The 57671-nt window shown below is 57.4% G+C and carries 48 protein-coding genes and 1 riboswitch (1 of these 49 running past the window's edge); of the genes, 24 read left to right on the forward strand and 24 right to left on the reverse strand.

Features of this window, described 5'->3' with window-relative positions; translation table 11 throughout:
• Positions 1-709 carry the 5' portion of a tryptophan--tRNA ligase gene (gene trpS / locus SELIN_RS10950; protein ID WP_013506721.1) on the reverse strand. It extends 275 nt beyond the left edge of the window, so 709 of the gene's 984 nt are visible here — the first part of the coding sequence; it begins with the start codon at positions 707-709; its stop codon lies off the left edge, out of view.
• Positions 710-808: 99 nt separating this feature from the next.
• On the opposite strand from trpS, the gene SELIN_RS10955 reads away from it, so the two are divergent.
• The 5 genes from SELIN_RS10955 to SELIN_RS10975 are packed head-to-tail and all read left to right on the forward strand — an operon-like array spanning position 809 to position 5413.
• A complete protein-coding gene (locus SELIN_RS10955) occupies positions 809-1612 on the forward strand; it encodes a hypothetical protein (protein WP_013506722.1) in 804 nt (267 codons plus the stop codon).
• An 18-nt stretch (positions 1613-1630) separates the two neighbouring features.
• Positions 1631-2617 carry a 2-hydroxyacid dehydrogenase gene (locus SELIN_RS10960; protein ID WP_013506723.1) on the forward strand — a complete coding sequence of 329 codons (987 nt, stop codon included), beginning with the start codon at positions 1631-1633 and terminating at the stop codon, positions 2615-2617.
• Positions 2618-2631: 14 nt separating this feature from the next.
• Complete coding sequence (gene purF, locus SELIN_RS10965; RefSeq protein WP_013506724.1) at positions 2632-4020, forward strand: amidophosphoribosyltransferase; 1389 nt, start codon at positions 2632-2634, stop codon at positions 4018-4020.
• Entirely contained in the window at positions 4017-4811 is a 795-nt protein-coding gene (locus SELIN_RS10970) for a TIGR00282 family metallophosphoesterase (protein ID WP_013506725.1), read from the forward strand. Before purF ends, SELIN_RS10970 begins: the two co-directional genes overlap by 4 nt.
• Positions 4808-5413: a ribonuclease HII gene (locus tag SELIN_RS10975; protein ID WP_013506726.1), complete on the forward strand. Its 606-nt coding sequence runs from the start codon at positions 4808-4810 to the stop codon at positions 5411-5413. The genes SELIN_RS10970 and SELIN_RS10975 overlap by 4 nt, the downstream gene beginning before the upstream one ends.
• Before the next feature lie 121 nt (positions 5414-5534).
• Here the strand turns inward: SELIN_RS10975 and SELIN_RS10980 are convergent, their stop codons facing one another.
• The 9 genes from SELIN_RS10980 to SELIN_RS11020 form a co-directional block, all read right to left on the reverse strand.
• A complete protein-coding gene (locus SELIN_RS10980) occupies positions 5535-6578 on the reverse strand; it encodes a 2-oxoacid:ferredoxin oxidoreductase subunit beta (RefSeq protein WP_013506727.1) in 1044 nt (347 codons plus the stop codon).
• A gap of 3 nt (positions 6579-6581) precedes the next feature.
• Positions 6582-8408, reverse strand: coding sequence for a 2-oxoacid:acceptor oxidoreductase subunit alpha (locus tag SELIN_RS10985; protein WP_013506728.1), 1827 nt, complete (start codon positions 8406-8408; stop codon positions 6582-6584).
• Positions 8409-8659: 251 nt separating this feature from the next.
• Positions 8660-9400: a succinate dehydrogenase/fumarate reductase iron-sulfur subunit gene (locus SELIN_RS10990; RefSeq protein WP_013506729.1), complete on the reverse strand. Its 741-nt coding sequence runs from the start codon at positions 9398-9400 to the stop codon at positions 8660-8662.
• Positions 9400-11313 carry a fumarate reductase/succinate dehydrogenase flavoprotein subunit gene (locus SELIN_RS10995; RefSeq protein WP_013506730.1) on the reverse strand — a complete coding sequence of 638 codons (1914 nt, stop codon included), beginning with the start codon at positions 11311-11313 and terminating at the stop codon, positions 9400-9402. The genes SELIN_RS10990 and SELIN_RS10995 overlap by 1 nt, the downstream gene beginning before the upstream one ends.
• A 9-nt stretch (positions 11314-11322) precedes the next feature.
• Positions 11323-11988, reverse strand: a complete 666-nt coding sequence (locus tag SELIN_RS11000) for a succinate dehydrogenase cytochrome b subunit (protein WP_013506731.1) — start codon at positions 11986-11988, stop codon at positions 11323-11325.
• 184 nt (positions 11989-12172) lie between these two features.
• Complete coding sequence (gene mdh / locus SELIN_RS11005; protein WP_013506732.1) at positions 12173-13138, reverse strand: malate dehydrogenase; 966 nt, start codon at positions 13136-13138, stop codon at positions 12173-12175.
• A gap of 50 nt (positions 13139-13188) precedes the next feature.
• Entirely contained in the window at positions 13189-15417 is a 2229-nt protein-coding gene (locus SELIN_RS11010) for an NADP-dependent isocitrate dehydrogenase (RefSeq protein WP_013506733.1), read from the reverse strand.
• Positions 15418-15745: 328 nt separating this feature from the next.
• Positions 15746-16828 carry a coproporphyrinogen-III oxidase family protein gene (locus tag SELIN_RS11015; RefSeq protein WP_013506734.1) on the reverse strand — a complete coding sequence of 361 codons (1083 nt, stop codon included), beginning with the start codon at positions 16826-16828 and terminating at the stop codon, positions 15746-15748.
• Positions 16829-17710, reverse strand: a complete 882-nt coding sequence (locus tag SELIN_RS11020; protein WP_013506735.1) for a tetratricopeptide repeat protein — start codon at positions 17708-17710, stop codon at positions 16829-16831.
• 1188 nt (positions 17711-18898) lie between these two features.
• Positions 18899-19016, forward strand: a riboswitch (SAM riboswitch).
• A 67-nt stretch (positions 19017-19083) separates the two neighbouring features.
• On the opposite strand from SELIN_RS11020, the gene SELIN_RS11030 reads away from it, so the two are divergent.
• The 8 genes from SELIN_RS11030 (at position 19084) to SELIN_RS11060 (ending at position 27635) form a co-directional block, all read left to right on the forward strand.
• The gene (locus SELIN_RS11030) at positions 19084-20229 is read left to right on the forward strand and encodes a trans-sulfuration enzyme family protein (RefSeq protein WP_013506737.1); all 1146 of its coding nucleotides are present in this window, start codon (positions 19084-19086) and stop codon (positions 20227-20229) included.
• Positions 20230-20581: 352 nt separating this feature from the next.
• Positions 20582-21745, forward strand: a complete 1164-nt coding sequence (locus SELIN_RS11035; protein ID WP_013506738.1) for a trans-sulfuration enzyme family protein — start codon at positions 20582-20584, stop codon at positions 21743-21745.
• A gap of 88 nt (positions 21746-21833) precedes the next feature.
• Positions 21834-23264, forward strand: coding sequence for a HoxN/HupN/NixA family nickel/cobalt transporter (locus SELIN_RS11040; RefSeq protein ID WP_013506739.1), 1431 nt, complete (start codon positions 21834-21836; stop codon positions 23262-23264).
• Positions 23265-23393: 129 nt separating this feature from the next.
• Positions 23394-24809, forward strand: coding sequence for a cbb3-type cytochrome c oxidase subunit I (locus SELIN_RS11045; RefSeq protein ID WP_013506740.1), 1416 nt, complete (start codon positions 23394-23396; stop codon positions 24807-24809).
• A gap of 1 nt (position 24810) precedes the next feature.
• Positions 24811-25665, forward strand: coding sequence for a cytochrome-c oxidase, cbb3-type subunit II (gene ccoO, locus SELIN_RS11050; protein WP_013506741.1), 855 nt, complete (start codon positions 24811-24813; stop codon positions 25663-25665).
• On the forward strand, positions 25665-25817 hold the full coding sequence (locus SELIN_RS14835; protein WP_013506742.1) for a cbb3-type cytochrome oxidase subunit 3: 153 nt from the start codon (positions 25665-25667) through the stop codon (positions 25815-25817). Before ccoO ends, SELIN_RS14835 begins: the two co-directional genes overlap by 1 nt.
• A gap of 4 nt (positions 25818-25821) precedes the next feature.
• Positions 25822-26316, forward strand: coding sequence for a c-type cytochrome (locus tag SELIN_RS11055; RefSeq protein ID WP_013506743.1), 495 nt, complete (start codon positions 25822-25824; stop codon positions 26314-26316).
• Positions 26317-26384: 68 nt separating this feature from the next.
• Positions 26385-27635 (forward strand): 4Fe-4S dicluster domain-containing protein, encoded by a 1251-nt coding sequence (locus tag SELIN_RS11060; protein ID WP_013506744.1) that lies wholly within the window; start codon positions 26385-26387, stop codon positions 27633-27635.
• Here the strand turns inward: SELIN_RS11060 and SELIN_RS11065 are convergent.
• The 4 genes from SELIN_RS11065 to SELIN_RS11085 all read right to left on the reverse strand — a co-directional run bounded on the left by SELIN_RS11065 (position 27611) and on the right by SELIN_RS11085 (position 31479).
• Complete coding sequence (locus tag SELIN_RS11065; protein ID WP_041726075.1) at positions 27611-28369, reverse strand: hypothetical protein; 759 nt, start codon at positions 28367-28369, stop codon at positions 27611-27613. The genes SELIN_RS11060 and SELIN_RS11065 overlap by 25 nt on opposite strands.
• A 428-nt stretch (positions 28370-28797) precedes the next feature.
• Complete coding sequence (locus tag SELIN_RS11075; RefSeq protein ID WP_041725906.1) at positions 28798-29643, reverse strand: IS3 family transposase; 846 nt, start codon at positions 29641-29643, stop codon at positions 28798-28800.
• Positions 29640-29957, reverse strand: a complete 318-nt coding sequence (locus SELIN_RS11080) for a transposase (RefSeq protein ID WP_198007093.1) — start codon at positions 29955-29957, stop codon at positions 29640-29642. The genes SELIN_RS11075 and SELIN_RS11080 overlap by 4 nt, the downstream gene beginning before the upstream one ends.
• 58 nt (positions 29958-30015) lie before the next feature.
• Positions 30016-31479: a hypothetical protein gene (locus SELIN_RS11085; protein ID WP_013506746.1), complete on the reverse strand. Its 1464-nt coding sequence runs from the start codon at positions 31477-31479 to the stop codon at positions 30016-30018.
• A gap of 386 nt (positions 31480-31865) precedes the next feature.
• Between SELIN_RS11085 and SELIN_RS14195 the strand changes: the two genes are divergently transcribed.
• From SELIN_RS14195 to SELIN_RS11125, 6 genes are all read left to right on the forward strand, one after another.
• Positions 31866-33419: a leucine-rich repeat domain-containing protein gene (locus SELIN_RS14195; protein ID WP_013506747.1), complete on the forward strand. Its 1554-nt coding sequence runs from the start codon at positions 31866-31868 to the stop codon at positions 33417-33419.
• A gap of 157 nt (positions 33420-33576) precedes the next feature.
• Entirely contained in the window at positions 33577-34029 is a 453-nt protein-coding gene (locus SELIN_RS14200; RefSeq protein ID WP_013506748.1) for a FixH family protein, read from the forward strand.
• Complete coding sequence (locus SELIN_RS11100) at positions 34022-36436, forward strand: heavy metal translocating P-type ATPase (protein ID WP_013506749.1); 2415 nt, start codon at positions 34022-34024, stop codon at positions 36434-36436. Before SELIN_RS14200 ends, SELIN_RS11100 begins: the two co-directional genes overlap by 8 nt.
• A 249-nt stretch (positions 36437-36685) precedes the next feature.
• Positions 36686-36844, forward strand: coding sequence for a cbb3-type cytochrome oxidase assembly protein CcoS (gene ccoS / locus SELIN_RS11105; protein ID WP_013506750.1), 159 nt, complete (start codon positions 36686-36688; stop codon positions 36842-36844).
• 52 nt (positions 36845-36896) lie between these two features.
• The gene (locus SELIN_RS14205; protein ID WP_013506751.1) at positions 36897-38948 is read left to right on the forward strand and encodes a tetratricopeptide repeat protein; all 2052 of its coding nucleotides are present in this window, start codon (positions 36897-36899) and stop codon (positions 38946-38948) included.
• 122 nt (positions 38949-39070) lie between these two features.
• Positions 39071-39874 (forward strand): sulfite exporter TauE/SafE family protein, encoded by an 804-nt coding sequence (locus SELIN_RS11125; protein ID WP_013506752.1) that lies wholly within the window; start codon positions 39071-39073, stop codon positions 39872-39874.
• 15 nt (positions 39875-39889) lie between these two features.
• Here the strand turns inward: SELIN_RS11125 and SELIN_RS11130 are convergent, their stop codons facing one another.
• Positions 39890-41221 carry an SH3 domain-containing C40 family peptidase gene (locus SELIN_RS11130; RefSeq protein WP_013506753.1) on the reverse strand — a complete coding sequence of 444 codons (1332 nt, stop codon included), beginning with the start codon at positions 41219-41221 and terminating at the stop codon, positions 39890-39892.
• 94 nt (positions 41222-41315) lie between these two features.
• Here SELIN_RS11130 and trpD point away from each other — a divergent pair, with 94 nt between their 5' ends.
• The 3 genes from trpD (at position 41316) to SELIN_RS11145 (ending at position 44258) form a co-directional block, all read left to right on the forward strand.
• Positions 41316-42386: an anthranilate phosphoribosyltransferase gene (gene trpD / locus SELIN_RS11135; protein ID WP_083806032.1), complete on the forward strand. Its 1071-nt coding sequence runs from the start codon at positions 41316-41318 to the stop codon at positions 42384-42386.
• 497 nt (positions 42387-42883) lie between these two features.
• Positions 42884-43645, forward strand: coding sequence for an indole-3-glycerol phosphate synthase TrpC (gene trpC / locus SELIN_RS11140; protein ID WP_013506755.1), 762 nt, complete (start codon positions 42884-42886; stop codon positions 43643-43645).
• A 1-nt stretch (position 43646) separates the two neighbouring features.
• A complete protein-coding gene (locus tag SELIN_RS11145) occupies positions 43647-44258 on the forward strand; it encodes a phosphoribosylanthranilate isomerase (protein ID WP_013506756.1) in 612 nt (203 codons plus the stop codon).
• A 613-nt stretch (positions 44259-44871) separates the two neighbouring features.
• On the opposite strand, the gene SELIN_RS11150 is transcribed toward SELIN_RS11145, so the two are convergent.
• Positions 44872-46245, reverse strand: a complete 1374-nt coding sequence (locus tag SELIN_RS11150; protein ID WP_013506757.1) for a DEAD/DEAH box helicase — start codon at positions 46243-46245, stop codon at positions 44872-44874.
• A 257-nt stretch (positions 46246-46502) separates the two neighbouring features.
• Here SELIN_RS11150 and SELIN_RS11155 point away from each other — a divergent pair, with 257 nt between their 5' ends.
• Complete coding sequence (locus tag SELIN_RS11155) at positions 46503-46952, forward strand: tautomerase family protein (RefSeq protein WP_013506758.1); 450 nt, start codon at positions 46503-46505, stop codon at positions 46950-46952.
• 142 nt (positions 46953-47094) lie between these two features.
• A complete protein-coding gene (locus SELIN_RS11160) occupies positions 47095-48189 on the forward strand; it encodes an AAA family ATPase (RefSeq protein WP_013506759.1) in 1095 nt (364 codons plus the stop codon).
• Positions 48190-48202: 13 nt separating this feature from the next.
• On the opposite strand, the gene SELIN_RS11165 is transcribed toward SELIN_RS11160, so the two are convergent.
• The 8 genes from SELIN_RS11165 to phnD (SELIN_RS11200) all read right to left on the reverse strand — a co-directional run bounded on the left by SELIN_RS11165 (position 48203) and on the right by phnD (SELIN_RS11200) (position 56590).
• Positions 48203-49870: an ABC transporter permease subunit gene (locus SELIN_RS11165; protein ID WP_013506760.1), complete on the reverse strand. Its 1668-nt coding sequence runs from the start codon at positions 49868-49870 to the stop codon at positions 48203-48205.
• The gene (locus SELIN_RS11170) at positions 49870-50967 is read right to left on the reverse strand and encodes an ABC transporter ATP-binding protein (protein WP_013506761.1); all 1098 of its coding nucleotides are present in this window, start codon (positions 50965-50967) and stop codon (positions 49870-49872) included. The genes SELIN_RS11165 and SELIN_RS11170 overlap by 1 nt, the downstream gene beginning before the upstream one ends.
• 7 nt (positions 50968-50974) lie before the next feature.
• On the reverse strand, positions 50975-51964 hold the full coding sequence (locus tag SELIN_RS11175) for an ABC transporter substrate-binding protein (RefSeq protein WP_013506762.1): 990 nt from the start codon (positions 51962-51964) through the stop codon (positions 50975-50977).
• A 46-nt stretch (positions 51965-52010) separates the two neighbouring features.
• A complete protein-coding gene (phnE, locus tag SELIN_RS11180) occupies positions 52011-52823 on the reverse strand; it encodes a phosphonate ABC transporter, permease protein PhnE (RefSeq protein WP_013506763.1) in 813 nt (270 codons plus the stop codon).
• Positions 52823-53614 (reverse strand): phosphonate ABC transporter, permease protein PhnE, encoded by a 792-nt coding sequence (gene phnE / locus SELIN_RS11185; protein ID WP_041726084.1) that lies wholly within the window; start codon positions 53612-53614, stop codon positions 52823-52825. The genes phnE (SELIN_RS11180) and phnE (SELIN_RS11185) overlap by 1 nt, the downstream gene beginning before the upstream one ends.
• Before the next feature lie 169 nt (positions 53615-53783).
• Entirely contained in the window at positions 53784-54614 is an 831-nt protein-coding gene (gene phnC / locus SELIN_RS11190; protein WP_013506765.1) for a phosphonate ABC transporter ATP-binding protein, read from the reverse strand.
• A gap of 5 nt (positions 54615-54619) precedes the next feature.
• Positions 54620-55561 (reverse strand): phosphate/phosphite/phosphonate ABC transporter substrate-binding protein, encoded by a 942-nt coding sequence (gene phnD, locus SELIN_RS11195; RefSeq protein ID WP_425481178.1) that lies wholly within the window; start codon positions 55559-55561, stop codon positions 54620-54622.
• A 63-nt stretch (positions 55562-55624) separates the two neighbouring features.
• On the reverse strand, positions 55625-56590 hold the full coding sequence (phnD, locus tag SELIN_RS11200) for a phosphate/phosphite/phosphonate ABC transporter substrate-binding protein (protein WP_425481179.1): 966 nt from the start codon (positions 56588-56590) through the stop codon (positions 55625-55627).
• Positions 56591-57671 lie beyond the last annotated feature (1081 nt).

The following is a 57671-nucleotide window of genomic DNA, read 5'->3' on the forward strand; positions in this document are numbered from 1 at the left end:
GCTTAGGGTCGCCGGGATCGGTTTTGCGCACCCTGGCGGGATCTGTCACCATCATGCGGGTTTTCTGCCACAGTTCATCACTGCCTTCACACAGATCTATCACGTTCCCGTATGACTTGCTCATTTTACGACCATCAGTACCTGGCAACTTGGGCACCTCAGTCAGCTTGGCCTGGGGCTCCTTGAACGTCTCGCCATAGAGAAAGTTAAAGCGACGGGCAATTTCCCGGGTTATCTCCAGATGGGGCAGCTGATCCTCGCCAACGGGAACAAAGTCGGGGTCGTACATGAGAATATCTGCAGCCTGCAGCACGGGATATCCGAGAAAGCCATAGTTGGCGGTCTTGCTTTCGCCCAGCTGCTCTTTTTGCTCTTTATAGGTGGGGCACCGCTCCAGCCAGCCCACAGGCGTAATCATGGCCAGTATGGTAAAAAGCTCCGCGTGCTGCTTCACCAGTGACTGAACAAATATGGTGGATTTATCGGGATCAAGACCTGCGGCAAGCCAGTCTTTCACCATAGCGATACTGTTTTCGCGAATACCTCCGGTCTCATCGTGTTTCGTGGTAATCGCGTGCCAGTCTGCGACAAAAAAGTGGCAGTCATAGCCCTCGTTCTGCAACAGCACCCAATTCTGCAGGGCACCGAAATAGTTTCCCAGATGAAGTTTCCCGGTGGGTCTCATACCGCTGAGAATGGATTTTTTCATGGTTTCCTCATTTTTGTTTTTCCGTGGGAAATGAGTATAATGCCTGCGCATAGGAAAATCCAGTCACAGAATACCCGGGGAGAACCCAGAGGAAAGATAATGCGTTTTTTTCTCTTTGCGAGCATCCTGCTCTGCCTGATCAGTACTTCGACGGCCATGGGCGGCAGTCTGGAGATCCAGATTGCCATGGATACCGACTCGTTCCAGGAGTTGCCCCTGATCCAGGTTTTCAGCCACAGCGCTGAAGAAAGCGCGGAAGCCACACTTGCCTATGAACAGCGAGCCACCTATGCACTTGTGGAAAATCTCGCCCCCGATTCACCACATATTGTTGTCATCACCTATATGCAGACCCGTATCTTCTCCTCACCGCTTCAGCTTCCGCCTGACGAGGTTATCTCCTACCGCATGAAGCTCGCCCCACCCATCATCGCGCCGCACACTCCAGCGATTACCCTCACCATCAGTCAGTGGGAGAACATGCTGCTGGCATCCTATGTCATCAGCAACCCCAATCCCAGCCACCCGCTGCTTCTGCGCCCGGAGCTGCGTCTGCCCCTGCCATCAACTTTTCATATTGCCAGGCCTTTTGACGGGAGCATAGATCGTGGTATTCTGATCCTGAACTCGGTCGCACCGGGCGGAACAACCGTCACCCTGGCGCTTCCCTCCAAAAGCCGCGTCACCGTGCCACTTGTTCCGGGTATGGAGGTTCGCACCCTTGGACGCCCCGCCTATCGCATTGAGCAGAGCGACGGTGAGCTCATCCTGATCGCGGAACGCGGCTATAGTCAGTGGGTTGCCTGGGCTATCATCAGCATCATCGGCCTGTATTTCCTCAAGCTCACCTTCCCCCATTTTTTCCGGTCGCTTCTGCAGCGCCTCCCTTTTTTTCACGATTAACTTTTTCAGGAGTCTTGCATGATCCAGTCCCAACTTCCCTTTACCCTCGGCATCACCTCCCCCCTGCTTGATGAAGCCATGGCTGTTCTGCAGCAGAAATTTAACGTACGTGACCTGAGCGGTTATCGCGATGCGGACGACTTGATAGAGAAGGCACGCGGTTGCGAAGCGATCATTTCCATGCTGTCCGACTCATTCGATGAAAAAGTGCTCAGCGCACTGGGGCGCCATGAACAGACACCCCTGAAGCTCCTGTGCAATTATGCCGTTGGAACCAATAACATCGACATTGAAGCAGCCAGCCGCTTTGGTGTCATGGTCACCAACACTCCGGGCGTCCTGACCGAGGCAACCGCTGATACCGCTTTTGCCCTGCTCATGGCAGCAGCGCGCCGGGTACGGGAAGGGGAGATTCTGGTTCGCAGTGGCGGCTTTACCAAAACAGGCTGGCAACCCACCATGCTGCTGGGACAGGAGCTCTGCGGCTCCACCATCGGTATTTTCGGCATGGGCCGCATTGGCAGCGCCGTTGCCAGACGCGCCGCCGCCTTTGGCATGCGCGTCATCTACCATAACCGCAACCCGCGCAATGACGGCCCCTATACGGCCGTGGACTTCGAGCACCTGCTCAGGGAAAGCGATATTATCGTCATCTGCGCTCCCGCAACACCCCAAACCCGTCACCGCTTCACCCTCAATGAGTTCCAGGCCATGAAATCATCCGCAATCCTGGTCAATGTCGGGCGGGGGGAAATCATCCGGGAAAAAGACCTTGCCCTCGCTTTGCAAAAAGGTTACATCTTCGCTGCGGGCCTGGATGTCTATGAACATGAACCTCTGATCGAACCGCTGCTCATGGATATGGACAATGTGGTGCTGTTGCCACACCTGGGCAGCGCTACCCGCAAAACCCGCATGGACATGGCCATGCTGTGCATTGACGCCATAGAAAGCGTCTTCAGTAAGGGTACCATCCCAACCAACTGCCTCAATTACCGACCATAGACAAAGGACAGCACATGCTCGATTGTTTTCACGATGAATGCGGCATTGCCGGGGTCTACGGCAATCCTGAAGCGGCCAACCATGCTTACCTCTCCCTCTATGCCTTTCAGCACCGCGGTCAGGAATCCGCAGGCATAACCGCATGCTTCCCCGGGGGGAGCTTCTCCTCCCACAAGGGACGGGGACTGGTTTCCGAAGTCTTCGATCAGGAAAAACTCAATCAGCTCAAGGGCACCATTGCCATCGGACACAACCGTTACTCCACCAGTGGCAAGGCCATACTGGAAAATGCCCAGCCCTTTGATATCGAATACCACCGCGGCCGCCTGAGCCTTGCCCACAACGGAAACCTGGTCAACAGCCACCTGCTGCGCCGCGAACTGGAAGCCATGGGAGCTATCTTCCGCACCACCAACGACTCCGAAGTCCTGTTGCACCTGATTGCCCGCTCCCGCCATGAGGATTTCATTGAAACCCTGCGCAGCGTCTTTATGACCGTGCGGGGCGCCTACAGCATCGTGATGACCGATGGCGAGCGTCTGTACGGCATTCGCGACCCCCTGGGCATCCGCCCGCTTATCCTCGGCGAACTGGAAGAAGGCCTGGTACTGGTCTCAGAGTCCTGCGCCCTTGATCTCATGGGGGCAACCTTCATCCGTGAAGTCAATCCCGGTGAGCTGATTGTCATTGATGGCAAGGGTTTTCAATCCATACCGCTGCTGCCAGTTACCGAGCGCAGCGCCTTCTGTATCTTTGAGTTTGTTTACTTTGCCCGCCCCGACAGCTTCCAGTTCGGCAACTACGTGCACAATGTGCGCAAGGAATTCGGTCGTACGCTGGCACGCGAAGCCCCTGTCGATGCCGATGTGGTCATTCCCGTTCCCGACAGCGGCATTGTCCCCACCCTGGGATTCTCCCAGGAATCCGGCATTCCCTTTGAAATGGGGCTTATTCGCAACCATTATGTGGGCCGAACCTTCATTGAGCCCAAGCAGTCGATTCGCCACTTCGGCGTCAAGATCAAGCTCAACCCAGTGAAGAGCCTGCTGGAAGGAAAGCGAGTGGTGGTCATCGATGACTCCATAGTCCGCGGAACCACTTCCCGCAAAATCGTCAAAATGATCAGGGATGCCGGCGCCAAAGAAGTTCACATGCGCATTGCCGCTCCACCGACCATCTGCCCCTGCTTCTATGGCGTGGACACCCCCACCCGTTCTGAACTGATCGCCAGTAACCACGACCTGGAACAGATCTGCACCTATATCACTGCCGACTCGCTGAGCTACCTCTCCCATGAAGGCATGTTCACGGCGGCAGGCGGTGACAGAAACACTTTCTGCAGTGCCTGCTTCGACGGAAACTACCCCATTCCCTTCGATTCACCGGAAGCTGGAACCACATGAAGATCCTCTTCCTGGGCGACATCATCGGCAAGGGTGGTCGCAAGGCCGTCAGTCGCTACCTGCCTGGCCTGCAGCAGCACTTTCAGCCTGATTTCACTATTGCCAATGGTGAAAACAGCGCTGGCGGCTTCGGGCTGACGCGCAGTGTCTACAGCGAGATGAAGTTCCACCATATTGACATCATCACCAGTGGAAACCATATCTGGGACAAAAAAGAGGTGATGGGCATGTTCCAGGATTTTCACGATATCCTGCGTCCGGCCAACTACCCTCCCGGTGTTCCCGGCAGTGGGTGCGGTATATTCACTTCCGAGCAGAGCACCCAGACCATTGCCGTCCTGAATCTGATCGGTCGAACATTCATGGGCGGTTCCTATGACTGCCCCTTCCGGACAGCGGACGCGCTGCTTGAATCACTGCCCTCGGAAATCAAAACGATTTTTGTGGATTTCCACGCTGAAGCCACGTCTGAAAAGCTGGCAATGCTGCACTACCTGGCAGGGCGCGTCAGCGCCATCGTGGGAACCCATACCCATATCCAGACCGCCGACGAACGAATATTCAAAGGAACCGCCTACCTCACCGATGCCGGAATGTGCGGATCATTTCACAGCATCATCGGCATGAGCGAAGCTTCCATCATGCCCAGATTTCTGCAGGGCATGCCCACCAAACTGGAAGTGCAGACAAGCGACACCGCTCTGATGGGCGTGTTCATAGAAACTGACGAGCAAGGAAAAGCCATTCACATTGAGCGCATTGCCTCCATTGAGCAGCGACATCAGCCATGAATCTGCATGAATTTGACCAGCAGTGGCGTAATTGCCATACGCAGCATATTGCCGGCGTGGATGAAGTGGGGCGCGGCCCACTGGCCGGGCCCGTCTGTGCCGCAGCGGTCATTCTCCCCGCTGATTTTTCTGACAGTCGCATCCGCGACTCTAAAAAACTCAGTGCTTTACAGCGCCGAACCCTCTCCGATCTTATCAGGCACAGCTGCCTTGCCTGGAGTGTTGCCACGGTAGATTGCGAAGTCATAGATACCATCAACATCCTGCACGCCACGCGCCTTGCCATGTGGCAAGCCCTCTCCCAGCTCCCTATGACACCCGAACTACTGCTGGTTGACGGCATGGACAACTCCTTTTTCCCTGCCGTACGCGGGGAAAAAGTCATTAAGGGCGACAACCTCTCCCTCAGTATCGCTGCCGCCTCAATCGTAGCCAAGGTCCATCGCGATGAACTCATGGAAGCGCTGGATCAACGCTATCCTCAATACGGGTTTGCGCGCCATAAAGGGTACGGAACCGCGCAGCACCGTCAGGCCATCCGGGAACATGGCCTGTGCCCCCAGCATCGCCGTTCATTCTGCACGCGTCTGCAAGAGGCCTGAACACCTGCGCCAATCAGTCTGACTCGTCCCAACAGACAGAGCAGCCAGCAACACAGCAGAAAACAAAAAAGCCCCTGTCCGTTCAGAACGGACAGGGGCTTTTTCTGTGTGAAAAAACGGATCAGTAGTTCTTGCAGCCAGTCGATGTGCAGATAGTCGCCGATACCGTCCAGGTGTTACCGGAGCTGAGCAGCTCGTCAAGGGTCTCGGGCTTTTTCTTCTTCACAGCTTCCATTTGCTCATGAACCATGGTCTCGTAGCTCTTCTTGTCAGGGTTGCAGTAGAGTACGCCATAGGCCACAGGCAAGCCATCAGCCAGAGTCATTCCGGCCAGCTGGTACGCCAGCAGCTCGTTACGCTCATCATGCACGATGATCTCGCTTTCCTTCACGTCGGCTACTTTGGCAGCGCGAACATAGGAGCCATCGCGTACAATACACATATCCTTTTCTTTACCAAAAATCAGCTTTTCGCCATGACGGCAGACTACAGTGTAATCCTCTTTTTCCTTACCAGAGACCTGCTCGTGGCAACCATCGTTGAAGATAACGCAGTTACTGAACATTTCCACCAGTGAGAATCCAGGGTGATTGGCACCACGTGTCAGCACTTCTTCGCCCAGCTTGATGTCCTTGTCAACACTGCGGGCAATGAAGGTAGCGCCAAGGCCCATGGCAACTTTCAGGGGCACCATAGGATAGTCAACAACACCATATGGAGTTGTCTTGGTGATCTGTCCCAGTTCGGATGTGGGAGAGTACTGACCCTTGGTCAGGCCATAGATTTTGTTGTTAATGAGGACATAGTTCAGGTTTACGTTGCGGCGGACAGCATGAATGAAGTGGTTGCCACCGATAGCAGTGGAGTCTCCGTCACCGGAAATAACCCACACGTCAAGGTCGGGGCTGCCGGTCTTCAGACCAGTAGCAATGGCCGCTGCGCGTCCGTGGATGGTATGAAAACCATAGGTTTCCATATAGTAAGGGAAACGGCTGGAGCAGCCAATACCGGAAACGATAGCAACTTCATCACGGGGCTTGCCGCGGTTGGCCATGGCACCACGCACGGAAGCCATGATACCGTAGTCACCGCAACCTGGGCACCACTTTACTTCAGCAGCGGAGGCAAAATAATTCTTATCCATTTTGGCTTCATTTGTTGTCATAAATCACTCACCCAGCAGTTCTTTTACTTTATCGATAACTTCGTACTCGCGGAAGGGGTCGCCCTTGACTTTGCCCAGGGAAACGGTATCCACCAGGTACCGGCTGCGAATCAGTACGCTCAGCTGACCAGTGTTGAGTTCAGGAATGAGCACTTTCTTGAAGCGAGAGATCACGGAGCCCAGGTTTTTCGGCATGGGGTTGATCCAGCGCAGGTTGATACTGGATACCGACTTGCCTTCAGAGATCAGACGGTCAACCGCGCCTTTTACCGCGCCGTAGGTTCCGCCCCAGCTGATAACGAGAACTTCACCGGAATCAGCGCCATTGATCTCACAGTCAGGAACCTCAATACCAGCGACTTTCGCCATACGGGTGTCGGTCATGATCTGGTGGTTGGCAGGTACGTGGCTGACCGCGCCAGTGAGGGCGTCTTTTTCCAGGGAGCCGATACGGTGCTGCAGGTCTTTTGTGCCGGGGATCGCCCAGTCGCGAGCCAGAGTTTTGGGGTCGCGACGGTACGGCTTGTACTCGCCTTCCGTAAAGAACTTGACAGGAATGTCAGGCAGTTCGCTTTCCTTGGGTACCTTCCAGGGGCAGGTTCCCTGTCCGATATAGCCATCAGTCAACAGCAGAACTGGTGTCATGTATTTCAGCGCTACCGCACAGGCTTCATAGGTGGCTGCGAAGCAGTCATCGGGAGTGGAAGCAGCAAGCACGGGAATGGGGCTGTCGCCGTTGCGGCCATACATGGCCTGCAGCAGGTCGGACTGCTCGGTTTTGGTGGGCAGACCAGTGGAAGGGCCACCGCGCTGAACGTCAATGATTACCAGAGGAATTTCCATGATAACCGCCAGGCCAAGGGCTTCTGACTTGAGGGCCAGACCGGGGCCAGAGGTGTTGGTCACGCCCAGCTTGCCCGCCAGCGAACCACCGATAGCAGCGCAGATGCCGCCGATTTCGTCTTCCATCTGGATGGTGACGACATTGTGGTTCTTGTACTTGGAAGCTTCGCTGAAGATATCGGTTGCGGGAGTGATGGGGTATGAGCCCAGAACCACCTGCAGGCCGGATTTCTTGGCGGCTGCGGCGATGGCCAGCGCAGAGGCTTCGTTACCGGAAATATTGCGGTACAGGCCAGGCTGAATGCTGGCAGGCTGCAGGTTGTAGCGTTCCTGGAACATAACCATGGTTTCGCCATAGTTCATGCCGCCCTTGAACGCCAGGGTATTGGCCTGCTCAACCATGGGCAGCTTTTTGAACTTGGTGGTGATAAAGGAAAGTACTTCCTGGGGATCCTTGTTGAAGAGCCAGCACAGAACGCCGAGAACAAAGAAGTTCTTGCAGCGATCCTTGTCCTTCGGGGACATGTCCAGATCTTTCAGGGCTTCGCGGGTCAGGGTGGTGAAGGGGATGGCCTTCACATCATAACCGGCCAGGGTTCCGTCGTTGCGGGGGTCAGTCTTGAATCCAGCCTTCTCCAACGCCTTTTCGGTAAAGGTGTCGGAGTCGGTGATGATCATTCCGCCACGAACAACAAAGCCATAGCTGTGCTTTACCGCGGCAGGGTTCATGGCAACAAGAACATCGGGCGCATCACCAGCAGTGTGGATCTTTTTACTGCCCAGGCAGATCTGAAATCCGGAAATACCGGCCACTGTCCCCGCAGGGGCGCGAATTTCAGATGGATAGTCTGGCAGTGAGTTAACATCGTTGCCGCTGAGAGCCGAAAGGGCCGTGAGCTGGTTCCCAACAAGCTGCATGCCGTCCCCGGAGTCACCGGTAAACTTGATGACTACCTGTTCGACGTTCTTTTCCTTTACTTGTGGCATAACGTCTCCTGTGAAAGTAATAAATGTATGTGTGTAAACACCGATAACACGAATAACACCGCTTGCATTAAAACAGTGTTTTCATTTCACGGATTGTATACCATTCTCACCTGCGCTTCGCAAGGCAAATCTGTAAAAAGATTCCCTTTTTTCGCAAATGCTTTACACACTTGCATGGGAAATTTTTCACCACTCCTGACACACAAAAAGCCCCCGGGAAACCCGGGGGCTTTGATGGAACAAATGGGCCCTTACTGAACGTAAGATTTCAGATATTCGCGGTTGAGCTTGGCGATAAAGCGTACGTTAACGCCCTTCGGACAAGCAGCCTCACACTCGTAGTGGTTGGTGCAGTTGCCAAATCCAAGCTCGCTCATCTTGGCCGTCATATTGCGTACACGCTGAGCGGCTTCGACCTTGCCCTGGGGCAGGTATGCCAGGTGAGCAACCTTGGCGCTGGTGAAAAGCATGGCGGAGCCGTTGGGGCAAGCCGCTACGCAGGCACCACAGCCGATGCACTCAGCAGCATCCATGGCATTGTCGGCATCAATTTTGGAGATGGGGATAGCGTTTGCATCAGGCACACCGCCAGTGGAGGCGGAAACATAGCCACCAGACTCGATGATGTTATCCAGAGCGGTACGATCCACAATCAGGTCGCGGATGATGGGGAATGCCTTGGCTCTCCAGGGCTCAATGTAGATGCTGTCGCCATCTTTAAAGCTGCGCATGTGCAGCTGACAGACGGTGGTCTTCTCTTCGGGGCCATGGGGAATACCATTGATAACCTGTGAGCACATGCCACAGATACCTTCACGGCAATCGTGGTCAAAGGCAATGGGATCAATGCCCTGCTTGACCAGGTCTTCATTCACCACGTCCAGCATTTCCAGGAAAGACATATCGGGACTGACGTGATCAGCTTTATACTGCTCCAGCTTGCCTGGAGAGTTCGCGTCCTTCTGACGCCATACAAATAATGTGAGTTTCATTACTTATAGCTCCTTACTGCCAGTTTGACTTCCTCGAAGTTCAACGTCTCCTTGTGAAGCTCAGGCTTCTTGTCAACACCCTTATGTTCCCAGGCGGCAACATAGCAATAGTTTTCATCGTCACGCATTGCCTCGCCGTCTTCGGTCTGGTATTCAACGCGGAAGTGACCACCACAGGACTCGTTGCGGTTCAGGGCGTCATAGGCCATCAGTTCACCGAACTCCAGGAAGTCCGCCACGCGGCCAGCCTTCTCCAGTTCAATGTTCAGTTCTTCATTGGTACCGGTCACCTTCAGGTTGCTCCAGAACTCCTCACGCAGCGCGGGTATCTTCTCCAGCGCTTCCTTGAGGCTGGCTTCGCTGCGTGCCATACCGACGTTGTTCCACATCAGGCGGCCAAGTTCGCTGTGGAACTGGGTAGCCGTCTTGTTGCCCTTGATGTTGAGGAAGCGGTGCATGCGCTCGCTGACCTCTTCCTGGGACTTCTTGAACTCGGGGTGATCTTCTCTGATCTTGCCGGGAGTGATACCAGCCAGGTAGTTGGCTATGGTGTAAGGAATAACGAAATAGCCATCGGCCAGACCCTGCATGAGGGCGCTGGCGCCCAGACGGTTGGCACCGTGGTCGGAGAAGTTGGCTTCGCCGAGAACGAAGAGGCCGGGCAGGTTGCTCTGCAGGTTGTAGTCTACCCACAGGCCACCCATGGAGTAGTGGGGAGCAGGGTAGATGCGCATAGGCTGTTTGTAGGCGTTTTCGGCAGTGATCTTCTCATACATTTCGAAGAGGTTGCCGTAGCGCTCGCGAATAGTGCTTTCGCCCAGGCGCTTGATGGAATCGGCGTAGTCAAGGTAAACCCCCTGGCCTGTATCACCGATACCCTTGCCAGCATCGCAGGCTTCCTTGGCAGCGCGGGAGGCGATGTCACGGGGTGCCAGGTTACCGAAGCTGGGATACTTGCGCTCCAGGTAGTAGTCGCGCTCTTCCTCGGGGATTTCGTGAGCAGGACGTTTGTCACCAGTTGCTTTGGGAACCCAGATGCGTCCATCGTTACGCAGGGACTCGGACATCAGGGTCAGCTTGGACTGGTGATCGCCAGTTACAGGAATACAGGTGGGGTGAATCTGCGTGTAGCAGGGGTTGGCAAAGAAAGCACCCTTTTTGTGGGCACGGTAGTTGGCGGTAACGTTACAGCCCATGGCGTTTGTGGACAGATAGAATACGTTGACGTATCCACCGGTGCACAGCAGCACCGCGTCGCCCCAGTGGGATTCAATCTTGCCGGTTACCATATTGCGGGTGGTGATACCTTTGGCCTCACCATCAACCACAACCAGATCCATCATCTCGGTGCGGGGATGCATCTTGATGGCGCCACGGCCAACCTGGCGGGAAAACGCCTGGTAGGCACCGATCAGCAGCTGCTGTCCGGTCTGGCCACGGGCATAGAACGTACGGGAAACCTGAGCACCACCGAAAGAACGGTTATCGAGGTATCCGCCGTACTCACGGGCAAAGGGAACACCCTGAGCCACACACTGGTCAATGATATTGACGCTGACCTGGGCCAGGCGGTAGACGTTGGCCTCGCGGGCGCGGAAGTCGCCGCCTTTGACAGTGTCATAGAAGAGGCGATAGATGCTGTCGCCATCGTTCTGGTAGTTTTTGGCAGCGTTGATGCCACCCTGGGCAGCAATACTGTGGGCACGACGTGCGCTGTCCTGATAACAGAATGCCTCTACGTTGTAGCCGAGTTCAGCCAGAGTAGCTCCGGCTGAGGCACCGGCAAGGCCAGTACCGACGATAAGGACTTTGAACTTCCTTTTATTGGCGGGGTTCACCAGTTTCATGTCCTGGCGATGCTTATCCCACTTCTGGGACACGTGTCCTGAAGGACATTTTCCGTCGAGTATCACATTTGCCTCCTACAAGCTCACTATACCGATAAGAATTGCCACGGGGGTGCTGATAAGCGCGATGAACAGCACAATTGCCACTGCCTTGCCGACCTTCTGGATCACAGGCAGCGCCTTGTCATTATTCAGACCCACAGACTGGAACATACTGCCGATGCCATGGCTCGTATGCAGAACCAGGGCGATCATGGCGATCAGGTAGATCAGGGATACCACTACGCTGCTGAAGCCTTTCACTACCATGGTGAAGACATCAAAGCGTCCCAGTGAGTCGAATCCGTAGATTTCAGGATTGGTGACGCGGATAGTGAAGTGGAGCAGGTGGTAAACGGCAAAAGCCAGAATGACAAAACCCGTGTAGATCATGGTCTTGCTGGCGAAGGTAGCCCGCAGATCTTTTTTATACGTGTAGTTATCGGGGCGGGCCGCCATGTTTTCCATGGTCAGCTGAATGGCAAAGGCAATGTGAATCACAAAAATGGCACCAAGAGCGATGCGGAACAGCCATACGCCTGCACCAAGACTGTGAAGGAAATCGGCATACGCGTTGATGCCATCAGGGCCTGAGAACACGCCCAGGTTGCCCAGGGCGTGAATGAAGAGGAACAGCACCAGACACAGGCCGGTAACTGCCATAATGATCTTTCTGCCTACAGCACTTTGGATAAACTGCATACTTTTTCTTCCCTACATGTTTTTTTTGGGCAATACCAAACGGCAGACTACAGATCGCTCCTGAAAGCGATCTGTAGTCACCAAGTCAGTATTTCACAACGCGATGTTGCACCCTGGTAATATAAACGGGAAATACATATCCCAGTTCATACCTCACTGGAAAACAAGGATATTCCGTAAAACATTACAGGAGCTTATCCATCGCTTCCACAAGTTCTTTGACCGCATTGCAGGAGATGTCGAAGAGCTTCTGCTCTTCAGCATCCAGGTCCATCTGAACAATGGACTCAATGCCCTTGGAGCCAAGAACGACGGGGACACCAACGTAGAAGCCGTTCACGCCGTACTCGCCTTCCAGCAGAGCACACACGGGCAGCAGACGCTTCTGGTCGCCCAGGATCGCCTCGACCATGGCGATGGCAGAGGAAGCGGGAGAGTAGAACGCGGAGCCATTGCCCAGCAGCTTGACCACTTCGCCACCGGCACCTTTGGTGCGCTCGACCATGGCAGTCATCACTTCTTCCACTTTACGCATGTCGCCGTTGTACTTTTTCTTCAGCAGTTCATAAACGGGGATACCGTTGACGTTGGCATAGCGCTTGATGGGCACCATGGTGTCGCCGTGTCCACCCAGAACCATAGCGTTTACGTCTTTGACGGAAACACCCAGCTCCCACGCGATAAAGCAGGAGAAACGGGCAGAGTCAAGGACACCCGCCATACCCATGACGCGCTCCTTGGGGAAGCCGGTGATGCGCTGGCACAGGGTAACCATGGCGTCCAGAGGGTTGGAGATGACGATGACAAATGCATTGGGGGCATACTGCTTGATGCCTTCAGAAACCTGCTTCATGATCTTGGCGTTGGTTGACAGCAGGTCGTCGCGACTCATACCGGGCTTGCGGGGCAGGCCAGCGGTAACGATAACCACATCGGAACCGGCAATGTCTTTGTAGTCACTGGTTCCCTTGAGGTCGGCATCGAAGCCATCAACGCGGTTTGCCTCGGCAAGGTCAAGCATCTTGCCCTGGGGCATTCCCTCAACGATGTCAAACATGACAACGTCGCCGAGCTCACGCAGGGCGCACAGTTGGGCGAGTACGCCGCCAATCTGGCCGCCACCGATAAGAGCGATCTTCTTACGAGCCATTTTCCACTCTCCTTGGAATAGAATTTTCATCTGGATATTACTTACACCTTTTACGCAAGTGAGTCCACTATAGCGTTAAAAGTTGCACTAGGACGCATAGCTTTGGTGGTCTTCTGGGCATCGGGGTGGAAGTAGCCACCGATATCCATGGGCTTGCCCTGGGCACCGATCAGCTCTTCGTTGATCTTGGCTTCATTGTCCTTGAGCTGCTTGGCAACAGGAGCGAAGCGGGCCTGCAGATCTTTGTCGGCGGTCTGAGCGGCCAGTTCCTCTGCCCAGTAGAGCGCCAGGTAGAAGTGGCTGCCACGGTTATCTATCTGACCAACCTTGCGGGCAGGCGACTTCTCGTTTTCGAGAATCTTGCCGACAGCTTTATCCAGGGTGTCTGCCAGAACTTTTGCCTTGGCGTTGTTGAAGGCCGTCGCCACATGCTCCAGGGAAGGTACCAGGGCGCAGAACTCACCCAGAGAATCCCAGCGCAGGTAGCCTTCTTTCACAAACTGCTGGACGTGCTTGGGAGCAGACCCGCCGGCACCGGTCTCAAAGAGGCCGCCGCCATTGAGCAGGGGTACGATGGAGAGCATCTTGGCGCTGGTACCAAGCTCAATAATCGGGAAGAGATCGGTCAGGTAGTCACGCAGAACGTTACCGGTGACAGAGATAGTGTCAAGGCCCTTACGGAAACGTTCCAGAGAGTAGCGCATGGCATCGCGAGGAGCCAGGATCTCAATGGTCAGCCCAGTGGTGTCGTGATCCTTGAGGTACTTCTCCACCTTCTGAATCAACTGCGCATCATGGGCGCGATTCTTATCAAGCCAGAAGACCGCAGGAGCACCGGAAGCCTTGGCGCGGGTCACGGCAAGCTTTACCCAATCCTGGATGGGCAGATCCTTGACCTGGCACATTCTGAAAATATCGTCCTTTTCAACCTTCTGCTCAAGCACAACCTTGCCGGACTCGTCCACCACGCGGATAGTTCCGTTGCCGGGGGCTTCGAAGGTCTTGTCATGTGAGCCATACTCTTCGGCCTTCTGAGCCATCAGGCCGACGTTGGAAACACTGCCGATTTTAGTGGGGTCATAAGCGCCATTCTTCTGGCAGTCCTCAACCATTTCCTGATACATGGTAGCGTAGCAGCGGTCGGGGATCATGGCGATACAGTCGTGCAGATCGTCATCGGGGCCCCACATCTTGCCGCCGTCACGGATGACGACAGGCATGGAAGCGTCGACAATGATATCGTTCGGAACGTGCAGGTTGGTGATGCCCTTGCTGGAATCAACCATGGCGAGTTCACAGTTGGTCTTGTAGGTAGCCATCAGGTCAGCTTCAATTTCCTTGCGCTTGGCCTCGGGCAGACTCTTCATCTTCTCGTAGAGATCACCGATACCGTAGTTGGGGTTGAAGCCCAGCTCCTTGATGGTGGCAGCGTGCTTTTCCAGGGCGTCCTTGTAGAACACGGAAACACAGTGACCGAACATGATGGGATCGGAAATCTTCATCATGGTGGCCTTCAGGTGCAAGGAGAGCAGTACGCCGTCCTTTTTCGCTTCCTGGATCTGCTCGGCAAAAAACGCGCGCAGGGCAGCCACGTTCATATGGGTGCTGTCGATCACTTCGCCAGCCTGCAGGGCGACTTTTTCCTTGAGCACTTTGCTGGAGCCATCGGCGCCAACAAACTCAATTTTCACGCTGGTGGCAGCGGAAACAGTCGTGGCCGTTTCATGGGCGTAAAAGTCGCCGCCAGCCATGTGGGCCACGCGGGTTTTGGAACCTGCAGGCCAGGGCTTCATGAATTTATGGGGGTTGATCTGGGCGAATTTTTTCACGGAAGCTGCGGCACGGCGATCGGAGTTCCCTTCACGCAGTACAGGATTCACGGCACTGCCCAGAACCTTGCTATACTGCTCCTGAATCTTCTTCTCTTCGTCGTTTTTGGGATTGGCGGGGTAGTCGGGAACCTTGTAGCCCTGAGACTGCAGTTCCTTGATGGCGTCCTGCAGCTGGGGAATAGAGGCGCTGATATTGGGAAGTTTTATGATATTGGCTTCAGGTGTTTTGGCCACTTCGCCCATTTGGCTCAGGTAGTCGGGAATTCTCTGGCCTTCTGTCAGATACTCCGGAAAGTTGGCGAGAATCCTGCCGGCAAGAGAGATATCCCAGGCCTCAACTTCAATGCCCGTGCCCTTGGTAAACGCACGCACAACGGGAAGCAGCGAGTAAGACGCGAGGGCTGGTGCCTCGTCAATTTCCGTCCAAATAATCTTCGATGTTGCCATGTTTTCTCCTTAAAAGGTAAGTCTTCACATACAGTATACTGTATACAATCCACTAAATAAAAAAACGTCTCAGGGAAAGTGTATACCGTTTTGCAGGCGGAAGTGTCAAGTAAAAAGATGTTTGTTTTTCATGGACATAGGGGAGAATACCCCTGAAAAAAAAGGAACTTCCGCCAGCAAATGACCGCCTTTTACAAGGCCCGGCGAGTACCAGTGGCATCCCGAAACAAAGTTTCCATTTCACAGCCCACGCCACCACATCTCTTCCACCAGTCAGTGTCATTTCTTGAGTGCGCAAAGGTTACCAGACACCTCCGGCATACACCGGTTACGGGAAAAAGTGCCCCATGACGTCGCCATAATTCAACCAGAAACGGGGAGCAATACGCCAGCGTCCCTGCGCGCACGCTTCCAGGCAGGCAGCCCATGGGCCCGCCAGCTTCTGCCTCCACGCAGGATACAATTCCTCCAGCACAGCGCCCTCGACGCCATCTGCCGTTCGCATCCCAAGCATGATCCGCTCCCGCAGCAGCTCACTGGCACCGATATACTCCTCAATGCATACCGCAGGCAATCCGTCCTGCTCACAAAATACCCGCAGATCTTCGGGAACGCGATAGCGCACAGACCCGGAAAAGCCGACAGCGCCAGCACCAAGAGCCACATAGGGCAAGCCGCTCCAGTAAAGGCTGTTATGCTGAGAGCGCCGCCCAGGACGGGCAAAGTTGGCGATTTCATACCACTCAAAACCCCTGGCGACAAGGGCGTCGCGAGCGTGACTGAAGGAGTCATGCTGAAAATCACCATCCAGCTCTGCCGACAGGGGATGACCCGCTTCAAGACTCAACATGTAGACAGAGACATGATCCACAAACTCAAAGGAGGCGAGGTCCAGGAGTACCTGGTCCACAGGCGCACCAGGTACTCCGGCCATAAAGTCTACCGCTACCTCCAGTCCAAGCCGCTGCCCTGCGCGCAGAACCGCCGGAAAGTCCGACGCCATTCGATGCCGCCGCCCAAGCAACTCAAGAACGCGCGGCTCCATCGACTGCACGCCAACACTCACCCGCGTAACATGGGCTGCCCGCAGTTCCCTCAGACAGGCCACATCAACATCAGGATTGCACTCAACGGTCACCTCCATGGGCAGACAGCCAAGACGCTGCTTCAGAATATGTGTTACGGAAGCAAAGAAGGATGGCGGCAGGAGCGAGGGGGTGCCACCACCGAAATAGAGGGTGTAAGGAGGGGAAAGGGCACCGAAATCAACCTGTGTCAGCTGATGGATCAGCGCCCTGACATAGGACTCGCGGGTGCCGCCATCGGCCACCGCGGAATAGAAGGAACAGTAGGCGCACTTGCTGCTGCAAAAGGGCACATGCAGATAAACGCCAAACTTCGCCGTTGTCATTTACTGGGTGAGCTGTCGGATCATCTGCTCAGCCAGTGGCAGTACGGGGTGATCGGGGAACATGTTTGCCGTGTAGTTCAGCACATCCAGTGCTTCGGCATACTTGCCCTGTCGCTCAAGAGCGAAGCCCTTTTTCAGATAGGCATCGGGGGTTTTACTGCCATCGGGATACTGGCGCGTCACCCGGTCAAAGTATTCAAAGGCGCTCACATAATCATTCTGGGCGTAATAAATTTCGCCAATCCAGTAGAGGGAATTATCGGCCAGGTTGGAGGTGGGGAAGTTTTTAAATACCTGATCAAAAGCAATAAGCGCCTGGGGAAACTCGCCAATACGGTAGAAATTCATGGCCTGGTCATACAGGGGAGAGGGATCAGAGCTGTAGTCCTCAAATTCAAACTCCACTACGGGGGCCACGGGACGGGTTTGCTGGGGCTTCGGCGCAGCAGGACCAGTGGACGGCTTCGCCTCCTTGGTTGACTTCTTTTCTTCCTCAGCCTTTTCCCTGGCTTCTTCAGCTGCGGCTTCAGCTTCAGCGGCTTTCCTCAACTGCTGCACCTGCTGACGCAGCTGGGCATTCTGGGTCTTTAACTCAGTCATATCCTGATTCGCCGTCGTAGCCATGGAGCGCAGATATTCAACATTCACTGTCAGATTGTTGAGCTGCTGACGAAGGGCCGCGTTTTCATGGGCCAGGTTCTGGTTCACACGGTGCAGATTGCCCACATCCATGCGCAACTGATCCACCTGCACCTGCAAAGGTACCGAATGGGAAGTCGCGGGCTCCTCTGCGCCGCCACGCAGTGCCGCGCAACCCGTCATGGCAGTAACCAGCAGACCTCCACCTATCAAAAAAGCCAGAAAACGCATTCTCTTCTCCATGGCATAACTCCCCGATATACTGAGTGCTGCAAAGACTTTATCAGATTCCATCACGCATTCAAACGATTTTCTCCTATGCGTATCGGCAGGCCAGGCCAAAATCTTCAGTTCCACCATGTTTTCACCCGTGGAAAATCCCCATCACGCGAAACTCTCGCCAGGCGACAATAGAGAACACTCAGGTTCCGCATCTTACCGCCTTGAATTAAGACATCACTATAATAATATTTACCATGCAACAACAGTGTTAATCTTGCATACTTAGCTCATCTGATATTTCTCTTTTCGTTTCGTAACCATTCACGGCTACCCTGCGTTTTTTTCAGCAGGAGCGCCAGTATTCCGAGAGCGAGCCCGGATGGCGAGCGGCAGAGACGGAGGTCCTCGGACGAAAGTGAGCGTCTCTGGGAGGAATGCTGGCGCGAGTACCAACACACACTTCGTTTCTAGATATTGTCCTTTTTGACCGCGCAAAAATGCGCCCCCCGAACGCCCGTTTTTCCGGCTCGCCTGACCCCTGCCTCCCTGCAGCGCTGCCGGACCACTCACTTCCTGTGAGTGTCCTGTTCAGGTCTTGCCAGCCAGGCTTCACACTCACCGGACGGGCTCAGGGGGGAACGGCCTGCTTCTGTCTTTCCCCCGTGGGCTGGCCCAGCCAGAACGCAAAGACTGGAACGCTATGGACCCGCAGGGTTGACGCCACGAGGGCGGCAACCGCAAACCAAAAGCCACGGAGGGCGGTTGTTTGCGGTCCACAGTTCCAGGCAAGCGGGCGGCTGATAAGGACAGCACTGGGGGTCGCTTTTGCGCCACTTTTGGCGACCCAAAAGTGGCAAAAGAAACTCACAAACAAGATGAGGGCAAATGTCAAGCGACGCCGTCTGTGCAGAACCATTTCGGCCATCCAACTATGGTATTCAGGTCGGCGCCGACAACCTGCCGCTTCGGGGGTGCGAAACTTCAGATGAAGGTAATGTCAAGAGACGCAGCCTGAGCAGAGCTATTTCCGCCATTCCAGCATGACATCAGTGTCGGCGCCGATAACCTGCCGTTTCGGGGTGCGAACGTTGAGATAGAACTTGAAATATCTGCATTATAAGAAAAAACAGAATCTCTAGTATTTCGCTTGAAATTATAGTTTCTCCTTGACATTTTCCGGAGCGCCCCCTATCCTCTGCCCACTTGACGTCTTTATCAAGAGTGGCGGAGGGACAGGCCCGCAGATGCCACAGCAACCATCCTGGCACCGCCAGTGCAGGGGATCGGTGCTAATTCCTGGCCATAGGCACTATGGCGAAGATGAGGACGGTGCCGGTTTTTTTGCCCAAAACCCCACCTACTCATCCCCAAACCACCCAAAGGGGGATGAATCCATGACCACACAGCAGCTTTCCACCCAGACTATCCACATTGGCGTCGGTAAAGACAGCGCCACTGGTGCCATCAGCTACCCCATTTACCCCAGCGCCACCTACCGCCATCCCGCTGTCGGCCAGAGCACCGGCTTCGACTACACCCGCTCCGGCAACCCCACCCGCAACACCCTGGAAGCAGGACTGGCAAACCTGGAAGGCGGCGCCCGCGCCCTGACCTTTGCCTCAGGCATGGCCGCCCTGACCACACTCTTTCTGCACTTCAAAAGCGGTGACCATGTCATCGCCTCCCAGGACATCTACGGCGGAACCTACCGCCTGCTGAGCATGGTCCTCAATAACCTGGGCATCAGCGCCACCTACGTGGACACCACCGATGCCAGCGCGGTCAGTGCCGCCATCACACCCGCCACCCGTGCCCTGCTGGTGGAAACTCCCGGCAATCCCCTCATGGGCATCAGCGACCTGGAAGCCCTGGGAAAAATCTGCCAGCAGCACCAGATTCTCTTTCTGGTGGACAACACCTTTATGACCCCCCTGCTGCAAAAGCCCTTCGCCTTTGGCGCCGACGTGGTCATCCACAGCGGCACCAAGTACCTGGGCGGCCATAACGACCTGTGCTCTGGCGTATTGGTGGCACGCACCGCCGAAATGGGCGAACGACTCTACTTCCTGCAGAATTCCACCGGCGCCATCCTGCCCCCCCAGGACAGCTGGCTGCTGCTGCGCAGCCTGAAAACACTGCACCTGCGCATGGAGCGCCACTGCCACAACGCCCTGCAGGTTGCCCAGTGGCTGCAGCAGCACCCCAACGTCCAGACCGTCTACTATCCCGGCCTGGCAAGCCACCCCGGCCACACCCTTGCCAGACGCCAGGCCAGCGACTTCGGCGGCATGCTCTCCTTCCGCGTGAAGGACAAAAACATTGCCCACAACACCCTCGCCCGCTTACAACTGATCAGCTTCGCCGAAAGCCTGGGCGGCGTGGAAAGCCTCATGACCCTCCCCGCCATCCAGACCCACGGCGACATCCCCGAACCGGAGCGCCTGAGACTGGGCATTGACGAATGCCTGCTGCGCCTCTCCGTCGGGGTGGAGGATGTACGGGATATTATCGCCGACCTCAAGCAAGCATTAAACCAATAAAAATGACCTCACACAAAGGCCACAGACACCAAGGAAAGACCGCGAGAAGCATGGCTATTTCCATGCTCTCCCCCTGAGCCCGTCCGGTGAGTGTGAAGTCTGGCTGGCAAGACCCGCACGGGACACCTGCAGGAAGCAGGTGGTCCGGCAGAGCTGCAGGGATGCAGCGTCTGCCGGATCTCCAGTCCAGGCGAGCAAACGAACCGGATAAACGGGCGTTGGGGGCGCGTTTTTGGATACTTTTTGCGCGGTCAAAAAGTATCATGCTCAATGACAAATTCTAAAATTACTCATACTTTGCATCAACCTTGCATACACGAACAACCGAGACCCGCTCTCGACAGGAGGCCATATGCCAGCACCCCATCATCCCCATAAACCCGCCACCCTCCTCGTTCACCAGGCCGTCGACCGCGACCCCCACACCGGCGCCTCCGCCGTGCCTATCTATCAGGCGTCCACCTTCCACCACCCCGGCGGTGAGTGCGGACAATACGAGTACAGCCGGGGCGCCAATCCCACCCGCGAGAACGTGGAGCAGACCATCGCCCTGCTGGAGGGCGGCATCCAGGGCTTTGCCACCAGCTCCGGCATGGCAGCCATCGGCGTTGCCCTGAGCCTTCTGCACAGTGGCGACCACCTTATCGTCCCCAGCGATCTCTACGGCGGCACCTACCGCTACGTCACCAGCGTCCTGCCCCAGCAGGGCATCCAGTGTTCTTTTGTCAATACCGCGGATCTCGAAGCGCTGAAAGCGGCCCTGCAGCCCAACACCAGAGGTATTCTGCTGGAAACGCCCTCCAACCCCCTCTTCACCATCGCCGATATCCGCGCTGTGGCAGAGCTGGCCAGAGAGAGAAATATTCTCACCTTTATCGACAACACCTTTATGACGCCCCTGTTGCAACGGCCCATTCCCCTGGGCATCGATGTGGTCATCCACAGCGCCACCAAGTTCCTGGGCGGCCACAGCGACCTGCTGGCCGGGCTGGTAACCACCGCCGACCCCGAGCTGGCCAAAGCCCTCAAGCGCTTCCATAATTCCTTCGGAGCTGTGCTCTCCCCCTTTGACAGCTTCCTGCTGGCGCGGGGCATGAAGACCCTCAAAATCCGCCTGGAGACCGCCCAGAGCAATGCCGGCGACCTGGCTCTGCGTCTGCAGCAGCACCCCAGCGTGTCAAAAGTGTATTACCCCGGCCTCAGCGACTTTGCCCAGGCCGATACCCACTTCCGTCAGGCCAATGGCCCCGGTGCCGTACTCGCCTTTGAACTCGCATCATCGGATCAGGTAAAGGCCCTTCTGCGCAAACTGCAGCTGCCCATCATCGCCCCCAGCCTCGGTGGCGTGGAAACCATCGTCACCCACTGTTGGAGCATGTCCCACGCCGCCATACCCGCCGAGGTCAAGAAGGAAATGGGCATTTCGCCCACCCTGATCCGCCTGTGTGCTGGCATTGAAGATGTGGATGACCTGTGGCATGATCTGGAGCAGGCACTGCACACCCCAGGCAGCTGAAAAACGCCTCTGTGCCTGCTGGTCAATACAGCGTGAAGAGTTACAGCAGGCTTTCCTTTGCGCGAAAAATCCGTTACAAGTTCTTCCCATGAAAACCCCGTTGCGCTTCATCATACTGCTGCTGAGCGTTGTCATGCTGAGCCAGCCTCAGCTGGCGCGGGCCTGCGCGCTCTGCTCCGCCTTTGACGGCGTGGTCTTCCCGCGCTTTCACCTGGAAATGGATGACGACGTTCTGCAGGCGATCCAGGTCACCTGGCGCTTTTCCCCCTCCTTCACCGAAGTCCTGCGCCACCTCAGCAGCGAAGCATCCGACGCCAACCAGGCACGGCAGAGGCTCCTGCACGCCTTTGAAGCCGACATCGTCCCCTACGAATACCTCACCCGCATTACCATCAACAGCCAGCCGTTTCCGGTGCGCGCCGTGGAAAATTCTCACTTCACCTTTGAGGGGGATGTTTCCGCATACCACTTTACGATCCCCATCCATATGCCCGTCAGCGGTGAACTCAGCCTGGAACTGGAATTCTTCGATCCCCGCCGCTTTCTGGGCTTTTTCTTCCGCCCCGAGGGACTCAGCCACACCATTCCCGAAAATTACGGCGTTGAGCACAACCTGAATTCCTACCCCCATACGCTGGTGTTGCGCATCGCCCCGGGCATTGCCAGCACAGAAACGGAAGTTGCCGTCACGCGCGACGACTCCCCGGCGGGCTGGTACGACCGGATGCTCGACTCCCTGCGCCAGACACTGCGCATGGCCAGCGAAACCATTCAGTCCCATATGCGCGCCATCCGCGACGAAGGCAGCGTGGCGGCGGCTCTCTCCCTGATCATCTTCTCCTTTTTCTACGGCCTGCTCCACGCAGCCGGCCCTGGCCATGGCAAAAGTCTGGTGGCCTCCTATTTCCTCGCGGGACACCACAACTACGCCAAGGCGGCCTCCATGGCCCTGTTCATCGGCATCGTCCACGTCTTTTCGGCGTTCATCTTCACCTTTTTCCTGCTGCACCTGCTGAACATGCTGCTGACCACGGCCCTCCACCAAACCACCAACCTGCTGACCCCCGTTTCCGGTGCCATCATCATACTGATCGCAGCACACCTGGCCTACACCCGCCTGCGAGCCCGCTGGAAAGTCCGGCAGCAAAACAGCTCCGGTTACCCTCAACCCCACCATGGCCTGCACCAGGGCCATGCCTGTGGCTGCTCCTCCTGCAGTGGTGGAGGACGCACTTCCGACGCCATGCTGGTGATTTCGGCAGGTATTGTGCCCTGTCCCGGCACCATCACCATTTTCCTCTTCGCCCTCTCCATGGGCCTGTACACCATTGGTTTCCTGGCCGCCGCCGCCATGAGCCTGGGCATGGGAATTATTATTTTCGCGGCGGCAGCCCTGAGCATCATTGCCAGAAATGTGCTCAGCCATGCCTTCCAGCCCCTGGCCACCTTCGTGGAATATACCAGTATCATCTGCATAGCCCTGCTGGGAGTGCTGCTGATACTGAGCAGCATGGGCTGAATCTGTCACGACAGTCCACGGAATTAGTGGTGCGAAACTTTACCACTTGCTCTATACTCACGCACAACGGTTCGCAAAATGAACCATGTTGCTTTTGCCACGGTCACTTACCTTATCTCAGGAGGCCTTATGGACAAACCAGCCTATAATTACGACATTGTCCGCAGCTATACCCACTGGAGTATTCTGTGGGGGGTAGTCGCCATTCTGGTTGGCATACTGATTTCCTTCCAGTTCGTCTTGCCCCAGCTCAACTTCGCCCCATATTTCACCTACGGACGCCTGCGACCCATTCACACCAATGGCGCCCTGCTGGGCTGGACCCTGTGTGCCATCTTCGCCCTCTATTTTTATATGGTACAGCGCCTGTGCCGCGTCCCCATCTGGAGTGAAAAGCTGGCTCGCATCCAGCTGTGGCTCTTCAACAGCATTATCATCCTGGGCGTCGTTACCCTGCTGCTTGGCTTCAACTCCACCAAGGAGTACCACGAGCTGGAGTGGCCCCTGGATATCCTTGTGGTCGTCATGTGGGTGATGTTCGCCGTGAACATCTTTATGACCATTTTCAAGCGCAAAGAAGAGCAGATGTACGTGAGCCTGTGGTTCATGATGGCCTCCATCGTGGCCATCGCCATACTCTATATCGTCAACGGCCTGGCCGTTCCCGCTTCCCTGTTCAAGTCCTACTCGGTCTTTGCGGGAACCAACGATGCCAATGTGCAGTGGTGGTATGGCCATAACATGGTAGCCATGCTGCTGACAGCACCACCCCTGGCCGTCTTCTACTACTTTCTGCCAAAATCCACCGGTGTGCCCATCTACAGCCACCGCCTCTCCATTATCGCCTTCTGGAGCCTGATCTTCATGTACCTGTGGACCGGTGCCCACCACCTGCTGTGGACCCCCGTTCCCGACTGGGTACAGACGCTGGCCATCGCCTTCTCCATCATGCTCATCGCGCCTTCGTGGGCCTCGGTCATTAACGGTTATCTCTCCATGAATGGCCAGTGGCAGCAGATGCGCACCAACTACCTGGTGAAATTCTTTATCCTGGGCATCACCTTCTATGGCCTGCAGACCCTGCAGGGGCCCATGCAGGCCATCCGCTCCTTCTCGGGCTTCATCCACTATACCGAATGGGTGCCTGGCCACGTCCATATGGGCGCCCTGGGCTGGGTCTCCCTGGTGATGTTCGGCGCCATCTACTATCTGGCCCCCAAGCTCTACGGTCGCGAACTCTACAGCATTCCCCTGGCCAACGCCCACTTCTGGCTGGTGCTCGTCGGACAGCTCATCTACTCGGTCAGCCTGTGGATCGCCGGGCTGCAGCAGGCATCCATGTGGCACAGCATCAACGCCGACGGCAGCCTGACCTACACCTTCTCGGAAACCGTGGCCGCCATGTACCCCTACTGGTGGGTACGCGCCGTCAGTGGCGTCATCTACCTGGCCGGCGTCATCCTCTTCGTCTACAACCTCGTCATGACCGCGCGGGGGCCGCGTGAGACGGTTCACGCCACCAACCTTGCCGGAAAGGAGGCCTGAGATGTGGGAAAAGAAACCACTGCTCTTCCTGATTCTGGCCACCATGACCATCCTGGTGGGTACCATCGTCACCATGGTGCTGCCTTTCTTCTGGGTAAACACCGAAGCCGACCGCATTGAAACCGTCACCCCCTACAGCCCGCTGGAGCAGGCCGGCAGGGACATCTATATCCGCGAAGGCTGCAACAACTGTCACACCCAGACTGTCCGTCCCCTGGTGGCCGAAGTGCTGCGCTACGGCGAATACTCAAAATCCGGTGAGTACATCTACGACCGTCCCCACCTGTGGGGCTCCCGCCGCACCGGGCCCGACCTGGCCCGGGTAGGTGGCAAGTATCCCGACGCCTGGCACTACCAGCACATGGCCGAACCCGCTTCCATGTTCCCCAGAACCAATATGCCCGCCTACCCCTTCCTGAGTGACCGCACGCTGAACCCCCGCAGCGTGGAGCGCAACATGCGCGCCCTGGGCCTGCCCTACACGGACGCGGAAATCGCCGCCCTGGAAGGCAAAACAGAAATGGACGCCATGGTTGCCTACATGCAGAAGCTGGGCACCGGCATTCCCTGGCGCGAAGCCGCCCGCACCACCTTCGTGGGCGAGTTGACCAACCCCTATAGCGGTGACGCCTCCGTCCTGCCAGAAGCCCGCCAGATCTACGCCCAGAACTGCGCCGCCTGCCATGGCGCCGAGCTGCAGGGAGGCATAGGCCCGGCCCTGCGCGGCGGTGGCAAAAGTGAAAGCCAGCTCTATGAAATCACCTACAACGGTATCATGGAAAAAGGCATGCCCGGCTACTCCCACCTGGGCTCCGACCGCGTCTGGAAGCTGATTACCCTGATGAAGGCCGAGTGATGATCTGGGGCAGCATTTTCTACCTGGCCACCACCTTCATCCTCTTTGGCATCTTTGTGGCCATCGTGGTGTACACTTACAGCCGCAAGAACCGCAAACGACTGGAAGACCCCAAGTACCGCATGCTCGACGACGAAGACAAGCAGGAGTGAAGACATGAGCGACAACCATGACAACCACGAAATAGACGGCATCCGCGAAGACCGTAAAAAGAACCCGCCCACCTACTACCTCATTCTGCTGGCGGGCCTGGTGATCTGGGCCATCGGCTACATGGGCTACCACTTCATCAGCGGCTGGAATCAGGAAGACGCCTTTGCCCAGCGCTTGGAGGCCCATAAGGAACGCACCGCCCAGCAGCAGGGCAGCGAACCCCAGGCAGCTCCGGCCAGCAATGACCCTGCCAGCATCAAACGCGGCAAAGACCTCTACGACAATCAGTGCGCCATGTGCCACGGCCAGGGTGGCGGTGGTGGCTTTGCCACCGACCTGACCATCAAGAGCCGTTACAAGTACGGCTTTGACCGTGACGCTGTCTTCCAGAGCATCCGCGAAGGACGCCCCGGCGGCATGCCCTCGTCGGCCAACCTGCTCTCCCAACGCCAGATAGACGACATTACCAACTACGTCATATCGGTTATCAGGGAATAGATACCCCGCCCCTGTGATGCTTTGGCAGCACAGGGGCGATTTTTCAGCAGCCTGCACAAGGAAGCACCATGCCCGCCACCCTGACCCCCAAACGACGCGCCATCCAGTGGTTGCTGGTCATCACCGCCCTCACCATTCCCTTTATCGAAATATCCAGCGGCCCCCTGCTGCGCATGGACTTTGCCGCTGGCAGGCTGCACCTCTTCGGCATCACCATCGCCTCCCACCAGATACTCCTGCTGCTGCCCCTGACCCTGGCCCTCATCCTGCTCTTCGTACTGATCACCATTATCCTGGGACGCGCCTGGTGCGGCTGGTTCTGCCCCCAGACCCTGCTGATGAATATAAGTGAATGCACCGCCCGTCGACTGGGACTTCAGGTCAAAGGGGGAAACGTCTCCGGCAGCGCTTGGCGTAAAACCCTCTTCCACCTGACAAACCTCATCCTCGCCCTCCTGGTCAGCGCCAACCTCGTCTGGTATTTTCTGGCACCAGCGACCTTTTTCCAGCGCCTGCTCTCATGGGAACTGGGAGCTGCCGCCACCATGGGCTGGCTTCTCAGCGCGACCACCATCTTCATAAGCCTCAGCCTGCTGCGACGCACCTTCTGCACCCAGATATGCCCCTATGGACGCTTCCAGACCACCCTGCTGACCCCCGCCACCCTGACCCTGCAGTACCACCCCGCCCACGCCCACCGCTGCATCCGCTGCAACGCCTGCGTGCGCGCCTGCCCCACCGGCATCGACATCCGGGAAGGCTACCAGATCGAATGCATCAACTGCGGCAATTGCCTGGACGCCTGTCGCCAGGTCATGGCCCGCAAGAACGAAAGCGGCATCATCCGCTACACCTTCGGCATTGACGACCAGCCATGGCCCAAGCTCTTCAGCACTCCCGTACTGCTCATCGGCAGCGTATTCCTCATCGCCACCACCGCCTTCGTCACCATAGCCACCAACCAATCGGACACCAGCCTCACCATCCGCCGCTCCGCCACCATCGAAAGCCGCCTGCTCTCCGAAAACCGGCAGATCACCTTCTACACCGCCCGTATCGCCAACCGCAGCCAGCACGAGCGCACCTATCAACTGCGCCTGGCCCCCGCCGATCAGGAACACTTCCACCTGCCCGGAATCCCTCCCACCATAATCATGAGTGCCGGCGAAAACCGGGAAATCACCATCGCCCTGCAGACCGCAACACCCCCGCCAAAAGCAAACGCCACCCTGCAGCTGGTGCAGGATGGCGATGTGGTACATGAGATGACACTGCGGGTGGTGGAAGTTCAGGATCAGCCGCAGCCCCACATGGAGTAAAGGATTTCACTGATGTCGCGCTCTCCTATAATCGAAGTTCCGTCGTAGATGCGTAACAGAACCTCGTCAGCATAAAACTCGACTTCGAAATCCACATCAAATCCGGCTCCCGCAGTGGCCTGCAGGATACCGCTGGAAGGGCCACAAGTTCCATCATAGAGCGGTGCAACCGTCTGCCACTCCACGGTTCCGTACTGGGAATCCGTGTACGGACCCGTAACCTCCGTGGCATCCTGCCGATCCACTACCACCTCTTCCAGGCTGTATGTGTTTGCTTCCCAGTCAGCATTCATATCAATGGTAAGCGTACCGCGCTCGTCAGCCAGAGGCTCAAGAAAAAGGGTGCCGTCATAGGCAACGCTGAACTCGTCCCCATACGCCATGGTAATGCCATTCAGGGTCAGTTCAATCCAGGCTGGTTCATCAGCTTCGTTAAAGTCACTGGCCCGAAACTGAAGAGAGCCGCTGAGAGTCTGCTCTCCATCGGGAGAGAATTCCGTGAAGTTAATTATAGCATCTTCTTTGAGATCACCTGTCATCAAGCTCACACCATCAAGAGGTCCTTCAGACAGAGCCTCCACTACCCCCACAATTCCAGGAGCCATATTCTGGTACTCACTCACCAGCCACAGGAAATTGGTGGCCATCCACTCAGCCTCATCCAGGCCGGCCGACCCTTTTTTGTCACCGTCGCTGCTACTGCTGCCGCAGCCAATCACAAGGAGCGCTGCCATCAGCGCCACTGCTCCTGCCAACAAAATTCTGGTCAATGATTCTGTGCTCTTCATGTGTACCTCCAAGATTTGCTATTCATAGTCAATAGACGCCTGGCATTCATCGCACGACGCTACGGCTCGGCCCTGATCCAGCGCTCACTCAGAGCATCATAACGAGCGGAATACAGCCCCGAGGGAAGCCCAGAACTTACTTCAAGGTCGTGCCTCTGCCGCCAGAGCAGCACCGTGTTGCCCTCCTGGTCATGGCTGGCGCGAAACTCACCGCCGATGACTCCCCCTGGGTTTTCGCTCTCAATGGGCCTGACCTCACTTTCCCAGCCGGACGCGGAAGAGTGGTGCCAGGAAGCGATCTGCCATGGCACGGTTTAAAGTGGGCCCAGTTGTCCAGACATATTTCGAGGAAGTTTAAGTTTTCTTATTGCAGCCTATGCCGCAAGCTTTTCCTCCTTTATTCTAAATACTGACATGTACATTTTGTCTGGTGTTCTGTAGTCAAGAGACTGATGAAACCTTCTGCTATTGTAGAAGGTGAAGTATCGCTTTACTCCTTCCTTGAGTTCGGTCATGTTCTCATAGCATTTGATATAGATGTTTTCGTATTTCACACTGCGCCAAAGGCGCTCTACGTAGACATTGTCAAGGGCTCTGCCTTTGCCGTCCATGCTGATTCTGATGCCGTGACTCTTGAGTCTTTGCGTAAATGCCTCTGAGCTATATTGGCTTCCCTGGTCGGTGTTGAATATCCCAGGGACTCCATAGCGTCTGATGGCTTCATCCAGTGCTTCGAGGCAAAAGCAGGTATCCATGGTGTTGGAGATGCGCCAGCTCAGTACTTTGCGGCTGAACAGATCTATGATAGCTGTCAGGTACACCGTCTTGGCGCCAAGCTTCAAGTACGTGATATCAGTGGCCCAAACCTGGTTGGGAAGCCAGATATTCAATCCTCGCAGCAAGTACGGATACTTCTTGTGCTGCTTGTTGGCCCGTGAAAGATTGGGTTTGGGGTAAATCGCACGCAGCCCATGCTTGTGCATAATGCGCCGCACCTGTTTGGAACTCACGGCCATATCATGTTCCTCATTGAGCTGTATGGCTATCTTGCGATAACCGAAGGTGGGAATGTCTTGCAGCACCCTGAGAACAACCTTCAGTATTTCAAGATCAGATTCCTCCAGCGCCGACGAACGTGACTGGTAATAGTAGGTCGAGTGGCTGATGCCAAGCAACTTGCACTGCATCCGTATGCTCAGGTTTTTATGGCCTGGCTCTATGGCATTTTTGGCTCGTGACCGTAGAGTTGCACATACTTTTTTTTTAGGAAGTCCTTCTCAACCTGAAGCATGCCAATTTGCTTGTAAAGGGCGTCAACATTGCGATCCTCTTTGTCCTTGCCCTTCTTCTTGTTGGGACGATCGAATATATCAGGCATGGCTTCCAGAGCACGCTTCTTCCACTCCTTGATCTGCTGGGGATGAACCTCATACTCCTGAGCCAGCTCCTGAACAGTCTTTTCTTCACGCAGCGCCTCAAGGGCTACCTTGGCTTTGAACTCATTGGTAAATGTCTTACGTTGCACTATAGTCACTCTCCAGGTGATGTTTGGATCAGGTCAATCTACGCCACTTCCGATGACTTTGCCAAACTTAAACCCCTGTCCGATTTACTGGGCCCATTATAGTTTGGGAACCAGAAGAACCAATCACCATCCAGTTCTCGTCTGATCGGGAAACTATGTGCAGGGGGGTCAGAGGAGCCTCCTCTTCCACGGCCTCCGACCACTCACCGTCACTGTAGTGACTGCGCCAGAGCTTTCGGGGATCCTCTTCAATAAATCGCCAGAAAACCACCTCTCCATCGCCTTCAAAGGTGAGAAAACTCCTGCCTGTCCAGCGCGCGTCCTGGGCAATCGCCACCGGATCAGACCACTCTTCGCCATCATAGTAGCTGGAGTAGAAGTGATAGTGATACTGTGAACCCTCATCCTCCTCAGACACACGTTGGACCCATACGTACATGGCATTCCCTGCGCCATCGCCTTCTATGAGCCGTGACCAAGGAGTAACATCATCTTCAATTATAGGATCTCCAAACTCTACCCAAGCTTGATCGTCCGGGTCATAGTAACTGGCTCTCCGGTCAACCCGCACCAGCCGGTCTTCTCCCTCCACTTGCATAATCGCGCTATAGTATGGGGAGGGGGAGGGCGTGCCCACTTCCTCCCAGCTGGGAGTGCCCTCACTGAACTGAAAGAGGGTACCACTGCCTAGTAGACCGTCTTGAGTTGGCAGAAACACCAGTCGTTCGCCAGTGGGAGTCAGCAGAAGCTTTGCGGAGCTAATACGATTATTTTCAGCATAAGTCTCTATTACTTCCGCGCCACTCCAGCTTCCAGCATCGCGCGCCGCTGCGCAGAGCTCTGGTGCGTACCCATCGTAACAGAGCCACATCGCCGCAGCGCTTCCATCCTGGTGGAGAACCGCCTGCGGACTATAAGGCCCATCGTTCCCCGTATCATCGCTGAGCAGATGTGCCGGACCCCACAAGCCATTATTGGCATCAAAATCTGCCGTGTACAGGCGCATAACCTCATTGAAATTTTCGTCCTGCTCCAGTTGCTGCCATATGGCGATAGCGTTTCCGTTACCATCACCAGCCAGTTCAAAGTGGGTAACACGAATGGCATCGGGTGTGCTGATCGGCACCCCTCCACTCCAGGGCAGAACTTCCATTTCCAGGTCCACCGGGTCGCTCAGCCGATTCCCAGCATCCCCAACCACCCGCACGCGGTAGACTCCCGTCTTGTCAGGAGTAAACGTCAGGGTGCCCGGACCCCAGCCTCCAGGAATACTCACGTCACTCCCGTCGGGCTTCTCCAGCAACGTCCACTGAAATGCCGTGGAAAGAACATAACCCTCACCGCGCTTACTGTCCGCCCACAGGCAAATCTCGTTGCCCATGGCAAACTTCTGGCTTGCGTCGCAATAGCCAGCCAGTGTGACGGGACCCTTGGGACTGGAACCTCCCCCGCCACTGCTCCCACCACAGCCCGCCAGCACCAGTGCCAGCAGAGCACACAATACCCCATACATCGTTCGCTTCTGCCACATATCACCACCACCCCTTCCCGATAAAACCAGGTGACATTCTCAATAATAAAACACCATTTCCGTTGAAATCACATATTGTTACAGGATCGCTGAAATTTCAAGCAATATAATTATTCTACAAAATACTATTACACCTTCCAATCAAGATACGCTTCTCGCTAAACTCTTGCTGGAAATTGCAATATCGTCAAACATAAAACAGACATGAGCGTACCATCACTCCAAGCACAATAGCCCGTCACATCCCATGAAAAAAGTCGTTGATTCTTTTCGCGACAAGGCTATCATAGAGATTGAATCTCCTACCTCTAACGGCCCCTGAAACACTTTACAACAAGCAGGTACAGAAATTTCGCCTTTACATCCCCCCTCTACAGGAGGCCGCCATGAGTACCCAGAGTACCGAGCCCGCTCCCGATGACTCCCCTGCTCAATGCCTACTGCTCCGATTCCAACGGATTTCGCTTTTCCTCGCTGCAATCACCCTCCTGACGCTCATGAACGGCTGCGGCGGGGGCGGAGGAGGTGGCGGCGGAACGGCACCGGAAACACCGTGGAATGTCTCCGCCTCCCTGGTGGATGGTGGCGTGTCTGTCAGCTGGACGGGCGTGAACAACGCCACCGCCTACCACGTATATTACTCCCGGACACCAGACAGCGGCACAACCGGCACCAGGTTCACTCCCACCCACCCCGAACTGCAGCCTCACACCATTGTCACCGGCCTGGAAAACTACAAATCCTACTACTTTGTGGTAACCGCTTCGAACAAGCATGGAGAGAGCGCGCCAAGCAGTGAAGTCTCGGCTATTCCATCGGAGCGTATAACAGCAGAAACACTGCAGAATAAGTTTGACCCCAACTTGCAGGAATGCCTGACTGGGCACGACATGGGATTTTTCACCACGATATATGAACTGACCTGCTCGGAAAAAAACATCACAAACCTGAGCGGCATGGAGAACTATCTACTTGGCCTGGAAACACTGTCCATAACCGAATCCGAGTCGACTCCATCCACACTGTCAGACCTGCCCCCCCTTGCCAGCCTTCCCTCCCTACGCAGCATTACCCTGAACCATCAGGACATCAGCGACCTCAGCCCACTTGGTGCGCTGCCTCACCTGCAGGGGTTGAATATCAGCTATAACAAGGTGAATTCGCTGCAGCCCATAACTGACCTGACTACCCTGACCGCACTGGAACTGCGCAATAACGAAATATCCTCTATCCCTTCACTGGCAAACATGACAAGCCTGATGAGCGTGACACTGCCCCATAATCAGATGAGCGATATTTCAGGCGTGGTTGGCCTTACCGCTATAATCTATCTTGACCTGTCATACAACAATATCGCAGATATCTCTGCCCTGGCTGGGCTCAGCACATTGAAAGGCCTGGATCTGCCAGGAAATCTCATTGAAAGCGAGCAGCTGACACACCTGGCAAACCTGTCCCAATTGGAATTTCTCTATCTCGACAAAAACAGAATAGATGACTTTTCAGGCCTTGCCGCCATCACCAGCCTGAAAATGCTCGACCTTGGTGACCAGGACGATGATTTCAAAATCACCGCCATTCCGGAGAATATCGGCAACCTCATTCACCTTGAGCAGCTTGGGCTTCGCTACAACAGCATCAGTGACCTCCAGAATTTGTCTGCCCTCAGCAACAGCCTGAGGGATCTTGTGCTGCGGGGAAATGCCATCAGTGACATCAGCCCCCTGGCTTCCCTGACAAACCTGGTCTGGCTTGAACTGGAGAGCAACCAGATTGACACTGGTGTCGGCTCACTGGTGGAGCTCACCAATATTCAAATGATCAAACTGGACAACAATCCGGGCATGAGTTGCAGTGAGCTGGAAACCCTCATTGAGTTTTTTGGAGATAGAGTTTCCCCTTCACATGTAGATCCAGACACTACCTGCACCAGCCCATAACTTCACCCAACCCACCCCTCCCTGCGGAGGGGTGGGTCTCATACTGCACCATCTCCTTCACTCCCCCTCTTTCCCTGTACAGGCACGCAAAAATCTGGCATGAATACGGGCAAGCTGCTGCAAAACAGACACAGAACGCTTCCGCCGAGGAGAGAATATGCTTTTCCCGAAATCCGCCCCCTGGCTGGGCATTGCCATACTGTTCGCGGCCTTCTTCCTCTTCAGCGCGTCGGCTATTCACCGCGCTTTCACGGGGGTCAGCGCGGTCACCGACCCCCTTTACTACCAGCACGGCCTGAAATACTACGAGAGTGTGGCGGAAAAGCGCATGGCGGCAACGCTTGGCTGGGTAGCGACGGCAGAGCTGGCGGGTCGCCAGCTGTCCATAACGTTGCGGGACGGCACAGGAGCTGCCCTGGAGGGCGGCACCGCCCGTCTGGAGCTCGCCACCGCCCAGGGGGCAATGGAACTGGCCCTTGAAGCTCATCCCCAGGGTGCATACGAGGCCGCACTGCCCGCCGACCTGTCGGGGGAAGTGCACCTGACCTTCAGTTTCGCCAGGGATGAAAGCCGCATCAGCCGCAATTTCCTGGTGCATCTCGGTGAGTAATTCCCGCTGCTACCACTGTGGCGACCCCAACCCCGCCGGTGCCCCCATCTGCCACGAGGAAAACGGCCAGCGCTTCCTCTTCTGCTGCCACGGTTGCCGCAGCGCTTTTCTTTTGATTCGCGGCGCGGGGCTGGAGCAGTTCTACCAGCAGCGCCAGTGGGACGATGAGGGTCTGCCCGCAGGGGCTTTCGATGAGTGCTACAGCGCCGAATACCTGGAGCGCCACACAACTGCGGAACCGGACGGCCAGCGCAGCATCAGTATTTTTGTGGAGGGCATTCGCTGCGCCACCTGCGTGTGGCTGGTGGAGCGCATGCTGCTGAAAATTCCCGGCGTCACCCAGGCCCGCCTCAACTACGGCACCCACCGGGCCAGGGTGGCCTTTGATCCCGAACGCACCAGCGCCCAGACGATTTTCCAGACCCTGACCCGTCTGGGCTACCTGCCCCGCCCCTACGAGCAGAACCATGTGGAGGAGGCGCGTCGCAGGGAACAGCGCTCCCTCGTCATCCGCTTTGTTACGGCGGCCTTCCTCTCCATGCAGCTCATGGGCTACTCCCTGGCCCTCTACGCCGGATACTTCCAGGGCATGAGCGCCGAAGCGCGCGCCCTCATGCAGGTGCTCAGCGCCATCGTCACCACTCCGGTGGTCTTCTATGCCGGCTGGCCCTTCCTGGTGGGAGGCTGGAACAGCCTGCGCAACCGCTCGCCCAATATGGACACCCTTATCTGCATTGGCGTGCTGGCCGCCTACTTTGCCAGCCTGCACGCCATGGTCAGTGATGGGGAAGTGTATTTTGACACCGCCGCCATGATCGTCACCCTGATTCTGGCGGGACGGCTCTTCGAAAATATGGCCCGTAACCGGGCGCTGCAGGGGGTGGAGCGCCTGCTGCGCGTTGCCCCGGCCACAGCCTGCCGCCTGCGGGACGGGCAGACCGAAACGGTGGATACGGCCTCTCTGGCAGTGGGCGATATAGTGCTGGTGCGCCCCGGTGAGCGCTTCAGCGTGGATGGAATGGTGCTAGAAGGGCAGACGGAGGTGGATGAATCCATCATCAGCGGTGAACCCCTGCCCGTGCTGCGCGGTGCCGGCGAGCGGGTACTGGCCGGCGCCATGAACCTGAGCGCCTCGGTGCAGGTGCGCGTAACCACCAGCGCCGCCGAATCCTTTATCGCCCGTATCGCGCGGGTGGTGGAAGAGGCCCAGTCCCGCAAGGCCCCTATCGAACAGCTGGTCAACCGTATCTCCCGTGTTTTCGTGCCCATTGTGGTGCTGGTCAGCGCCGGCTCCTTCACCTACTGGAGCGCCTTCCCCGCAGAGCACACCACCCCCCTGCTGGCGGCGGTGGCCGTACTCATCATCGCCTGCCCCTGCGCCCTGGGCCTGGCCACACCCATGGCAGTACTGGTGGGCACCGCCAGCGCAGCACGGCACGGCATGCTCTTCCGTGGCGGCGACATTGTGGAGATGACCGCCCGCATCGACACCATCGCCTTTGACAAAACCGGCACCCTCACCGAAGGGCGTCCCCGGGTCATTCACGTGGAGCCATTTCCCTCCAGCGCTGCGGATGAACTGCTGCGCCTGGCCGCCATGGCCGAACAGGGCAGCGTCCATCCCATCGCCAGGGGCATTCTGGAAGAAGCGCGCCGGCGGGAGATCCCCCTGCCCAGCGAGCCACACAGCAGCACCGCCATTGCCGGCAAGGGCGTAATCTGCCCCACCCGCCACGGCACCATCCGCGTGGGCACTCCCACCCTGCTGGACGAAGGCGGCGTCCTGGTGCCAGGCTCCCCCATAGCGCACCACGAAGGCAGCACCACTGTCCACGTGGCCCTGGAACAGCAGTACCACGGCGTTATCCTGCTGGAGGACACCCCCCGCCAGGACAGCGCCACCACCATCGCACACCTGCACACCATGGGAATACGCACCGCCCTGCTGACCGGGGATACCCGGACCGCCGGGCACTCCCTCGCCAAGGGGCTGGGCATTGACGAAGTGCACGCAGAGCAGCTGCCCGCCGAGAAAGCCCAGTGGATCAGCCAGCGCATGGCCAGCGGAAATCACGTCATGATGGTGGGCGACGGCATCAACGATGCCCCCGCCCTCAGCACCGCCCACATCGGCTGCGCCATGGCCGGTGGCACCGACGTCGCCCTGGAAGTCTCCGACATCGTCCTGACCCGCCCCCAGCCCCTGCGCATCGTGGACGCTCTGACCATCGCCCGCCGCATCCGGCGCGGCATCCGCCAGAACCTCTTCTGGGCCTTCATCTACAACGTCAGCGCCATCCCCCTGGCCGCCCTTGGCCTCCTGGCACCCATCCACGCCGCCGCCGCCATGACCATCAGCTCCCTGTGCGTGGTGGGGAATTCGTTGCGACTGCGCAGGCTGAGCTAGTTGCTGACGCTTTGTTGCCACTTTTGACTCGCCAAAAGTGGCAAAAGAAACTCACAAACAAGATGAGGGCAATGTCAAGCGACGCCGTCTGTGCAGAACCATTTTGGCCATCCAACTATGGTATCCAGGTCGGCGCCGACAACCTGCCGCTTCGGGGGTGCGAAACTTCATCTACTTTTTCTCTTTGTTTTTCTTGCTCCTTCGCGTCCATTTGCGTTCATTTGCGGTTTCATCTGGTATACTCCCCCCATGCCCTACACCTATATCATCCTCATCATCCTCAGCCTCTGTCTTGCCACCGGTGCCTGGCTCATCTTCATCTGGGCTCTGAAACGGGACCAGTTCGACGACATGGAAGGGCCGAAATATCGCATGCTCGATGATGATGACGACAAAAAACAGTCTTGACTTTTACTGTCTCCTGCAATACCAATAGGAAAACTTTCATGCAGGAGCATTTATGGATTTGCGCGTTCTCGCACTGACCTGCTGCCTTGTGGCATCCGGATGCTCACGCGCTCTGGACCTGCCATCACACGCTCCCCCGGAGCAGGGCGATCACCGGCAAATCAGCTACCGCATCAGCAAACTCCACCTGCCCCGGCAAGCCCTTGCCGAGCCACCACCCACAACACTGCCAGCGGTCTCCGGCAACCTGCGCAGCGCCTCTCTGTCCAGCCTGATTCATCTTCTGCTCCAGGACAGTCATATAAACTACATCCTTGAAGATATTCCTGAACAGGATATTGCCTTCACCTTTCCGCGTCCGATGGCGCTCCCGGAGGCGCTGTATGCCGTAGCCACCGCAGCGGGCCTGCAGATAACCAGCCGTGACGGCACCCTGGTCATCAGCAGCAATGATTTCCGTACCTTCACCCTCGACTACCTGGCCCAGGGCGCCGTTCTGCCCGGACAATCCTTCAGCCCGCTCAACAGTGCCCCGGTCTATCTCACGGATTCCGCTCACGCTTCGGAGCGGCAGCGCATATGGAATGTCATTCGCGAAAACCTCAGCAGCCTGGCTTCCGAGGACGGGCGCGTGATCATCAATGACCTGACGGGCACCATCCTGGTAAGCGATAATGCTTCGGCCATGCGCCGCATCGAAGCGTACCTTGACATGGTGCGGCGCCTGTACGACCAGCAGGTGGAGATATCGGTCCGAATCCTGCAGATATCCCTCTCCGACTCCCTCACCATGGGAGTGGACTACTCGGCCCTCTTCCGGGTCAGCGGCAGCGATACCCCCATCGCCTTCAACCTCCACGGCACTGAGGGCCAGGCGGGAGCCAGTCTGGACGGAACCGCAGGCGAACGGGGCGTTCTGGACTACACCGTGGGGGTCCTGAATCCGGGCAAGTTCGCGGGCTTTCTGCAGTTTCTCAGCCTCCACGGCACCGTGCATACCCTTTCCAACCCCACCATCACCACCCTGAACAATGTAACGGGCAATGTGTACTCCATCCGCACCTATCCCTACCAGGTGACAACCACCGAGAGCAGCGCCAATGTCCGCGAGGCTCGAACCTATTTTGAAGATGTGAAGATCGGCGTCAGTCTGACGGTGACACCCAACATTGTGAACAATGGGGATATTCTGCTGGAGGTATTGCCCGTGGTGGGGGAGATTTACGAGGAGAACTTCAACCCCGCTTCCGGTGAACGGGAAAAGCCACAGACCGTGGAACAGGCGATCCGCACCATACTGCGCACCCGCAATAATCACTCCTACTTCATCGGCGGCCTGATCTACGAAAAAAACGTGGAGAGCACCAGCGGCATTCCCGTACTCAGCAGGATTCCCGTGCTCGGGAGGCTCTTCCGCTCCGACCGCAGGGTGCAGAGCCGTCAGGAGCTGGTCATCGTCCTGACGCCAAAAATCATTCCAAGCCTTGACTCCCACAGCGCTGGCCCCGTTGACTATCACAGCACTCCCCTGCATTACGGCCTGCTGGAATACCAGGCTGGCGCAAGAGCTCCCCTCGCCCTGGACGACCATGCCCCGCCACTGACCAACGACGATCTGGCATATTTCTTTCTCCAGCGTGGCCTGGACGCTCTGGGTGCTGGCGAAAACCTCCAGGCGCTCAGCATGCTGCAGTCGGCGCTGGGGTTTTCACCCACCTGCCCGTTCAGCCGCTTCTACCTGGCCCTGGCTCACTGGAACCTGCGTGATTTCAACGAGGCCATCGGCCAGCTGACGATCCACCTCCACCACGCACCCACTGACCAGCTCGCCATCCACAACCTGGGGCTGATGCACTTTCACCAGGGGAACTTCCAGCAGGCGCTGCGACATATGCAGCGCCTGCCCCTGGATCATCCGGCTGTGCAGAACAATCTGGCCATAGTGCATGCCAGCCTGGGTCATCACGACCGGGCACGCGTGCTGTGGAAAGCTGCCGGAAACTGCGACGCACGCCACAATCTGACCCTTTCCCGGCAAGACGATGATCTGCTGCGGCAGGAGTACCTGGAGCACTGTGTTCCCGAACAGTCTGCCTCCCGTTGAACGCCGGTGAAGCCGTATTTTCCGCCGACAGTCCGCGACATGATTGGCACTTTCTCTTCCATGGGGTAGAAACAGAAAGTCCCGCCACCGGACGGGAATATGCTGAAGGGTTGGGAGACGCTATGGGACTGGAAATTCTCGTGATGTATGTGGCGGTGGGACTGATTGCCGGACTCCTGGCAGGGCTGCTTGGTATCGGCGGCGGGGTGGTGATCGTCCCCCTGCTGGTATGGTGTTTTCTGCGGCAGGGTATTCAGCCCGACCATATCATGCATCTGGCCCTGGGCACCTCCCTGGCCAGCATCATCTTCACATCCATCTCCAGCTTTCTGTCGCACCATCGCCGTGGTGCCGTTGACTGGACCATCGTGCGCCGGATAGTGCCGGGAATTCTGGTGGGAACCTTCCTGGGCACCATGGTGGCCTCGCAGCTTTCCAGCAACTTCCTCAAGGGTTTTTTCTGCCTCTTCCTGTACACCATCGCCACCCAGATCATCCTCAATAAAAAACCGAAGGCGTCACGTCAGCTGCCTGGCAATGCCGGAATGTTCGCCACCGGCTCGACCATCGGGGCCGTATCCAGCTTTGTCGGCATCGGCGGAGGCTCACTCTCGGTACCGTTCATGCTGTGGTGCAATGTCACCGCCCACCGCGCCATCGGCACATCGGCGGCTATCGGCCTGCCCATCGCCGTTGCCGGAGCCATCGGCTACATCGTCAACAATCTCCAGGTCACCGGCCTGCCCGCCTACAGCATCGGCTACGTCTATCTGCCAGCTCTGGCGGGCATTGTCTGCGCCAGTGTGCTGACCGCCCCCCTGGGCGCGCGCCTGGCCCACTCCCTGCCCGTCGATCGCCTCAAACGCTTTTTCGCCATCTTCCTCTATGTGGTTGCCACCAGGATGGCCTGGGAGCTGGTCGCCTGATTCCCTGCGGTGCAATCAGGGGAGCACACGCATTCCCTGGATGCGGCTGATCAGAAGAGCATCGGAGCGGACACTGGAGAGCTCGCGTCCCGGACGCAGCGTGGTGATCACCACGCCTCCCATGATGGCCCGGCCTTCCCGACCCCAGGAGCGGGTGCGCACACCCCAGGCATCGTGTACCGCCATGGGCTGCCCCTCGTGCTCACCGATATAGAGCATGACGTGGCCACGCATCCACAGCAGCGTCATGAAGGGCACCGCGTTTTCCCGAATAAAGCGTTCTCGCTCGGCGGGCTTCATGGCGCTCAGGTCAATGAGATTCTCCTCCACGAAGTGCGCCTGCTGATAGGAGTTGCGGGGCAACCACACCCCGAAGCTGGTAAAAATATCCCGCAGGAAAGCTGAGCAATCGCGGTTGCCATACATCCCCCCCCAGCCATACTTCTCTGCGGCCATGGCATCGGCCACGCGGGCGATATTCTGCGCTGTCAGCGGCAGCGGAAAGGGAGCCATATCCACCGCCGGCACGGAAGCCTTCTCAAGGTGCGCCTGACCGTGAACATCCCGCAGGGCCACCAGCAGAGCGCCATCGCCAGCCACAGGGTACAGCCCGCCCACGCGACCATGGATCATATAGCTCCCAGCCTCATCGTACAGCGGCACCTGGTCGCGAACCATCACCATAAACGGCCCCTGCCGCAGAATCCGACGCTGATGTTCATCCACCAGGGCCACATCCTGAGCCCGCACCCAGCCCCGCACATAGGGTGCCTGCACAAAGAGCCAGTCGCCGGTACGGCTCATGTGCTCAATGCGCACCGGGGTATTGGCAAAAAGCAGGGAGTCCTGCCAGTAATCGAAGGGATACCCCTCTCCCGCACGGGAAAAATCATAAAAGCGCGGCTTGTGGGTGGGGAAGACCCGCACATGGGTTTCGCGCACCGTGATGGCCGCAGCCGAGCGGGAGGGGTAGTGCATGACGTCCATCTCGGCAATCAGGTGCTCTATCCAGGCCGGATCGTTTGGCAAGCGGTTTTCGCCGTAGCCGGGATTCTTCAGGGCAATCTCTATGCCCCAGAAGGGACTCACCAGCTCACCCTCCTCATTGTATTCAGCGTGCGGGCCACCGTCCTCCCAGGGAGCGAAATAGAAATCCAGGTACTCGGAAGCGAAGCGCTGCTGTTCGACAGACCCTGCCAGCCGCGCTTCAGAGCCCGCGCCCAGATACGCCTGAACATATTGGGGGTAGCGTTCCAGATCGGCGATAACCACAGGCTGGCGGCCGGCACAGCCCCAGGTGGTGAAGAGCAGAAGAAGTATCAGAAGAAGCGCGCGCGTCAAAAACATAAGGGCCCCCGCATGGTGATTCGGTCAGTGCCGGGAGGATACCCGAAAACAAAGCCAAGGTGAAGAGCAGAGAGGTTTTGCAATCGGTGAAGGCATGCGATATTATTCCGGCAACCTGACAAGTACCGGAGTTCCCATGCTGCGACCATCCATCGAAAAAGTTCTGGCCGGAAAGGATCTGAGCCGCCAGGAGGCCAGCGAGGTCTTCAACGCCATCATGGATGGCCAGTGCTCGGAAATCCAGATGGCCGCCTTCCTCACCGGCCTGCGCATGAAGGGCGAAAGCCGCGATGAAATCGTCGCCGCCACCACCGCCATGCGTTCACGCTCCATCCACGTCCCCATCGACCACCGCCGGAACCGTGTGCTGGACACCTGCGGCACCGGCGGCGACGGCACCAATACCTTCAACATTTCCACCACCGTGGCCCTGCTGCTCAGCGCCCATGGCGGCATAAAGGTGGCCAAACACGGCAACGTCTCCAACTCCAGCAAGAGTGGCAGCGCCGACCTCATCCGCGCCCTCGGCGTCCATATGGACGCCACGCCTCAGCATATTGCCACCTCGCTGGAGCAGTGCAACCTGGGCTTTATCTTTGCCGCCAACCACCACCCCGCCATGAAATACGCCGCCCCTGTGCGACGCGGGCTGGGCATCCGCACCATCTTCAATATCCTCGGCCCCCTCACCAACCCCGCGGGCGCGCCCTACCAGCTCATGGGCGTCTTCGATCCCCAGATCCTGGAAACCCTGGCCGAAGTCCTGCTGGAACTTGGCTCCAGACGGGTGGTGCTGGTCAGCGGCATGGATGGCATGGATGAAGTGACCCTGTGCGCCGACACCAAGGTGGTCATCGGCACGGCAGGCGACATCCGCACCATGGAGTTCAACCCCGAGACCATCGGCTTCCACAAGGTGGTCCCCGATGAGATTCGGGGAGACACCCCCGAAGTGAACCGGGACATCGCCCTGGGTATCCTGAAGGGCAGCATCAGCGGCGCGCGCCGGGATATCGTCATCCTCAACGCCGCCTTCGCCCTCTACGCCGCCGAAATCACCGATGACATCCGCGAAGGTGTGGAAATCGCCCGGGGACTGCTGGACAGCGGTAAGGCCTGGGAAGCCTGCCAGCGCTTTGTGGAGTTTAACCGCAGCAGTGAATAAAAGGTTTCACACAAGGCCCGGGAAAAGAGAGGAATTGACCGCAAATAAACGCGAATGAACGCTTATCCAGAAGAATGAAACAGGTCTCTCGCCCGTTCGTTACGCCCATTGGGGACACGAGGAGCGCCAGTATTCTGAGAGCGAGCCACGGACGAAAGCGAGTATCTCCGTGAGGAATGCGGGCGCGAGTGCAGCTACACCGTGAACAGTTACCAGGAAATTGATTTGGCTGACAGTCTCCCTGGCGTTCTCTGCGGCTTTGCGAGAGGAAATTGTCTTTTCGGTATCCGCAAGTCCTGAATGATTCATTCCAGGTTTAACAGGCTGCTGAAAAACCCTCATCTGCGGCGTTGCTCGCAGTCGCGCGTCACTGCAACGTACGGGGAGTACGCTTCATTCCTCGCTCCGCGAGCGCCTTGCACCTGAGCATTTTTCAATTGCCTGCGTATTTTGAGGTATTTCAGCAAGCTGTTAATCATATACTTTTCGAGGGAACCATGCTCACCACCATCCTCCAGCACAAACAACAGGAAATCGCCGACCGCATTCACCAGCTCGATACCTGGAAGGCTCAGGCTGCCGACCGCAGCGACTTCCGCTCCCTGGTCACGGCCATGCACAGCGGAGATATCGCCATTCTGGCCGAGGTGAAAAAGGCCAGCCCCTCCAAGGGGCTTATCTGCGCTGACTTCGATCCCGTCGCCATTGCCCGCGCTTACGAGCAGGGCGGTGCCGCCGCCATCAGTGTCTTGACCGACGAGCGCTTCTTCCAGGGCAGCAGCCCGTATCTCAGCGCCGTGCGCCAGGCCGTCAGCCTGCCCGTCCTGCGCAAGGATTTCATCATCCACCCCTCCCAGGTCTATGAAGCAGCTGCCATCGGAGCCGATGCCATTCTGCTCATCGGCGAAGCCCTGGAAGCCCCCCAGGCCCAGGAACTCTACGACCTGGCAAGCGAAATCGGCCTGGATGTGCTCTTTGAAGTCCACCACCAGGACCAGCTGGTCAAACTGCCCACCAACTTCGGCGGCCTGCTGGGCGTCAATAACCGCGACCTCTCCACCTTCCATGTGGACTTGCAGACCTCCGTCACCATCGCCCACGCTACGGGCCGGGCCGTGGTCTGTGAAAGCGGCATCGGCGGACGAGACGATATTGAATCCATGACCCGTCAGGGCATCCGCATGTTCCTCATCGGCGAATACCTCGTCAAGCAGCCGGACCGCGCCGCCGCCCTGCGTCAGCTCATGGGACAGAGCTGACATGACACGGGTCAAAATCTGCGGCATCCGCGACACGCAAACCGCCCAGCACTGCGTCCGGCTGGGCGTCAACGCCCTCGGATTTGTCCACTACCCCGACTCACCCCGCTTTATCAGCCCCGCCCACACCGCTGCCATCGTCAAGGCGCTGCCCCCCTTTGTGGAAACTGTCAGCCTCGTGGTGAAACAGGCTCCTCGGGAAGCCGCCGCCATGGCCCGCGAGGCCGGCACCAGCATTATCCAGTACTATGGTACCATTGCCCAATACCTGGAGCTGCGCCAGCTCTTTGCCCGCACCATCTTCACCACCGCCGACGCCACCATCGCCCATGAACTCATGAACACGCACCCTGAAAGCTGGCTGCTCTTCGACGGCCAGACCCCCCACTATGGCGGCGCCGGCGTGCAGGCCGACTGGAGCGAAGCCGCACGGCTGGCCCGCCGCACATCCCTGATACTGGCCGGTGGCCTGACCCCGGAGAACGTGGCCCAGGCCATCGACACCGTGAAACCGTATGCCGTAGACGTCAGCTCAGGCGTAGAGCGTGAAAAAGGCGTGAAGTGCCCGCAGCGGATTGAGGACTTTGTAAAGACCGTTTACCGAAAACGATAACTGAAGTTTCGTGTCTTGCCGTCTCGGGAGATGGTATTATTTTCCTAATGTTTACTACGCGGAAGCAGTATTGATTCTGCATACTTGACTCATCTGGATATTGTCCTTTTTGACCGCGCAAAAAGGACACAAAAACGCGCCCCCCGAACTCCCGTTTTTCCGGATCGCCTGCTCGCCTGCTCTGGAGATCCGGCAGCAGGCTGCTCAAAGAGGCCCATCTGCTGCGTTGTCGGGCATCGCTCGTCACTGCGACGTACAGGGAGTACGCCTCGCTCCTCGCTTTGCCCGCGCCTTGCACCTGGGCCTCTTTGCGTTGCCTGACCCCTGCCTCCCTGCAGTGCTGCCGGACCACTCACTTCCTGTGAGTGCCCCTTCGGGTCTTGCCAGCCAGGCGTCGCACTCACCGGACGGGCTCAGGGGGGGAACGGCTTGTTTCTGCCTCTCCCCATGGGCTGGACCAGCCATCAGGCTGCTGAAAAGCCCCATCTGCGGCGATGCTCACAAGTGCTCGTTGCAGATGAGGGGCAGTGGGTAACACCGCAGGGGTAGCCTGCTAAAGAAAAACCCCCTCCTGCGATGCAGAGAGGGGGTTTTGGTTATGTAACCTTCCAGTTTACTGGGAACGAAAATCAAATACCCTGGGCTTGCCATCACGGGAAGCACCCTGGAATTTGACCTGCTTGCCGGCAGAGGCTCCCTGACGGGCGGGTCGGCTGCCCGCGCTTTTCGGACGAGCGCCTGTGGAGGTTGAGGGGAACGCGCGGGCGCTTTTCGCGGGCTGCGCTCCACTGCGTGCCCGTCCCTGCCCCTGACGGTTATTGCGACCATTCTGGATGGGCTCAGCCGGGATAGAGGGGTCGGGTTCAAAACCCTTGATATGCTCCTGGGGAATGTCACGCTTCAGCAGGCCTTCAATTCCTTTCAGCAGCTGTTTTTCATCAACGCACACCAGGGAGCAGGCCTTGCCGCAGTTGCCAGCGCGGCCGGTGCGGCCGATGCGGTGCACGTAGTCTTCGGGCACATTTGGCAGTTCAAAGTTGACCACGTGGGGCAACTCGTCAATATCCAGTCCACGGGCGGCAATATCGGTGGCCACCAGTACCCTGACCTGACCTTTTTTGAAGTCGGCCAGCGCCTTGGTGCGAGCACTCTGGCTCTTGTTGCCGTGGATGGCAGCGGAGTGAATGCCGTCTTTTTCCAGCTGCTGGGCCAGGCGGTTGGCGCCATGCTTGGTGCGGGTGAAGACCAGCACCTGCTGCCATTTTCCCTCGCTGATAAGCTTGGAAAGCAGCTCGCGCTTGCGCTCGCGGTCGACCAGGTGAACCACCTGGTCAACGGTTTCAGCAGCCGTGTTGCGACGGGCCACTTCCACCTGCACCGGATCCTTCATGAAGCTGCTGGCCAGCTCGGTGATTTCGCGGGAGAAGGTGGCAGAGAAGAGCAGGTTCTGGCGCTCTTTGGGCAGCAGGGCCAAAACCTTGCGGATGTCGTGGATAAAGCCCATGTCCAGCATGCGGTCGGCCTCATCGAGTACGAGGAATTCCACTTTGGACAGGTCAATACTCTTTTGCTGAACGTGGTCCAGCAAGCGTCCGGGAGTGGCAACCACAATGTCCACGCCACGGCGCAGATTGGCGAGCTGGGGACCCATGGCAACCCCACCGAAGATCACGGCGGATTTCAGGGAGAGGTGCTTGCCATAGGTGCGCACACTTTCCTCTACCTGGGCTGCCAGTTCGCGGGTGGGCGTCAGGATGAGGGCGCGCACATGGCGACGGCCACGAATGGCCTGGCGCTCCAGAATTTCCAGCATGGGCAGGGTGAAGCCGGCAGTTTTGCCAGTGCCGGTCTGGGCACCCGCCTGAATGTCTCTGCCTTGCAGAATGGCGGGAATAGCCTGTTGTTGGACAGGAGTTGGCTGCGTGTAGCCTTCAGCGGCAACGGCACGCAGAATCGGGGCCGAAAGGCCAAGATCGGAAAATAACATATGGAAGAGTCTTTCTGATTATACGCCTACCCAGAAGAGGGTCGGTCTAGGCAAAAATCGGTAAATTACATTCGTTGAACACGAAAGGATCAGGTCGCAGACCGAAATGCGGCAGGAATGCAGAGCTTGTACCACACTTGACCAGGTAATGCAAATGAAAGGCTGCAGAACACTTCATTTCCGCGCAGATTCTTCGTATACTTCTTTTTCCGCAACCTGCTTATCCACCCAGCGACCCGCACGATAAGGAGCCAGACATGCCAACCTATACCGTCACCGCACCCAGCGGCCGCCTCAATGCCGAGCAGAAACAGAACCTCGCCACCGCCATCACCCGTGCCCACCACGACATCACCGGAGCTCCCACCTACTTCGCCCAGGTTATTTTCGTGGAGGTGCAGCCCGGTAATTACTTTGTGGGCGGCGCCCCCCTGGCCCACGACCAGATCTTCATCCACGGACAGATCCGCGCTGGCAGAAGCGAGGAAGACAAACGCAAACTGATTGAAAAGATTCTGCTGGTATGCAGCCCCGCCGCTGCTGCTCCCGCCAGTGCCCTGTGGGTCTATCTGGTGGATTTACCCGCTGCCCAGATGGCCGAATTCGGACACATCCTGCCAGAACCGGGCCAGGAGGCCCAGTGGTCAGCCAGTCTGCCCGCTGCCGATCGCCAGCGCATGGAGGCTGTGGGGAAGACTGCTCAGTGAAATGGATGAAGCAAAAGCTGCACGATGCACCAGTGGCACCCGTATACATCCGGTATCTCATTTAAAATACCAAAGGTATTGACAGCACAACAACCGGCGCACATACTTTCGGTATCTTTAAAACATACCACTGGAGATCGCCATGCAGTCGCCCTTTGCCCACGATCGCCTGCCACGCGTCGAAGAGTTTTACGGACGCTCCCGTGAGCTCTCCCGCATCAACCAGGCAATCCACCACAGCACCAACCTTCTGATTCACTCCAAGCGCCGCATGGGCAAAAGCGCGTTGATTCGCCATGCGCTTGCGCAACAGGCAAATGACACTCTGTGCCTCTACGCGGACATTTTTCACATAACCTCCAAAGAAGGCTTTGCCCAGGCACTGCTTGATGCCCTGGCATCTGCCCACAAAGGCGATCTCAAATCCACCATCAAAAAGTTGACATCACTCCTGAAGCGAGTGCGGGTTGAACCAGCCATAGATCCCCACACGCTGGAGTACACCATTCGGCCTGTTGTCGCGACGCTCAGCTTCGAGGAAATGCTGGCCGACTTTATGGCGGGCATTGAAACCATTGCCCAACAACAGCGTATCGCCGTAGCCATTGACGAATTCCAGCAGATCGCCACCATAGGCGACGTCCGGCTCGATGCACTGCTGCGCTCTCACATACAGCAGCACCATAACATTACCTGGATATTCCTTGGCTCCAAGCGCCACCTCCTGACTTCACTCTTTGAGTACAGCGCTCCACTCTACGAAATGGCCACCCACGTTGAGCTCCCCCCGCTCTGCCTGGACGAAATTGAAGCCTACGCAACCCGGCATCTGAACATCGAGCGGGCACAGATCGAACACGTGTATACCCTGGCCGACGGTGAAACCAAACTGTTACAGAATATTCTCCACCTGCTCTACCTGGAAAGGGAACACCCTGTCACACCTGAGAGTATTGACCGGGCCCTGGATGAGATTATTGCTTCCAAAGACACCAGCTACCGCATGCTCTTCGACACCCTCAGCCAGAATCAGAAAACGGCCCTCAAGATTGTCGGAAAACAGAAGCGGGCTGTCTATAACGCCTCAATCCTGCAGGAACACCACATCAAGAAGCAAACCCTGCAATCTGCCATAGACGCACTGCTGGGCAGAGAAATACTCGACCGTGACGGTGACCGCTACTTTCTGCCCGATCGCACCCTGGAGCTCTGGGTGGAAAGGCTCTCACCTGTATAGCCAGGAAACAAACTCAGGCAACACAATATTTCGGACTGCTGGTTTTTTGTCTCATCATCCGCCTGCCAAGCCAATTCAGTACCTGCAGCATACCCAGCACGGCCAGAATGACTACTACCAGCAGTACACTCATGGCAGCAGCGCTCTGGGTGCGTCCTTCATTGAGCAGCTGCAGGATGGAGACGCTGGCCAGACGCACGTGTGGCGATACCAGAAAAATAACGGCACTGATGGTCACCATACTCTGAATAAACAGGTAACTGATGGCGGCCAGAAAACTCTGCCAGTTCAGTGGGAAAATAACCCAGGCGATGGTGCGGGTTACTCCCGCCCCCAGGCTTCGCGCGGCTTCACTTACCGAGGCGTCCAGTTGACGCAGGTTGGCAAGGTGTACCAGAACCGCAAAGGTCAAGAAATGCACCATATTGGCAACCACCAGGATACTCGCTGTACCCGTCAGCTGCAGAGGAGCCGTATTAAAGGCGAAAATGTATCCGATTCCCAGAACCAGTCCGGGTATGGCGGCGGGCAGAAAAATGGCGAAACTCAGCAGGCGGGCGAAAATCCCCCGCACAATCAGAAAAGCTACCAGGAAAGTAATGGTCGCTCCCGTCAGGGCGCTGATCACAGCCACTTTCAGGCTGGTCCAGATCGGGCTGAGGCCACCCACCGTGGGGAACTGATAGTGCTGCAGGGAAAAGCGATATTCATAGCCCCAGGCGTGCACCAGTGAGGCGGCAACCAGAGTACCATAAATAAGTACGATAGCGGCGCTGATAGCAATTACAAATGAAGTGAAGAGCGCCTGGGAGGACCAGCGCAGGCGGCCACTGTAGGGGCGTGCCCTGCCACTGATGCTGCCAAAAGTCTGCCGGGAAAAGTACCGGTCCATGACAAAAGCCAGCAAAGCGGGAATCAGGAGCACCATACTGACCGCTGACGCCATGGGGAAGTCGGAAAGGCCGATGAACTGACGGTATATCTCTGTCGCCAGCACCTGGTAGTCGCCACCGATGGCTGCGGGGTTGCCGAAGTCGGTGATCACCAGGCTGAACACCAGAAATGCAGCGGCGGCTATGCCGTAACGGGCGCCGGGCAAGGTCACATGCCAGAAAGTGGTCCAGGGACTGTGTCCCAGACTCTGGGCAGCCTCTTCCAGACTGGCATCACCAGCCCGCAGAGTGGCATAAAGGAGCAGAAAAGCCTGGGGGAAAACGTAGAAGACTTCCGAGCAGATAATTCCCGTCGCGCCGAAGATCCCGTCCCAGCGAAGCCCCAGCAGCTCCCGGGTGATAAATCCGTTGCGACCGAAGAGAAAGATAAAGGCCAGGGCCTGGACAAACGACGGGGCAATCAGGGGCAGCAGAGCGATGGTGAACCAGAGGGGACGCAAGGGCACCCGTGTGCGACTCAGGGCATAGGCGTAGAGAAACGCCAAGGTCACCGCAATCAGCGTACTCATCACCGAGACGTACAGACTGCGCCACAGCGCTCGCAGGGTGCGCGGTTCCTGAAAAAAGCTGCGATAGTGCTCAAAGCTCAGGGAACCCTGACTTCCCTGCAGGCTGCGCCAGAATATTTCTACCACCGGCCACAGAATAAAGATGCACATGGCCGCCAGGCAGAAGGCTCCGGTGCCATAGAGGAGCAGGCGATCAAAACGCGATTCACCATGGCTCATTACGCCTGGCCTTTCCGGGGATAGACCCGTATGGCTTCCTTCGGCAACCGCAAGACAACTTGTTGCCCTTCGCCAAACGCCAGTATCCGTGCCTGGGCCTGGGGAATCTCCACGTGCAGCTGGCTGGCGCTGCTGCTGTTTCCGGCGTCCACGGTAAGGCGCACCACCGACCCCAGGGCGCACACCTCCCGGACGCTGGCTTTCACCCTGTTCTCAATTGATCCGGCATATTCCGGTGGCAACAGTTCAATCTCTGAGGGGCGAATCCCCGCCAGGATCTCCCGGTTATTTACTGGAATGTTGTCAGCGCGCAGCATGTAGCCACTCCAGTGGATTTTCTCCTCTTCCACAGTGGCATGGAAAAAATTCATCTGCCCCACAAAACCCGCCACAAAAGGTGTTGCCGGGAAACGGTAAATATCCATGGGCCGCCCCAACTGCTCTATACGCCCTCTATTCATGACCACCACCCGATCGGAGAGTTCCATGGCTTCTTCCTGGTCGTGGGTGACATAGATCATGGTGATTCCCAAAGCGCGCTGCCACTGGCGTATCTGCTGGCGCAAATGTACTCGTATTCTGGCATCCAAAGCCGAGAGGGGTTCATCCAGCAGGAGGACGCGCGGCCCTGGCGCCAGGGCGCGCACCAGGGCTACCCGCTGCTGCTGGCCACCTGAGAGCTGGGAAGGGTACTTGGAGGCATGGGCCTGCAGGTCAGCCAGCTCGAGCATCTCGGCAACCCGCTGATGGATGGCCTGCCGGCTCCAGCGCCGTGAGCGCAGTCCGAAAGCAATATTCTCCCGCACCGTCATATGGGGAAACAGGGCGTAATTCTGGAAAACGATCCCGAACGGTCGCTTCTGGGGTGGCTGGTGATGGATATTCTGCCCTTCCAGGCGGATGGCCCCACTGCAGAGCCCCTCAAAACCGGTTATCATGCGCAGCAGGGTTGTCTTGCCGCAACCGGAAGGTCCGAGGAGAGTCAGTAGCTCCCCCCGGACCACCTGCAGGTCGATGTTGTCGACGGCGTTTACCGCGCCATAGGCACGCCTGACGCCATCAAGCTGGAGAAATGGTGGACTGCTTTGTGTCGACATGCTGTACTTATCTGGCAAAGCGCTTGGTCCATTCGCGCACCACCGCGTCCTTGGTCTCTCCTACCTTATTGAAATCCATGGAGATGAGAGGAATATCCCCAAGCTGAGGCAGCTTCTCAGAAGTGGCAATGCCTTCCATGGTGACACCGGCTTTCATGACGGCATAGGACTTCATGGCATTCTCACTGATGGCCCAGTCAAGAAATCGCTTGGCTGCTGCCGGATTGGGGCCACCCTTGACCAGGGCGTTTGCTTCCAGTTCATAACCAACGCCCTCTTTCGGGAAGATCAGCTGCACGGGAAAGCCCTGATTGGCCTGAGACTGGATGCTGAGCACCAGGGAGAGACCGACGACAGCCTCACCAGAACCGGCCAGACGAGCAGGAGCAGAACCGCTGGAGGTGTATTGACGGACATTGCTGTTCAGCTGCTCCATGTACTCCCAACCTTCCTTTTCGCCGAAAATGCTGAGCCAGGAGTTCACGTGGACGAAACCTGTCCCCGATTCTGCAGGATTGGGCATGACCACAAGTCCGCGATAGCGCGGGTCGGTCAGATCTTTCCAGGATGTGGGCAGAGGAAGCTTCAGATCATGTAATTCACGGGTGTTGATCGCAACACCACCAATATACATGGTCATGCCATACCAGAAATCCTGATCGCTTTTGAAACGTGCCGGAATGCGACGGGCATCGCGGGGGCGATAGGGCTCCAGAATGCCTTCTTTGGCCAGCGGATCAAGGGCGGTTGCCGCCGTTCCCCAGATAAGGTCGGCCTGGGGCGAACGGGATTCCGCTTTCACCCTGGCCGCCAGCGCACCTGTTGAAATACGCAGTACCTGAATGTCCAGATCCGGCAGGGCCGCACGGGCTGCTCGCATATACGCTTCAATTTCCTCGTTTTCCAGGGCAGAGTAGACCACAACACGGTTACTGGCTTGGGCTGATACTGCCAGAAAAACTCCCAGGACAAGAACCCCAAATAATTGACGCAACATAAGCTCTCCTTTTACTGCTGATATTTATAATTGCAGTACATGTTTCTCAGATAATCGCGTGGCGTACGCGGGCCGAAACCCATTCGCTGGCCAGTACGGTGACGAAGATGGCAATGAAAATCACGGAAACCTGGGACCAGGCCAGGGAGTTGACCGAAGCCATGAGCTGCAGGCCGATGCCGCCAGCTCCCACCAGTCCAAGCACGGTGGATTCGCGGATGTTGATATCCCAACGGTAGACGGAGATACCGGCAAAGGCGGGCATTACCTGGGGCACGATGCCATAGGCCATGACCTGCATCCCATTGGCGCCGGTGGCGGCAATGGCTTCCACCTGGCTGGTGTCAATCTCTTCGATGGCTTCGTAGAGGAGCTTGCCAATGAAGCCGATGGAGCGCAGGGCGATGGCGATTATGCCTGCCAGCACCCCGGGGCCGACGATGGTCACCAGCAGCATGGCCCAGATGAGGGAGTTGATGGAGCGCGAGGACACGATGACCATCAGGGCCGCTGTGCGCACCATGGTGTGGGGAGTGGTGTTGCGGGCCGCCATGAAGGCCGTGGGCACGGCCACCACGATGCCCAGCAGAGTGCCCAGGGTGGCAATATTAATGGTATCCCAGAGGGGCTTCCACAGCCTTTCCATGTAGGTCCAGCGGGGCGGAATCATGCGACTGAGCAGGTCGGCCCCCTGCTGGGGCGCGTCCAGGGCGAAGAACCAGATGGTCTTGTCGGAAATGATCTGCCAGCACCAGAGAAAGAGGAAGACCCCGAAGAACCAGCAGGCCCACTGGGTCAGCTGCTGGCGACGATTACGGTGTTTCCAGATTCTGCCATCGGCAGTGGTAATTACGGGCATTACTGCAACCTCTTGCGCACGAAGCTGGAAAAGTATTCGGTCATCAGAACGATGCCGATGATAATCAGCAGAATGGCGGCGGCGGTATCGTACTCGTAGCGGTCAAAAGCCGTGTTCAGGGTAGCACCGATGCCACCGGCACCCACGATGCCGATGACGGCCGCTTCGCGGAAGTTGATATCCAGGCGGTAGACCGACAGGCCAATCAGACGCGGCATGACCTGGGGCGCAATACCGTAGCAGACCATCTGCAGCCAGCTGCCGCCGGTGGCGCGAATGGCCTCCACCTGGGAACGGTCGATATCCTCGATGTCCTCGGCCATGAGCTTGGCCATGAAGCCGATGGTGGCAAAGGCCAGGGTGATGACACCCGCCAGGGGGCCGAAGCCGAACATGGCCACGAAGAGGATGGCGATGATGATTTCCTGGAAAGTGCGCGAGATGGAGATAATGCCGCGACAGGCGATGTAGATGGGCAAGGGAGCCACATTGCGGGCTGCCCCCAGAGCGATGGGAACGGAGAGAGCCACGCCGATCACCGTGGAGGTGAAGGTCATGGTCAGGCTTTCGATCATGCCGTCCACAATGTCACCCCAGCGACTGCTGAAGTCGGGACGGGCAAAGGAAGCCACAAAGGCCAGTCCGCGTTCCAACCCTTCGTAGACTCGTATCCAGTTGATATCCACACTGGCAGTTGCCAGCAGCAGGTAGAGGAGAATACCCCCATAGAGCCCATAGCGCTGCCAGGGATTGGCGATAAAAGGCTTTGGTTGCCAGGTGCGATTGCTCATCAGTTCATGTTCCCCTAACAGGCTGCTGAAAAAACCCCATCTGCGGCGTTGCCCGCTGTCGCTCGTCGCTGCAACGTACAGGGAGTACGCTTCACTCCTTGCTTTGCGGGCGCCTTGCACCTGTAGGTTTTTCAATTGCCTGCTTATTCTGAGATATTCCAACAAGCTGCTAAAAGGCCAGGCTCTGCTGGGGCAGGAAGCTGGCCTTGCTGGGAACCGGATCATCCTCTTCGTCATCCAGACACTGGATGGAGGCGTTCCAGTCCTCTTCACCGTAGATGCGGGTCAGGGCATCGGCGGTCAGCTCCGCCGGAGAGCCGTCAAAGACAATTTCTCCCTGGCGCAGCCCCACGATGCGGGCGGCGAACATCTGGGCCAGGGCCACGTCGTGAATATTGATGACCGCTGCCAGACCCTTCTCGCTGCACAGTTCACAGATCAGGCGCATGATCTGGCGCGAGGTTTTGGGGTCCAGGCTGGCGGTGGGCTCGTCCACCAGCAGAATATCGGGATCCTGAATCAGAGCGCGGGCGATGCCTACCCGCTGCCGCTGCCCCCCGGAGAGGGCGTCGGCACGCTTGTCGGCGAAGTGGTCCAGGCCCACCCGCTCCAGCAGGCCAAAGGCGGCGTCGATATCCGCCTGGGGATAGCGGCGCAGGAAACTGCGCCAGAAACCCACATAGCCAAGGCGTCCTGAAAGGACATTTTCCATTACACTCAGGCGCTCCACCAGGGCGTACTCCTGGAAGATCATACCCATGCGACGGCGCTGCTGACGCAGAGCTGCCGAGCCAAGGGCGGTCAGCTCCGCATTCCCCAGGGTTATTCGGCCATCGGTCGGCTCCACCAGTCGGTTCACGCAGCGGATCAGAGTACTTTTGCCCGCTCCCGACGGCCCGATCAGGGCCATGACCTGCCCACGGGGAACGGCGAGCTTGACCCCTTTCAGGGCCAGATCGCCGGTGGGATAGCGTTTGACGAGACCTTCAATGTACAGCATGGCGTTTACCGGCAATCGTAGGTGACACCCATGGCCTGATCTATGGTGCGGATCACGGCCCAGTGCTCTTTATAGGTGATGGGCAGGAACTGGCCCTCGTTGGCAAATTCTTCCTGCAGAGCGGAACCTTCCCAGTCGAAGGTGAAGAAGGCTTCCTTGACCTTGGCCGCCAGATCGGGGTGCAGGTTGTACACGTGGCCGTACCCAGTGGTGGGGAAGGTCTGGGAGCGATAGATCGTCTTGATGCGGCTCTGATCCACAGCGCCGCGATCCAGCATGCGCCCCAGAACGGAGTTGGCAATGGCAGCGGCATCGTAGTCGCGGTTAGCTACGCCCAGGATGGAGTTGTCGTGGCGACCGGAAAAGGCCGTCTTGAAGTCCTTATCGGCCTGCAGGCCAAATTCTGCTTCCAGCAGGGCTGAAGGAGCCTTAAAGCCGGAGTTGGAGGTGGGAGAGGTAAAGGCCAGGGTGCGGCCGCGCAGGTCTTCAATGCGCTCAATACCACTGCCGGGATAGGTGATAATTTCCATCTCATACCCGTAGGAACCATCCTTCGCCGACATGATGGCAAAGGGCACAAAACCGGCACAATTGACGGCAATGGGGTTGCCGCCAGTGTTGACACCAGCCACGTGCAGGCGTCCAGCCCGCATGGCTTCATACTGGGCCGCGTTTGACTGAACGGGGAAGAACTGGACGCGCTTGCCGGTCACCTTCTCCATGTGCTTGATAAAGCCATCCCACACGCGGGCGTACACCGAGGGATCCTCAACGGGGGTGTAGGCGAAAATCAGGGTGGAGGGATTGACCCACTCGCGGGGATTGTCGGGCAGGTCAGCCACCAGGTCGCCATTGCGGTCACAGAAGCGCTCGCTGAGCTGGCCCCGTGGGCAGTCCTGGGCCAGGGCACTCAGTGTTGCTAAAACAGAAAACACCAGGAACAGCATGCTGCGGAAAACATATTTCAATTTCATCGGAAACACCTCATTCTTTATTCATTTTTATGGCCGTCAGCGACACTCGTATTTCACGCCCATGGCCTCGTCAATGGCACGTACCACTGACCAGTGCTCTTTGTAGGTGATGGGGATAAAGCGTTCCTGCTGGAAGGGAGCAAACTCCTGCTGCATGAGTGTGCCTTCCCAGTTGAAGGTGAGAAAGGCTTCCCTGACCTTGGCGGCCAGGTCGGGATGCAGGTTGTACACGTGACCGTACCCGGTGGTGGGGAAAGGCTCTGACTCGTAGATGACCCGGATGTCGTCCATGTTGATCACACCGCGGGCCGCCATGCGCACCATGATCTCGTCGGCGATGGCAGCGGCGTCATAGTCCCGGTTGACCACGCCCAGGATGGAGTTATCGTGCTTGCCCGAATAGGCGGTTTTGAAATCCTTGTCGGCCACCATGCCGTACTCCTTTTCCAGCAGGGCCGATGGAGCCTTGAAACCGGAGTTGGAGGTGGGGGAAACAAAGGCCATGGTCTTGCCGCGCAGGTCATCCAGGGTGCCTATGCCACTGTCGCGGTGGGTGATAAAGGCCATGCGATAACCGTAATTTCCGTCCTTGGCGGCCATGATGGTGAAGGGAACAAAGCCGGAGCAGTTCACAGCCACGGGCACGCCACCCGTGTTGACACCAGCCACGTGCAGGCGTCCGGCCCGCATGGCTTCATACTGAGCCGCATAGGACTGCACCGGGAAAAACTGGACGCGCTTGCCGGTCACCTGTTCCATGTGCTTGATAAAGCCGTCCCACACGCGGGCATAGACGGAAGGGTCCTCGACAGGGGTGTAGGAGAAGATCAGGGTGGAGGGGTTGATCCAGTCTTTGGAATCAGCGGGCACATCGGCCACCATATCGCCATTGCGATCACAGAAACGTTCACTGAGCTGACCACGGAAGCAGTCCTTGGCACTGGCACCACCCACAAGGCTGAAAACAATCAGGAAAAGTGTGACCATGGTGCGGCCTCGCATAAATAGGTTCATAGTTCACCTGCGCAGAAAAAATACGCGCCGAATGCGGGGCCGACACCCGATGAATCCATACCCGCGCAAGGCAGATTGCTGTTGTGCGTAGGTGGACCCGACAGGGCTTGACCCTTTGTCGGAAACGTTCCGGAATCGGCAACTCCCTGCCGTCCTCAGTGAGCGACTATGCAGAAACCAGCAGCGGGAAGCATTAAGGGAATGTGCGGAAAACGTAAAAGAGTGTGCCGCCAGGGTGGAGAGGAAAAAAACTTCCGGAAAAAGGATTTATTGAAGTTTCGCACCTTGTCGCCTTAATTTAAGACATTCTTGTCCTGATGTTTACCACGCGGAAACCGTATTGATTTTTCATGCTTGACTCATCTGGTGTTCCACTTTTCGACTCTGGATATTGTCCTTTTTGACCGCGCAAAAAGGACTCAAAAACGCGCCCCCCGAACGCCCGTTTTTCCGGATCGCCTGCTCGCCTGTTCTGGAGATCCGGCAGCAGGCTGCTCAAAGATGCCCATCTGCGGCGTTGCCGGGCATCGCTCGTCACTGCGACGTACAGGGAGTACGCCTCCTTTCTCGCTTTGCCCGCGCCTTGCACCTGGGCCTCTTTGCGTTGCCTGACCCCTGCATCCCTGCAGTGCTGCCGGACCACTCACTTCCTGTGAGTGTCCCTTCGGGTCTTGCCAGCCAGGCGTCGCACTCACCGGACGGGCTCAGGGGGGAGACGGTCTGCATCTGCCTTTCCCCCGTGGGCTGGCCCAGCCAGAACGCGCCGACTGTCAGGCTGCTGAAAAGCCCTCATCTGCTGCGTTGCCGGGCATCGCTCGTCACTGCGACGTACAGGGAGTACGCCTCGCTCCTCGCTTTGCCCGCGCCTTGCACCTGAGAACTTTTCAATTGCCTGTATAACACGGTAGACCCGCAGGGTTGACGCCACGAGGGCGGCAACCGCAAACCAAAAGCCACGGAGGGCGGTTGTTTGCGGTCCCCAGTTCCAGGCAAGCGGACGGCTGAAAAGGACAGCACTGGGGGCCGCTTTTGCGCCACTTTTGGCGAGTCAAAAGTGGCAAAAGAAACT

The sequence above is a fragment of the Desulfurispirillum indicum S5 genome (genome assembly GCF_000177635.2).
GTDB classification, from domain to species: domain Bacteria; phylum Chrysiogenota; class Chrysiogenetes; order Chrysiogenales; family Chrysiogenaceae; genus Desulfurispirillum; species Desulfurispirillum indicum.

Coding starts and splice junctions, on each gene's coding strand:
- SELIN_RS11015 (WP_013506734.1), bottom strand. CDS start 16,828: ATGACAACGGCGAAGTTTGGCGTTTATCTGCATGTGCCCTTTTGCAGC.
- SELIN_RS11040 (WP_013506739.1), top strand. CDS start 21,834: ATGAAAACCCCGTTGCGCTTCATCATACTGCTGCTGAGCGTTGTCATG.
- SELIN_RS11065 (WP_041726075.1), bottom strand. CDS start 28,369: ATGGCAGCGCTCCTTGTGATTGGCTGCGGCAGCAGTAGCAGCGACGGT.
- SELIN_RS11125 (WP_013506752.1), top strand. CDS start 39,071: ATGGGACTGGAAATTCTCGTGATGTATGTGGCGGTGGGACTGATTGCC.
- SELIN_RS11175 (WP_013506762.1), bottom strand. CDS start 51,964: ATGTTGCGTCAATTATTTGGGGTTCTTGTCCTGGGAGTTTTTCTGGCA.
- mdh (WP_013506732.1), bottom strand. CDS start 13,138: ATGGCTCGTAAGAAGATCGCTCTTATCGGTGGCGGCCAGATTGGCGGC.
- SELIN_RS10990 (WP_013506729.1), bottom strand. CDS start 9,400: ATGAAACTCACATTATTTGTATGGCGTCAGAAGGACGCGAACTCTCCA.
- trpD (WP_083806032.1), top strand. CDS start 41,316: ATGCGATATTATTCCGGCAACCTGACAAGTACCGGAGTTCCCATGCTG.
- SELIN_RS10985 (WP_013506728.1), bottom strand. CDS start 8,408: ATGCCACAAGTAAAGGAAAAGAACGTCGAACAGGTAGTCATCAAGTTT.
- SELIN_RS14200 (WP_013506748.1), top strand. CDS start 33,577: ATGCTTTTCCCGAAATCCGCCCCCTGGCTGGGCATTGCCATACTGTTC.
- SELIN_RS14205 (WP_013506751.1), top strand. CDS start 36,897: ATGGATTTGCGCGTTCTCGCACTGACCTGCTGCCTTGTGGCATCCGGA.
- ccoO (WP_013506741.1), top strand. CDS start 24,811: ATGTGGGAAAAGAAACCACTGCTCTTCCTGATTCTGGCCACCATGACC.
- SELIN_RS11045 (WP_013506740.1), top strand. CDS start 23,394: ATGGACAAACCAGCCTATAATTACGACATTGTCCGCAGCTATACCCAC.
- phnC (WP_013506765.1), bottom strand. CDS start 54,614: ATGCTGTACATTGAAGGTCTCGTCAAACGCTATCCCACCGGCGATCTG.
- SELIN_RS11165 (WP_013506760.1), bottom strand. CDS start 49,870: ATGAGCCATGGTGAATCGCGTTTTGATCGCCTGCTCCTCTATGGCACC.
- SELIN_RS11160 (WP_013506759.1), top strand. CDS start 47,095: ATGCAGTCGCCCTTTGCCCACGATCGCCTGCCACGCGTCGAAGAGTTT.
- SELIN_RS11150 (WP_013506757.1), bottom strand. CDS start 46,245: ATGTTATTTTCCGATCTTGGCCTTTCGGCCCCGATTCTGCGTGCCGTT.
- SELIN_RS10980 (WP_013506727.1), bottom strand. CDS start 6,578: ATGACAACAAATGAAGCCAAAATGGATAAGAATTATTTTGCCTCCGCT.
- SELIN_RS11085 (WP_013506746.1), bottom strand. CDS start 31,479: ATGTGGCAGAAGCGAACGATGTATGGGGTATTGTGTGCTCTGCTGGCA.
- ccoS (WP_013506750.1), top strand. CDS start 36,686: ATGCCCTACACCTATATCATCCTCATCATCCTCAGCCTCTGTCTTGCC.
- trpC (WP_013506755.1), top strand. CDS start 42,884: ATGCTCACCACCATCCTCCAGCACAAACAACAGGAAATCGCCGACCGC.
- phnE (WP_013506763.1), bottom strand. CDS start 52,823: ATGCCCGTAATTACCACTGCCGATGGCAGAATCTGGAAACACCGTAAT.
- phnE (WP_041726084.1), bottom strand. CDS start 53,614: ATGAGCAATCGCACCTGGCAACCAAAGCCTTTTATCGCCAATCCCTGG.
- SELIN_RS10960 (WP_013506723.1), top strand. CDS start 1,631: ATGATCCAGTCCCAACTTCCCTTTACCCTCGGCATCACCTCCCCCCTG.
- SELIN_RS11060 (WP_013506744.1), top strand. CDS start 26,385: ATGCCCGCCACCCTGACCCCCAAACGACGCGCCATCCAGTGGTTGCTG.
- SELIN_RS11145 (WP_013506756.1), top strand. CDS start 43,647: ATGACACGGGTCAAAATCTGCGGCATCCGCGACACGCAAACCGCCCAG.
- SELIN_RS11010 (WP_013506733.1), bottom strand. CDS start 15,417: ATGGCAACATCGAAGATTATTTGGACGGAAATTGACGAGGCACCAGCC.
- phnD (WP_425481179.1), bottom strand. CDS start 56,590: ATGCGAGGCCGCACCATGGTCACACTTTTCCTGATTGTTTTCAGCCTT.
- SELIN_RS11155 (WP_013506758.1), top strand. CDS start 46,503: ATGCCAACCTATACCGTCACCGCACCCAGCGGCCGCCTCAATGCCGAG.
- SELIN_RS11055 (WP_013506743.1), top strand. CDS start 25,822: ATGAGCGACAACCATGACAACCACGAAATAGACGGCATCCGCGAAGAC.
- SELIN_RS14835 (WP_013506742.1), top strand. CDS start 25,665: ATGATCTGGGGCAGCATTTTCTACCTGGCCACCACCTTCATCCTCTTT.
- SELIN_RS11000 (WP_013506731.1), bottom strand. CDS start 11,988: ATGCAGTTTATCCAAAGTGCTGTAGGCAGAAAGATCATTATGGCAGTT.
- SELIN_RS11130 (WP_013506753.1), bottom strand. CDS start 41,221: ATGTTTTTGACGCGCGCGCTTCTTCTGATACTTCTTCTGCTCTTCACC.
- SELIN_RS14195 (WP_013506747.1), top strand. CDS start 31,866: ATGAGTACCCAGAGTACCGAGCCCGCTCCCGATGACTCCCCTGCTCAA.
- SELIN_RS10975 (WP_013506726.1), top strand. CDS start 4,808: ATGAATCTGCATGAATTTGACCAGCAGTGGCGTAATTGCCATACGCAG.
- SELIN_RS11030 (WP_013506737.1), top strand. CDS start 19,084: ATGACCACACAGCAGCTTTCCACCCAGACTATCCACATTGGCGTCGGT.
- SELIN_RS10970 (WP_013506725.1), top strand. CDS start 4,017: ATGAAGATCCTCTTCCTGGGCGACATCATCGGCAAGGGTGGTCGCAAG.
- SELIN_RS10955 (WP_013506722.1), top strand. CDS start 809: ATGCGTTTTTTTCTCTTTGCGAGCATCCTGCTCTGCCTGATCAGTACT.
- SELIN_RS11035 (WP_013506738.1), top strand. CDS start 20,582: ATGCCAGCACCCCATCATCCCCATAAACCCGCCACCCTCCTCGTTCAC.
- SELIN_RS11020 (WP_013506735.1), bottom strand. CDS start 17,710: ATGGAGAAGAGAATGCGTTTTCTGGCTTTTTTGATAGGTGGAGGTCTG.
- purF (WP_013506724.1), top strand. CDS start 2,632: ATGCTCGATTGTTTTCACGATGAATGCGGCATTGCCGGGGTCTACGGC.
- SELIN_RS11170 (WP_013506761.1), bottom strand. CDS start 50,967: ATGTCGACACAAAGCAGTCCACCATTTCTCCAGCTTGATGGCGTCAGG.
- phnD (WP_425481178.1), bottom strand. CDS start 55,561: ATGCTGTTCCTGGTGTTTTCTGTTTTAGCAACACTGAGTGCCCTGGCC.